This window comes from Dyadobacter subterraneus, assembly GCF_015221875.1.
In the GTDB taxonomy this organism is placed as follows: domain Bacteria; phylum Bacteroidota; class Bacteroidia; order Cytophagales; family Spirosomataceae; genus Dyadobacter; species Dyadobacter subterraneus.
Genome location: NZ_JACYGY010000001.1, coordinates 346,029 through 403,699, shown reverse-complemented (window position 1 = coordinate 403,699; position 57,671 = coordinate 346,029). Strand labels below are relative to the sequence as shown.

Sequence of the window (57,671 nt, the reverse complement as noted above, 5' to 3'; positions counted from 1 at the left end):
CACTGCGACGGAAACGGCAGGCATCAATACCGATCAGATAAGACCAGTAATTATCCGGATCCGGCACGCTGCTCAATACAAGAATACCACCCGTCTGAGCCATGGCTTCCAGCTGCAAAACACCTGGCATTACCGGATTTCCCGGAAAGTGTCCAAGGAAATATTCCTCATTGATTGTTACATTTTTAACCCCAACCACGCTGTTTTCATCCAGCGCAATGATCTTGTCGATCATTTGGAAAGGATAGCGATGCGCAAGCAATTCACCGATCTGCTTGATATCCAGAACAGGGGCTTTATTTGGGTCGTAGGAAGGAATATCTCCTTTTCCTGACTTGATGAGTTTTTTTATCTTTTTTGCAAGCGCTACGTTCGCTGCATGTCCCGGACGTGCCGCCAGGATTTGCGCTTTTATAGGCCTTCCGATCAGAGCAAGATCACCGATAAGATCCAGCAGCTTGTGACGAGCCATTTCATTCGGATAATGCAATTCTACATTATTCAGAATTCCTTTTGACTTGTCAACACTCACTTTCGGTTTGTTAAGCAATTGTGACAAATGATCCAGTTCGCCTTCTTTCACATCCCGGTCCACAATGACAATCGCATTGGTAAGGTCTCCTCCTTTGATCAGATTTTGCTTGTATAAGGCTTCTAGTTCATGTAAAAACACAAACGTGCGGCATTTTGCGATATCGTCTTTAAACAAAGTAATATCGTTCAATGAAGCGTGCTGGCTACTGATTACTTTTGAATTGTAATCAACCATTACTGTCAATCTATAATCAGAGAGTGGCAAAGCGGCCATCTCAATGTCATTTTCTTTGTTTTTATAATGAACGTATTCAGGAACTTCAAAATAGTTACGATAAGCATTTTGCTCCTCAATACCGGCGTCAAGTAATGCATCTATAAACTTGATAGAACTTCCGTCCATAATTGGAGGTTCAGGACCATCCAATTGTATCAAAACATTGTCAATCTGCAAGCCTACCAAAGCGGCAAGTGTATGTTCAACTGTATGGATACGGGCACCGTTTTGTTCAATGGTAGTCCCGCGGGACAAATCTACCACGTTATCCACATCGGCGTCAACAATCGGCTGATTTGGTAAATCAACACGTTGAAATTTATAACCGTGATTAGCTGCGGCAGGAACAAATGTCATCGTTGCTACGACACCCGTGTGTAAACCTACTCCCGTAACGGATACGGATTTCTTAATGGTTTGTTGTTTTTCGTTCATTATATTCTCCTAATCTACTAAAAGGCTGCGGGGCTTGCGGTTGCCGAAATTTGAGCATTCTTGGCCCAAACTTAATTATTTAATTCCTTTCTATATTTTTAATGTTCAGAAACTTCTCGTTTACGTTCAAGTTCTTTCAATCTTTCTTCCAGTTCAGGCAATCTTCTTGTCAAAGCCATTGATCTCAAATGCTCTGTCAAATCTCTTGCAGGCGATCCTGAAAGAGACAATCCCTCCTTTTTGATTGATTTTCCAATTCCCGACTGAGCCCCTATTTTGGTATTGTTGGCAATTGTAATATGTCCCACAAGACCAACTTGTCCGCCGATGACACATTGCTCACCAACGCGTGACGAACCTGCTATTCCGGCCTGAGCCACAATGACAGTGTTTTTTCCAATTTCAACATTATGTGCGATCTGAACCAGATTATCGATTTTAACGCCTTTCCTAATGATTGTTGACCCCATAGTCGCGCAATCAATGGTTGAATTGGAGCCAATACTCACGTCGTCTTCAATAATTACATTGCCCAGTTGCGGGATTCTTTTATAGGAACCATCCGCCTGTGGAGCAAAGCCGAAACCGTCGCTTCCGATAACCGTATTTGCGAAAATACAGCAATTTTTACCAATTACGGTATTATCATAAATTCTCACGCCGGGGTGGATAATGGTGTTGTCGCCAACCTCAACATTATCTCCCAAATAAGCATTTGGATATATTTTAACATTGTTTCCAATCTTGCAGTCACGACCGATATAAGAGAAAGCACCTCGATATCCGAACGGACCCATTTCGCTGTTTTCTCCAATAAAACTAGGTTGTTCAACGCCGTTTTTCCCTGTCGCAATACGTTTCTGGTACTCTTCAAGAAGCACTGTAAAAGCAGTATAAGCATTCTCTACATATATCAATGTAGCATCAATATCCTGTTTTGGAACAAAATCTTTGTTAACAATTACAGCCGAAGATTGTGTGGTATAGATATAAGGTTCGTATTTACTATTGGCAAGAAAAGAGATACAACCTGGCTGGCCCTCCTCAATTTTTGCAGCCGAATCAATTGTAACTGTGTCATCACCAACGGTAGTTCCATCAAGCATCTTTGCAATCTCGCTGACAGTAAATTTCATATTTTCGGCTAATTTCTGGTAACGTCTTTGTAAGTAATAAAGCTATTTGTAAAAAAGGCTCTTTTTATTGTGTAAGAATTGATATCCTCACTAACCACGCAAAGATACATTTTTACCCCAACATACATAATACTTGCGGACAATCTTAGTGAGTGCTTCGATCGTTGGAATGTCGGAAGCATCGGCAATATCCAGCAAAGTGCCATTTTTCATTTTGACCTTTATGGGGTCCTGTTCCTTTTCATAGGCTGAATTCGTGGTTTCTCCCGTTATCAGAAAGTATGACAACTCACTTTCCATAACCCCTCCTGCCAAAAGATTTTCCCGCAACGGTTTTAAAATTTCTTCACCGGGCGCTTCTTCAAAAAAGCTTATTTTGAACAAATGCCTATCCAGCAAACTTTTACAAAGAAAGGATAAAACAGGATCAGGATGTTTAGTCCAGCCTTTAACAGAAGCCCATACATCATTATCATCCAAATTGTTGAAAGATTCTAATAAATCCGGGTTCTCTTCAAAATCAGCAAGCGTAAAGTTGTTATTGAGAAAGCGGGAAAAATCTGCCGTTGCAAATAAATTTTCACCCCGTGCTGACAATTCACGCGCGCGCCTTAAAATTTCAGTCAGCATGGCCTGCGCACTAAGTAAAGTTTTGTGCAGATAAACCTGCCAGTACATAAGCCGGCGTGCATGAAGAAAATTTTCTATACTTAATATTCCTTTTTCCTCAACCACAAGCTGATCCTGGCTAATGTCCAGCATTTTGATGAGGCGATCAGCACCAATAGATCCTTCAACTACGCCAGAATAAAAACTGTCGCGATTAAGATAATCCATCCGGTCCATATCCAGCTGACTGGAAATCATCTGATGGAAAAACTTTCTCGGATACACACCCTCAAACATTTGAATGGCAATATCCAGTCGCCCGTCCATCTGCCTGTTAAGCTCCTTCATCATCACCAGCGTGATGGATTCGTGATGTACACCTGGCAGCAAAACACTTTCAAGTACATGCGAAAAAGGTCCATGTCCCAGGTCATGCAAAAGGATTGCCGCCTGAGCCGCTTCAATTTCCGGCTCCCATATTAAATGACCTCTTTCCTGTAAAGCGCGTAAAGCCTGGCTCATTAAATGCATCGCGCCTAATGCATGATGAAAACGCGTATGAAGTGCACCCGGATACACAAGATCAGCTAAACCTAACTGTTTAATTCGTCGTAATCGCTGAAAATAAGGGTGTTCGACCAAATCAAAGAGTAAATCTGAGGAAATGGTGATAAAGCCGTAAACCGGGTCGTTGATTATTTTTCTTTTGTTCAAAACTTCTTTTTTTGCAAAAATAGTAAACTACGAACGCAGAAAAGAATGAAATCTTATGATAATCATTTGGAGAATTAATCGATTTGACTAATTTTGCAGTCCGAAGTAAACTCGGTAGGCCTATAGCTCACAAAACGTTTGCCCGGTCGCTTAGCGCAACTGACCGCGCGGAGTCCGCTCATAATCAGTAGGTAAAATTGACAAAAATTATAGAAAAGGGCCTATAGCTCATTCGGTTAGAGCAACTGACTCATAATCAGTAGGTGCCTGGTTCGATTCCAGGTGGGCCCACTTGAAAATCAAGGACTTAACTCAAAAAGTTAAGTCCTTTTTCTTTTGGTTGCAATAAAACTTGCAATAGTTTTTGAAGTGTGAAAATGCTTGCAATGAATAGAGTCTGTCACTTTATGAGCACTCACATTTATTGCAAGTGCCCTTAAAGTTTTGAATGTTTATCAATCGATAAAGACAAATCCATTCATTTCAGTATAGCTTTCAAGAAATAGATCTCGTCCGAAGGCTTCATAGTCAAAATATTTTTCCAGAATTTCAGGTGCTCCCGAAAGTATTCCGGTATCCTCTACATATTGATAGGTAAACTCAGTTTTCGGATCTTTAAAAGCTCCGCCATAAAATCCCTGGTAAGCTTCATTAAAACCTTCCAGTGTTTCTTCCAGATCATTTCCATTGGCTGGCCAGGATCCAATATCTGAGCAGTAAATCTCAAATACTTCCGCTCTGTCATCATCCATTTCAGAAACTACTTCAAAGTATTTGAATGCGTCCTGATGCAAACTGCACTCCGATACCATAAAAGATGGAATATATTCCCAGTCCTGGAACATATGCTCGGGGTCAAATTCATTTTGATAGTATTCCAAAAAAGTGATCGGATATTACACATTCCGCCCCCCATACATGGATCTCGGATGTATTTTTTGAATGTCAATGAGTGAAAGACATTTAAGTAGCCAAACTTACCTTTCTTCCAAAGAAATACATTAATTGATTTACCATATAATAAATTCACCACAAGATTTTCAGAAACATTTCCGATAGATAAAAATATTCAAGTACTTGTAAAGTAAACTCAAATTTCCCTCGAATTGCATGCAAATTTTCCATGACCCTTCTAAACAGATTAATTTCCTGAGCCAAATTTTGTCAAACGGGAAAAAATCGCTATCATTTTTTATTTCTGCCGGTTGTCCGTTGGGTGTGGCCATGCCGGCTGGTAGTTGGCCTCTAATTCCAGCAATAAAAGAACTATCACAAAAAGTCAACAATCATTTCAATGAACCGGCAAATCTTCCATTGCGATACCAAGATCTGCTGCAAGAACTTAACTCAGATGGTTTAGATCAAGAAAATATAGAACAAGTATTGAGTTTCATCCGGGCTCTTAGCCATGTTGCAGGCAACGGTCTTGTAAGAGGATTTTCACAGGTTAATTTGGCAAATATTGAAAAAGTAATTTGCAAAAGAATTGTAGAGCTAATTAATGTGTCGTTACCGAATGGTGATACGCCTTATCATCAACTATCTGCTTGGATCGCGTCGATAGATCGAGAACAACCGATTGATCTTTTTACTACAAATTATGATCTACTTCTAGAACAGGCATTAGAAGAGTCACTAATTCCATACTTTGATGGCTTTGTTGGATCTAGAAATTCATTTTTCGACTTAAAAGCTGTTGAAGATAATCAGATACCTAAGCACTGGACAAGGGTTTGGAAAATTCACGGTTCCCTTAACTGGTATAAGTCAGGTTCCAGAATTCACAGAAGTACTGGAATTAAGCCTGATGCAATCAATTCACCTCTTATCTACCCCTCGTATTTAAAATATGATCAGAGTCGAAAAATGCCATATTTAGCTCTTCTCGATCATCTAACAAGATCTGTTAAGAACGAGTCAAATGTACTAATCACAACAGGATACTCATTTAACGATGATCATATTAATGATGCGATGCTTAATGCATTGATCGCTAACCCATCGTCCATGATCATAGCGCTACTATTTGGAGAATTGAGCGCATATCCTAATGCAATTTCAATGGCAAAATCGAGACCTAATATTGGCTTATGGGCTCTTGATGAAGCAATTATTGGCACAAAAAGAGGTAAATGGAAAGTAATTAAATATAATTCAGAAGATAACATTGCAAATGTCATTCAATCCGAAGAAATTCCAGATCCAAATGACGCCGCGAAGACAGTAAAAATATGGAAGCTTCAACTCGGAGACTTCCAGCACCTTGGAAATTTTTTGCATCATTTAGTTGTCCAAGATAATCAGCCAACAAAATGAAAGGAAAAGCCACACTCTTGGGGACCATAGAAGACGTAAAAGGTTCAACCTTAAAAGTTCTGCTTTCGAATGAATCTTTGTCTGGATTAGCATATGTGGACGGTCATGGATATAGAATTGGTCAAATAGGTACCTTCATCAAGGTTCCTCTCGGATTTTCATTTTTATATGGAATCATCGTACAAGTTGGCGCAAGTGCTGTTCCTGAAAACTTGATAGATAAACTGCCTTACGGAACAAGATGGATGACTATCCAACTCGTAGGCGAGGGCTCAACAACTAAAACTTTTCAGAAAGGCATAAGCCAGTTCCCAACAATAGGTGATGAGGTTCATTTGGTTTCTGAGATGGACCTTGAAAACATCTATGGAAAAATTTCTAATGTCAATTATATCAACATTGGAAACATCGCCAATTCAGACTCTATACCAGCCCTACTAGATATTGATAAACTTGTCACTCGGCATTGCGCAGTGGTCGGATCGACTGGATCCGGAAAATCTAATTCTGTATCAGCATTACTTCAAGCTATTAACACAGGAAATTATCCTAAGGCAAAAATTATTTTAATAGATCCACATTCGGAATATCATACCGCCTTAAAAGATCTGAGCAAAGTCTATTCAATAGGGGGAGACAATCCATTAAAAATCCCCTTTTGGTGTCTATCCTATAACGAATTAGCATTGATACTTTTTGACAAAAGACAAGCAATTGACACACCTCAGGATTTAAGAATTCAACAAGAAATTCTGAAGCAAAAGGTTGAAAATGCTGGCAAATTGTTGAATGGTATAATCCCGGAAAATCAAATTACTGTTGATTCACCTATCCCATTTGATTTAAAAAAAATATGGTATGATTTGTATATAGAAACAAATTGCACTGTTGAAACGAAGAATGACTTCACTACAATCTCCTATAAGCTAGACGAGAATAACAATCCATTAATTGGCAATAAGGATACACTAGAATTGCCGCAGTTTAAACCTCCTGGAAATGGTGGTCAGTCACCATTTATTTACGAACAAAGTAAAATCATGCTCTCGTATTTGGGGAAATTGAGGGGCAAACTTTTAGATAATAGAATGGACTTCTTGTTCGATTGTGCAGAATATGATGGTATAACCATTGATTTAAACTCACTTCTAGACGCATGGTTGAATCACGACAAGCCAATTACAATTTTAGATTTAGGAGGAGTTCCATACAACATTATTGATTTAGCAGTTGGACAAATTACCAGACTCAGCTATGAAACGATGTTTTGGGGACGCAAAATTGACGGTATAGGTAGGCAACGACCATTGTTACTCGTATACGAGGAAGCACACACATATCTGCCTCGCGGAGGTTCGGGCCAACATGTTCAGGGATATGCTACATCCGCTGTTCAAAGAATTTGCAAGGAAGGACGTAAATATGGAATTGGCGCGGTAATTATTAGCCAACGCCCGTCTGATCTCGACACTTCAATTTTATCTCAGTGCGGAACGTTTATTGCGTTACGTCTAACAACTTCCGATGACCAGTCAATCATAAGGTCTTATTTACCAGACAATTCGGGTAATTTATCTGATTACTTACCATCACTTAGAACAGGAGAAGCCATAATAGTGGGTGAAGCCATAAAAATTCCGAGCAGGGTTGCGATTCGTGAAGTTACTCCACGTCCAGATAGTGGCGACCCACTTCCTTCGGAAACTTGGAATAAGACAGAGCCTGCTCAACCGGATTTTCCGCAAGCCATTACAAATTGGAGAAAACAAAAAATCTAAATATAAAAAAATGGAAATGATTCAAGTTACATCCAGTACTATAAATGCCATAGGGTATGACGATCAAGCCGGTACACTGCGCGTAGAATTTATTAAAAGTGGAACTTACGATTACTATTCAGTATCTCAGGATATCTATTACGCTTTTTTATCAGCGCCTTCAAAAGGACAATTTCATAACCTTTACATAAAAAAAGGAGGATTTAGCTACTCACGCGTTTAAAATTAAAGCCATTGAAAAAACCACAGCAGTCATTCGCCTTATGGGCCTTTATAATAACACTCTTATGGTTAATCAGTTGGATTTGTATTGACAAATTTATCGACTCCGAGAATCGGGGAACATTTGGAGACAAATTTGGAGCCGTAAATGCATTGTTTTCTGGTTTAGCGCTCGCAGGAATTATTTATTCCCTATCTATGCAAAAACAAGAATTGGCCTTGCAACGGCAAGAATTAACTGCTACTCGAAACGAATTTAGGCAACAAAATTTCGAAAATGTATTTTTTAATCTACTTAAAAATCAGCAGGATATTACAAATTCAAATATCGCTGTCATTGAAGAATTGGAACATATCGCGAAAACACGAAAATTCTCGGCAAAGGGAAGAGAATTCTTTCATTTTAGTAGACGCGAATTAAGGCGAATTCAATCTGCATTAGATCGGGAAAAATTTGAACGGTATGATTATGAATATTATGCCACTCTTCCGGCGATCGGATACTCATCAGCTGAAGAGGCGGAAGAGGCAGATGGTCATCTGTGGCCTGATGCTTCCAGAGAATTTACGGTTTCTTATTATAGGATAAGTAAAGATCAATGGAATACTTATCGTCGACTTGAGCCTGTACAAAAAGGGATTTTGTGCTACCAAATTTTTCATCAAAAGTATCATTACATTGTAGCTCATTATTTCAGAAATATTCTACATATTCTAAATTTTCTTGAAGTAAACGAAATTCAGGAAAGATCAAGTACCGTTGACATTGTAGATGCAAAAAGAGCTGTCGAAAAATACGCTCAGTATAGTCAATACATACATTCTCAAATGTCTGGCCCAGAGCTTATGCTACTGTATTATTATTGCCTCGACAATGCCGATATGATGAGGCTAGTAAAAAAGTACAATTTACTTAATAGTTTGATGAAGAGACAACTGATTAATGTTGGTCATGTGATAGAAGGTATTTTTACTGCTAGTTCTGAAAATGAACGCACCTAGTACACTAGGGGTCATATCCAATGCCATAATTGGGGACTTCTTCCCAAATGTTCAGGACTCCCCCATACCTATGTATGCTTACACAGATAAGTCACTATGGTGACCTTTTAAGTAAGTCGATACCAATTATCTTGACATCATTAATACTAGGATGATCCTTGGAAATCTCATCCCAGTGCGCTTCCAACATACTAACGAGCTCTTGGAAATTCAGGGCTTTGCCACCAAATGTCCATGCATCGCTAGACTGATTTATAAGTAAAAAAATTCCATAGCTTGAGCGTATGTCACGAAGATAATCACCACAAAGTTGATTTTCCAACCGCTCAATCAATGCATCACTTTTCCACTTATTTGCTAATTTAAGTTCCACTGAGATCGGCCCATCGAAAGAATTGCCAAAAAATCGCAAATCTGGTTTTCTACCGTCTGCAAGCTCATCTTCCTGAGCAACAGAGTATCGACTATTTGCCCTATCCCTACACCAACCGCCAATGACATTTCTAACTCTTGTTTCTTTTTGCTCATTAATGAGGGAATATGCATAGCTGGTGTCACCATCTTCCAGATCGGCCTTCAAATCCAAAAGACGAAGTACTACCAGATCATATAATTCTTTATGATTAGATGGAGTTCGTTCCAATGTAGCGCAAAACTCCCGAAAATTAGTTTCGGAATATGGGGCAAATGCCGAATCTATCGTTGCTCTATCCTTTGCATCACTGACCATCCATTTACGATATGGGACATATGGATGAGACTGAGCTAATTCCATCATTACTAAAAAGGAATCTTTTCCAGATATATCTTTGAGAATAGTTTCCAAACGATTACGAGCATCCTGAGCTTCATCCCGCAGTCCCGGAGAATATACTCCGGTACCAGCTCGTTTGAAATCCTCTTCACGCCTAATGTAAGAGTTTGATAGCAAAATCAGTTCTTTGAGTGACCTAGGATTCTTGAAGTTTTTGCGAACCTCGCCACCTCTTCCACGAGTTCCCATCAATGAGGAAATCATTTGCATTACAAATTCTTGGGCCTCGGTAACTGATTCAAATGCCTCCAAATACACCGTCAATGTTTTTATTGCCTTATCAGGATCAACGCCAATCCAGGTTGCATACCAAATCGAAAGATTTTCTGATTTTTGTAAATTTTTACATTTGTCCGAAGCCAAATTAGCAATTTCAATATCGGAAATATCTTCCAGTGATTCCACAATCCGAATTGCATGTCCTACATCATGTACGTTGATTTGCTCTTCTCGAAGCCTTAACATTAACCCCCTTCCCAAGGTACTCCAAATGGCCTTATGTTGATAGAATATCCGAAGGATCATTGTTGAAGACTCCACTTTCATTGATGCTTCCCGTTCAATCTCTTCAAAGATAAGTCCTGTGACTTTCTTTGGGTTTCTTTTTATAAGGCCGGCAAACCAAATCGGAAAGTCATTAAGATTGGCAAACGCATATTTACAGGCCAAATTAAATTCTTCGCTATTTAGACTATCATGCCAGTCTTTGACCTCGGAGGCTTCGATTTGTAGTCCTGATAACGCAAAGAATAAAAAAACCTCCAATTCAGCTTTTCCAGTTTCTGTGGACCATTTTGGCTCATACTGTCGCCAAAACGACGTTATTCCATCACGGTAGGCAATAGCACCTTCCTCACCAATAATTGGTATTAGTAACTGCCAATCTGTTTTGATAACATCATTTAACTCATTGATACCCTTAGACGACGTTTTTTCAAATAAATAATACTGGAACTGAGAAATTTTCCCTTCTCCAAATCCATGATTCCTTAGCTGGTCAGGATTTAATTTGATTTTGTTTACTACATCATTCAAAATCTTTGCTTTTTTCCTTTCTCTGGTTGCCAGCTTATTTTCGTATGATTTGCTTTTTGTAGCAAAGGCACGCTCTTCTTTTGACAGCTTTGGCGGACGTAAAAAATTAGACAATACTTCTTTCATTTCACTGTCCTGTGCAATCGCTCTTTTAATACAACATAATAAATTTTGAGGTTTTTCATTTTCCTTGTATACTCTTAAACAGAGCGTTAGAGCAACTAGCTGATTATCTCGACTTGCACTAGTATTGATTTTTTCTAATATGTAAGGAATATCATCCTCATTGAAATCTAGTTCATTATCAACAAAAAGCATCTGAAAACAAGACCATAATCGAATGTTTTCGTCTATAAGCTTTTTTCGTTTTTTTTCGATACAATGCCAATACAAATAGTGTTTAAAATCAAGCCATTTGGCTATGGCACTAATAACATTGTTATCGCGCCTGATCACGTTGTAATGACGTAGTTGATGAATTTGCAATATTAAGTCTGCAAAACCTGAGTAAAAGGCCAAAGGATTTCTACTCGACAGCAACCGTTCAACGATAGCTATACCAATATCGAACAACCACGAATGACGTTTGGATATTTTGCAATACCCACTTTCTATATATGGCTCGCGAAATAATATTTCCACAATGTCCTTTCCAAATTCTGCTGCGTTTGACAGATCTAGTGTGTTAGTAAACTCGATTAATTGAAGTGAGAGTCCGCTCATTCGGTAATCATCAACATCTGAAACCGAGATAATTATAGTCAACAACCATTTTATGCTTTCTTTGTCGTCCCTAAGCCCGGTTATTAATTCTTTTGCTAACGAGCGATCAACTTGATTCAGGTTGGACTGGTAAAACTTCCGGACATTTCCCATATCGCTATCATCGCCAAGATTTCTTATTACGTTGATAGCTGCAATTCGAGCATGGCTATCTAAACTTGTATTTATAGCCAAAGTCAGTGCTTCTGGAAGACATATATCAAGGCCACCTGAGGTAACTGAGTCTAATAGCAGTGATATAATCGTCGAATCATCCGAATACCGTTTTAATAGTTGATTAATCTTATTACCGATATCATGCTTTGCCATCTTTTTAACTGATTCCCAATTATTAAAATGCCAATTAGACCCCCTATCATGAGCAGCCTGACAAACCTTATCTAATAATTGTTCACGAATGTAACTTGGAAACATTTTGGGATCTCCTCCCTCCAATATCGCATGTGGATCGATTTCAATGACTCTTTGCCTAATTTTTTCATCCATCTGTGCAAGCCAAGGCAAAATATGTCTCATTGACGGAACAATTACATTTACGCCGTAATGAGATTTAAAAAAGAGATTTTCTACCGGAGATCTTGGCGATCCGTCATTTAGTCTATTGAAAAACCATCTCGCTGCTAAGTATTCGCGAACAGAACGATGATGGAAGCGAACCGATCCGTAAATGGCATCATCAAAAATCGGCCTACTTAATAAGGTTGTACAGTCTCTATTATCCCAATCAGGGAGGACATTTCTTAAATTGATCCCCTCCGAGTCATTAGTTCCGTCGGCAATTCTCACTGTAAATATTTTCATCAGAATCATCGCCACAGCAACTTTTTCCACCCCATCTCTCAGTTTTTCGGTCGAAATGGAATTAGCCTGAGCGCGAATCTCATCTATCTCTGCCAGTCGCCAATCAATACTATCTTGAATTAATTGATATTTGGAACCGATTGATCCATGTCTTTTCCAATAACTGATTAATTCTAGAAGATCTTGTGGTCTGCTTGTAAACATCCTAGCCTCTTGTCTAGAAGTTTCAGCCAGAAATCTTTCTTTATCAGGAACATTATTGGCATCCAAAAACTTTTCGACTTGCTCTCCATCTAAATCTGTCAAAGAGTATACCTTGAAGCATTCCTTGGAAAAATCATAGTTTTCGCTGCTATTTAAGGGAAGATATTGATTGCAAAGATCAAGATCAGTCTTATGAGACCAAGATGAAGCTCTTGACGTTATGAAGATAAATGCTCTTTCTAGACCGCTTTCTATCATTCGACCAAAACGCCGAATCGCTTTACTGAAATCCCTAGGATCTGACAACTTTGCCTCATCAACTGAGTCAAGAAAAATCCAAGCTGATTTTTCGCCTTGTAACCAATTATTAAATTCATCAACAGTACCAATCTCGAATCCATCAACATTGTCAACAATATCTTCGATTCTTAAAAAAAATGCATGAAAGTTTTGATTCCGAAGTTTTTTTGTTGCTTGATATATTTCTGATGATTTCCCCGACCCAGCTTCTGAAAGTATAATTACTCTGGATTGATTTACAAGGTCTTCCCAGTTAATACCTCTTTCAAAAAGAGGAAGAGTGCTTTCAAATTCTTTTTCTAGTTCGTCGGTTTTATTAGATTTAGTTAGCTGATAGAATGTACGATCTAAATCAATGTATTGTTTAAGAGCCATAGAGCAAAATATACGAAAGTTAGAGGCTGCAAATCTTTATGGGCGGTATAAAATACTTCCATTGGATGATCTCTAATGTAATATATTTTTTTGCTTTATCAGTGGTTTGCAATGGTTCTTAATGATTAGATAGAGTAATTAGCGGCTTCTTCTTCAATTGAGGGATAGAATTCGATATCTCCAAAACCTTTACTAATTTGTGCCACGGAGCTCTGAAAGCTATCATCCTTTTCCTTTCCAAAAATGTATGAGTCGAAGTCCTTTCTCATACTCTCAATGATGTTTCGGTAATCTGACAACTCCGGATACTTCGCCTGGCGGGTTGTAATCCCTTTCGGATCCAATTTTCGTGATCGTAATCGTCGAGTAATTCAAGACCTTTGGCGAATTGGTCGAGCAATATAAGATCTGCATCGCCGATCCTTGTTTCAAGTGTCCGGCTCAGTATCCGGATTCCATCCTTTAAGGTTTGTACTTCTTGCTCCTTTTGATTCAGCCGTTTCTCGTTAATCGCATAGTCCTGGATCAGATAATCTTTTAGACGATGTGTTGCCCATTGCCGGAATTGAGTTCCTTCCTGCGATTTAACTCGGTAACCAACTGAGATTATTACGTCAAGATTATAATAAATTACCTGGTATACTTTACCATCTGCGGCATTTGTCGCAAATATTGCGACAAATGCCGCATTCTCTAATGCACCTTCAAAAAATACATTGTTTACATGCTTACCGATCGTTTTGACGTCTCGGCTAAAAAGGTCAGCCAGTTGATTCCGGCTGAGCCTAACAGTTTCTTCTCCGAATTTTACTTCGATCTGTGTCTGCCCGTCCTGGCTTTTGTATATTTCTATTTGATTTGCATATTCCTGATAGAATTCCATTTTACAAAAAGCTTATAATGTTATCAAGCCTCTTATTACGGATATGATGTTATGGAGTTAAAATAAACCGATGCTTTTACTTCTTGTCATTTTCTTGACTATTTCCAATAAGATACAATACTTCGGCCAATTTAACGGAATGTATAAAAACCGGAAGTACGTCAATCCATACTCCCCATTCATAGGCTGGATGTTTACTTAATGCGAAATCATTGATTTCAATTAAAGTCTCCTTCCACTCTTTCAGAGATTTGTAACTAAAAAAAGACTGTAGTACCTCTTGTGGGTTTAACATTTCCTCTTTACTTAACATGGAGGAAAATATTTCGTAATTTGTTTTAAGCGAGCACTCAACCCTTGGTTTAGGCTCAATATCTGTGACTTCTAAATTCTCTCCATTAATTAGATATGCGACATTGATTATAGACTCTAGCCTTTCGAGATTGTATAAAACATCACTTGGACTTCCTTTCTGATAAAAATGATCAGCCGATGTGGCATTTAATACTTCATAAAAATAGGTTTTGAAGTTCATAAGTGAATAAGCATCAAAGAAATTGCGGATCACTTGAATTGGATCCTCTATCTTTTCCCGGTACCAAATTGAATGATTCCTTATATGCCTCTGCTTTTTCTTGAACCTACTTTTTTTGAATTTAATGCTAAACTTGGGACTGTTGGAAACAGTGCAATTTGCATCCGATACTGAATTGTTGAGATTCTCCGCTATTGCTGCATCTTCCGAGCCTTCGTTCAGAATATTTTTTGCGTCGGTATGCTGCAATAAAAAGACCGCCTCGATAAAAGGCATCAGGTTTTCAAAAAAATAAAGCTGTTCTCCTGCGGATGCATTTACATCCGGGTTTTTAGCTGAAATGGAATTGCTTAACATTTGCCAAAGAAAAAATCTGCAATCAACAATACTATTCGTCTTGCAAAATTGACGAATGAATTCTGATGGATCATTAATCTCCTGTGGTGACATCCAGAGCGGGCGAACGTCTGCATCATCTTCTGAAATGAATCTCATAATTTTGTCATTTACGATAAATCATCCCGAAAATTGAGCTAAACCAGATTTCTAAAAAATTCTAAAATTGGGAATTTTAGCTAGAAACGACTATTTTAGAACTTTAATATCTACCTATCAGCTCTTACATTTACGGTATGAACTCATCTTCTGACACAACCAAAAACATACATCAAGGCAGAAACGTAAAGCGTTTCCGGGAAATGCTTGGAATTAAGCAAGAGGGGCTTGCGTATGAATTGGGCGAAGATTGGACTCAAAAAAGGGTGTCACTACTGGAACAAAAGGAAACCATAGAACAGGATATTTTAGATCAAGTGGCGAAAATATTACAGGTTCCAGCCGACGCTATCAAGAACTTTGATGAACAGCAAGCCATAAATATCATATCTAACACATTCCATGATACAAATGGTATTGTAAACTACAATCCATCATTTAATATAAATCCAATAGATAAATGGGTTGAAGCACTTGAGGAAAATAAAAAACTTTACGAGCGCCTTCTAAAAGCGGAACAAGAAAAAAATGAATTGCTGCTAAGATTGCTGGATAGTCAAAAAAAGAATATCTAATAAAAGTCTATAATTTCGTCCCAAAATTTGAAAATAATAATTCTTATTGTTTGCTGTTCGCGATTTGCGAACAGCAAACAATTTTGTATCTTTATGCCATGAGAGCACATAACGGAATGCGTCCTTTGGATATAGTAATTTTACTTAAGATCATCAGTCTGGGTGATACTGCCTGGCAGTATAGAGATCTGTCGGCTAAACTCTACATAAGTATTTCAGAAGTTTCGGAATCACTTAGCCGTAGTCATACAGCCGGTCTCATTGATGAAAGCAAAAAAAAATTACGTTTGACTAGCCTTATGGAATTTATAGAATTCGGCTTTTCGTACGTATTCCCAGTGATACCGGGGCAAATTGTTACAGGTATACCCACTGCACATTCACACCCATTTTACAAAAATCAATTTTCAGGGTCTGTTGATTACGTTTGGAAATATGAAGAGGGACCGATCAGGGGGCTATCTATCGAACCTTTACATAAGGGGGTTCCACAAGCTGCATTGGAAGATGAGAAGCTTTATCTGCTATTATCAAGTATAGATATTCTGAGAGTTGGACGGTCAAGGGAGAAAAAAATGGCCTTGGAGCAACTGAAAATTATAATTCTTAAATAATGAGTCAAAGACAAAATTTACTCCGAATAAAAGCAGTCTATGATGCATTAGAAGAGCTGCAAGATGCGGTGATTTTCGTTGGTGGAGCTACTGTCGCGCTATATGTACAGCGAATAGCAGAAGAAATCCGCCCTACGGACGATGTTGACGTTCTGATTGAATTAGCAGACTACAGGGATTATACAAGTTTGGAGGAAAAGTTAAGATCGAAAAGATTTGTCAACGACATTGAATCAGGAGTAATATGCCGGTATAAAATCCAAGGGATCACTGTTGACATTATGCCAACCGAGGAAAAAATACTTGGATTTAGCAATATTTGGTATCCCCAAGGTTTCAAGACAGCGATGAAGTATGACATTGGGGATGGATACAACATTAATATTTTCCGTCCGGAATATTTCATTGCCACCAAGCTTGAAGCATTTAAAAATAGAGGAGGTAATGATGGCCGAACCAGTACGGATTTTGAAGACTTAGTTTACATTTTCAATCACCGAACAACCTTATGGCAGGAGATGAGTTCTGCTGACAAAAATGTTAAATCCTATTTGCAGCAGGAATTTAAGCTAATGCTGGAGAATCAGTATATTGAAGAATGGATTAGCTCTCATTTGGAACACACTGAGCAGAGGCGAGCTCGGTATATTATTGGTAGTTTAACAGAATTCTGCTTTGGAGCCAATCTTGCTTAATTAGAAAATGTCAATCTTGCCAAAAGTAAACTTTTACGGCCAAACACAAACTTTTACAGACTAATGATGCCAAATTCACCCTTTTAAGTTATTAAAAGGGATTATTCAGCAGCATCAGTCCTTTTTGATCCAAACTACTCCTTTCTGAGCTTTTTAAGGATATTCTGAGCATTTTCAGTCTCTTGTTGTTTTTGTTTCAAAAGCTTCTCTGCATCCTTCAAAACAAGCTCTCGCGCTTCTAATTTCTGCGTCTCTGATTCAGCGGACTGCGGATCTCGAAAATAGGTGCTATCAGCCCAGGCTCCTATCCCAGGGTAAACCTGCCGAATCATCCGGTACTTTAAATCACTTGCCTGTAAACGAGAATTTTCCCTGAAACTACTGACTGCCATTCCGATGCAAAGTGTTGAAACAATCAAGAGAATTGCAGCAGAGATGATAAATCCTTTTGACTTCAAATCGAAATGGTGGTAATTCTCAACTTTCGTTTCCCTTGGAATAAACTGTATGTTTTTCTGAATCGCTGTAAGCGTTCCCAACAAAACATTAGCCGTTGGCAATTTCAGTACGTGACTTTTAATTTCTGCAATCATGTCATTGTTTGTAGCATCGGGCACCTGATCTGACCTCTGGATCAAACCTTCGATGGCTGATGTTTTCTTAATTAGTACAGAAAGTATTTCTTCGATTCCCTCTAATTGTTCTTCTATCTTTTTCATAAACTATGTCCTTTACGTTTTTGATGTTTCTTTTTTCTAAGCTCGTATGGTGTTTGCTCCTCAGAAATTTGCTCCGGTTTTAAAAGATCATTAAGCAAACTATCATTGGATATTGGCGGCCGGGAATCTATAAACAGAGAAGGCGAAGTCCTTCCGGGGGAATATTCTCTCAAAGTAGGCTGTGAGTGCTGGTTTATTAGTTGATTTTGATTCTGCCGGATCTTTTCATCGAGTTTGGCAAAACTAAGCCCCCGGTCAATTTCTGACCCTTTCATTTTAATACCGCCTTTACTAAAACTGATTCCCTGGATCTGCTGGCTGCCTGATTTATATTTAAATACGATCCCTATGTCTCGCTCTTTAAGTAATGCAGCCAGCTCATTCCAGTTTTTTGCTTTCTGGCTCGCCTTCGTAATGGCATCATACAACTCGTATTTAACCTTATCAGCACCAGTTAACCGGTGCCGATTGACCAGTGATTTATCCTTTCCAAGATAATAGCCGTGTTTGAGCGTCATCTCTTTGCAAACCTTTTGATTCCGGACTTTCTGCAGCCGGTCTGAGATCGTTTTACCTTTGTTATCTACACGGTTATAAATGATATGCAGGTGCGGATGATTTCGGTCGCGATGTTCGACAATCAAATACTGGGTTTCACTGATTTTCATTTTTTGCATGTATTCTTGCGCCCGTTGTATCATGATTTCACGTGAAAGTTTTTCTATGTCATTCTTACTCCAGCTCAAAGCAACGTGGCCGACTGCACGACTAAGCTCCGGGTTTATTTTCCGCTGCGTATTAAAATCATCGATCACAGATTGAATGCTACTTTCCCTGACTCCATCAGCATGCAGAAGTCTGGCCTCAGGCTTCTGCATGACATAGCGCACCACACCCGCAAAACTCCTTCCAATCGTGAGTTTACCGATCATCGCTTCTCAGGTGTTTAAGTACTTCATCAATTTCAAAAAGTAGCTCCCGGCACTTTTTTTGAACGGTGATCAGGCCATCCTTATGCGCCAGCCGCGTAAGCTGATTCAGGTTATTGGCAAGCCCGGCCAGCATTCTAAGAAACTCCCCATCCTCTGGTTTTAGGCGTGCAATTACCTTTGCTTTTTTTGCCGCCTGACGAAACCATTCGCTTGGTCGCATGCCTGCTTCTTTTGATTTTTCTTCGACCAGAAACCGCTCGTTTTCTGTCAGCCTGACCATCAAATGACTTTCGCGTTTGACCTTCTTGAGCGGTCTTCCTCCTTTGGATTTAGAAACTCTTTTCTCCTTTATCTCTGTCATATCTTTCACACTTTTGAGTAATCTGTTTCAAACCTTTTTTGACCAACGGGAGAAAAAGGCAAGTTGAGTCCTGCCAGAGCAGGGCGGGTTTTCGTGAAGCGAAAACACAAACTTGCTCCCTGAAGACAATTACAGGCCCAAGCCCCGGGCTTTTTTGAAAGTCCGGCTTTGTTTTGACTCCTGTTGTGTTGATTGTAGGTCTAATAAATATTCATTGAGATCCTTAAATTTCTGATAAGTATTGGAAGCATTAATGATATTAAGATTGGCTGCTTCATATTTTCCCAAAGCCTTTCTGCCAGCGTTATCATGATCCAAATAGAGAAAGACATTTTTGTAATCTTTTAAAATATCCATACTGCGATCCACAAAACTAACAGAGTTCAATACCAGAAAATCGCTACGGATCGGCTCTTCTTTCCTCAGCGTCAGAAGGGATAAAAAATCCATAAAACCTTCCAGTACACAAATCGATCGGTTACCATTTTCGATATGCGTAATATCCTTGGGAGAAGATGAGCCCTTAAAATATTGGCTTCGCAATTCATATCCGCCAGACCTGTTTTTGAAACCTGCTGCGAAGTATCTTCTATCCTCGATCTGATAGTATACTTCCCGGCAGTACAGTTTGGAAATTCCAAAATCAATTCCCCTATTTTGAAGATACTCAGTAATCGCTTTATTACTGCCAAGTGGTCTTACTTCACTGATTACAATAGCCTGTGAAGTGGGTTTTTCTAGTTGAACGTCCGGGTATATATGTCGCGTGAAAGAATGAGTCAAAGAAGGTTGCTGTTCAAACATAAAGATATCGCTGACCTTTGCAATCAGACCTGTGGCATCCAGATGTGGATTCAACTTTTGAGCCAGATCAAAGAGTTTTCCGCCCTGCTGTATTCCGTAATCATACCAACGGTTAATGTTTGTATTTACTTTAAAGGAAGGTGTATGCTCAGGCTCGCGAACTGGAGAAATGTACCAATAATTCTCCCCCTTTTTATGGCTGGCGACAACGCCGACCCTTTCCAGAAAATCCTCAATCGGCATCTGGTTTAGTTGATTGATATTCATGGTTTTATCTTTTTTGAAAAACAAAGACTTTTTAGGATGCCTGGTGGCAACCATATTTTTGATGAGATGATGAGAAATACGTTTAATTATCTGATAGATAATACAGTTATAGGCTCATCACAAACTCATCAGATATAATCCCAATGATGAGTTTTTTCATCGTACTCATCAAACCTCATCATAGAATCAAATACTTTGATGAGTAAATTGTTAGCTGACTATTAATCACTTAGATTCCATTTTAGGTGTTCTCATCAAACTTTTGACTCACCCAATTCATGGAAATGCTGTAATATCTCCCAGTAGAATGTACACTAACCAAATCATTAGCACTGTTGTACAAATACGTTTGGTAGTTTAAACTATTGGGTGCCGGCCGCAGCCCCCAATCATTCTGAAGGACATTGGAAATCTGTTGTCTTGTCAACCGCGGCATATTCCGCTTCAAGAGTTCCAGCATATCTTTGTTGGTAAATTCCAGCTTGTTAGTGCCAGTATTCTCAAAGATTTCACGGAGAATGAAAAGCATTTCTGTTTCCAGTCGGTTACGGTTATTTCGGATCACCCGCATAAGTGCTTCGGTCCGTATTTGTCTTTCTGAAAACCACATTCTGGTCAACGGCACCGGAACTGATAAATTCCGGGATAGCAGATAATATAGAAAAGAAGGAATTTCCTTGGCCATCATATCCAAAAGGTGGATATTTTCCGAAGGCAATACCGGAACCTTACGAATCCAGTAGCGTGTTTCAGCAGGATCAATCACAATGAAATTTTCCTCGTTGTTTGAGCATAATACAAACTTTCCAAAGAACTCGGTTTCCTTCCGGTCTTTTCCTTTCGCTTCCACCTTTGAGTTTCTTGCCGTACTCAGGTTTTTTATCTTTTCAGAATCTTCTCTTCTATCCAGCAGCACCTCATCTACCGCAATGATAAGCGTATTCATCCAGTCAGAATTAAACTGTGAGCGAAAGTCGCTGTTACCATTAAAAGTCATATTTTTTCCGAAAATCAATTTGAGAAAATTCAGAAAGGTGGTCTTTCCAGTTTTTCGCTCTTTGGATACCAGACACAAAACGGGCAGTTTCTGCGTTGGCCGTTGGTAGAGCAGACTCAAATAATCCAGACCGATCTCAAACTGTTCACCGAATATGTGTTTAATAAATCCAAGAGTAGCCACAGGCTCACCTGGCTGTGGTCGGGCATCGAGCCGGTGATAAAGATTGTAAAAGTTGCCGACGATTTCTTTATAGTCCAGATGATCCGGAACACAGCAGAAACCGTCAAACTTTTTGATCTTTTTGATTTGGCTTGGTTCAAGATCCTGTCGGAGCATTTCAGACGACCATGGTATCCACATTTCCGTGAATTCTTTGTTGACAGTAGGCTGCAAACACTTTTTGTAATAGCCCGTCTGCACCCGTATATAACTGCCTGGCATGTTTAACGGATAGTTATTAGCTGACATAAATAGACAAAAATTGATGGTTTACCGTAATTTCCCCTTACCAGTCCTGACCATAGCTGGAAACTCCTGTTTTAACTCTGCCAAGGTTTTCTTTTTCCCTGAGCGGATCCAGTCTTCCAATTCAGACTTGTAGAAATAAAGCCGCTTCCCTTTCTTGCTGACAGGAATTTCCTTGTGACATACCTTACCATACAGGGTCTGCACCGAAAGATTAAGAAATTCAGCGGCTTGTGTGATAGTCATCAGCTCAACGGCGGGTGGCACTGCCTGCCGTGATTCCAAAATAAGATCCTGAAGGACGTCAAGCTTCTGATGAAGCTCGGAAACTGCGCGTGGCAGCTGATCAAATGAGTACTGTTCCATAACATAGCGTTTTTTTGTTTGATACCGCAATGTTAGGTGGTTGCTTTGGTGGGTTTCAAGCAGGTAGGAGTTTTACCCTCCTTTTACCTGCTTATATTTTTTGATTTTTTTCCGGTACCACTTCTTGGTTTTAAAGAAACGCTGGGTTAAGCTCCATTAAACCAATTACGACATCGCGCACCAGAGCATACTACCCGCTCCCAATGTTGGTTTGGCTTATTTGGTGATTTTGTAAAGTATAAAGCAGATCACAGATGGCTAAAAAACAAATAACTGTCCGCAAAAACGGCGGTATTAGTGAGATTTCCCAACGGTCTGCAGTTTCAAGGTAATTAGGATTTTATGTCTTTTCAGATTGTCTGAGTTTTAGGGACACTTACAGACTATCGCGAACATTATAGAATTTGATATTTGTAGTTGATCAAAACGTAGCTAAAAATTTACACAGAAGTAGCAAAATGGCTCTTTTATGCAATTATTAAAATATTCAATTTTGTATTAAATATTTCAATCGAAATTAGATTCACTAATTCTAAAAACAACAGGAGAGAGAGAAATTATTAAAAATCTAACTTTTGCCATTCAAAATAAAATATATTTTGAAGCGTGAAATAGTTTTAATCAAAAACACAGTTATTATTAAAACTTAACCTTATTAGCTGCAATGAGCGATTCCAATTCTAGTAGACCACAAAACCATGTGGGGCGAAAAGCTTCGATCCGTGCTTTTGAAGATCTAAAAGGCACGAATAAGGATAACACATTAGCTTTTGAATCCGAGATGGAAGTTCCTTTTAAAACGGCGCGACATAAAAGAGAGAATAAAAATGAAGATCCACCATTGAAAGCACGTCTTACACTTCGTAGTCATAAAGAAAGAAAAGTAAGAACAGGTCTTAGCAGATCAGAAGAATAAATATGAGGCTGTGCACTAAAACAGTTATAAACTATTCTTTCGAGTTTCTTTTGTTATTTAATAGTGATTCAGAATGAGATTATAAATTTTTGTAATCTCATTTTTGTGTTTGCGCCATTTTTACCTTCTCAAATTATTAGTTTCTGACCTTATGCATTCATAAGTAACTATCTGATAAAAAATTTCCCTTACTTAATGATCCGTATCATATTACTGGTTAAGCAAAGGAATGACAAATAAAAGGTCCGTCCCCTGCCCTGATGAGTCAATTTCAAGCGAGCCACCCATTTCCTTTATCCTGTTTTGCAGAGACTGCAACCCGAGTCCTTTTCTTTTTGATAAAACGCTGAAGCCTCTGCCGTTGTCGGCAATTTGCAGAGCAATGGAGCCATCTTCTTCGTATATAAATAATTTCACCTTGCTGGCACGTGCATGTTTTAGAATATTTGCTACCGCCTCCTGGATGATCCGCAAGATGTGAATGCGAATTTGCGAAGATATGTGCTCTAAAGAGTCGTCATCTATTTCAATTTGCTTTTCATATTTTCCTACTGGTAGCGCCTGTTCAACAATTTGTATAATGCGCTGAGAAAAACCGATTTTCCCATCTTCCAAACCCTTAAAATACCACTCGTGGCTTTTTGACCTGGTATTCAGATATGCATCTTTGGCCATTTCTGCCAGGGTTTCAAGAGTTTTCTTCTTTTCAGGATCGTTTTCTTCAAAGGTCTTGGTTTCGATGAAATTGCAAATATTTACAAGCCTTCCTGCAATGTCGTCGTGAAGTTCCATCCCCATCCTCTTCTGAACCAGATTGTTGGCCGCTTCCAGTTCGGCGATCTGGATCTGGGTCGTTTTATTGAGCTCATCGATCTGCCTTTCCGCTTTTGCAGCACCGATCCTTTGTCTTCGTACAAAGACCGTTATAGTGATGATTAATGCGGCAGAAATAATAAAAATAATCAGGTTGCGCTTTTGTTTTTCTTTTCCTGCTGTCACCAATGCTTCACTGCGCTGTTCGGAAACCACGCTGGCATACATATTGTTTTGGATGTCGGCTATCTTAATCGAAATAATCGAATCGTTTAATTCATAGGCGTGAAGTGTATTCTGGTAAGCGGCCAGGTAATTTCTGTTCATGGCCTGGACCTTTCCGGAATACAACAAAAACTTGGTCCCGTCTCCGGACTCATTCTTTTTATAGGACGCTACTGTATTTTTGAATTTGTTGAAGTAATAATTTGCACTGTCCTTTTGATTCTGGTCGATGTAAAAATCAATCAGCCGGCCGAGAATTGTCCTTTCAAACGGTCTTCTAAATAACGGGGTTATATGGCTGTTTTGGGCCGTGATTTCCTGATAGGCATTCTTTAATATTTCTCTTCCCCTGTTTGGTTCCGATAAAGCCCTTGCACCGGCATACTCGATCAGATATAGGGACATTTGACACTGCTCTGTTTTACCCTTATCAAGTCCTTTCTTTTTGTCTAACTGATTCCATATTTTCCGTGATAAGCCAACGAGCCCAAGAACTTTGACAGTATCCTTCCTGGCAAGATAAAGCTGGGCAGCATGTTTTAGAATGGTAAAAGCGTTTAAGCAGGTATTTATTGGCACCGACTGCTGGGAGATTTTCCCCGGCAACGATCTTAAAATGGGCATAACACTATCGATGATTGCTATACGTCTTTTAAGATTGGTCTGCTCGTTATCACCGTAAATGCCAAGAAGCAGCCTTGGCTGATTTAAAGAACTCACGTAAGGCTTTATTTGCATGAGTTCTTCTTCCATTTTTTGTAGGTAGTAAATCGCGTAGCCCTCCTGATGGACAAGGCTAGCGTGATTTGCCAAAAAAGCAAAATATTTGACCCGGAATGGCCGGTAGGCAGTATCACTCCATGCAATTTGACGGTAAAGCGAAAGCCTGTCTTTCAGAGCCGGATCCTTAAATGATTCCTCGGTTAAAAGCTGTGCTTTGACCAGATAAAGCGTATCATTAAGTTTACCGGCTTTATGCTGCGCCGCTATGGTTTCCCACTGCTTCATGCTGGCCCGTTCAACTTGTGCGATACAAGAGAAATAACTAAACACCAGGGCCAGGCATGGAATCCATGTTTTCATTATCCTTTCGGCAGCTGTCCTGCAACTGCTATTTTCGAAATGATCGGTTGAATAATACTTCATAGTGCTATCATATAATGGACAGAACCGGTTGCAAACCCGGCACGCATCCATGTTACTGCTTAAACCAAATTGTTTTCAAACACATACTTTACCAGCTCGGTTGCAGAGTGAAGATTTAGCTTTCGCATGATATTTCTTTTGTGGGTCATGATAGTAATCGGGCTCACAAAGAGCATTTCAGCCACATTTTTTGTCTTGTGCCCAGCTGCGATCAACCGGATTATTTCAAGCTCTTTACTGGTCAGGGTCGTACTTTCAAGCGATAAGATACTATCAGCTAGCTTTCCGCTAAGATCGCTGCTCACAAACTTTCTGCCGTTATAGGTATATTCCAGCGCAAGTTTGATTTCACGGGCATCGACCGCTTTACTGACATAACCATTGGCTCCCGCAGCCAGGCATGACCTTATGCTGGTGGTATCCATCACGCTGCTAACGACCAAAATAATGATGTCCGCATAACTCTTTCTGCAAAAGGGAATGAAGTTCATTACACTTTGTCCCGGCATGATCAGATCCGTAATGACCACCCTGTATTCACCTGTCTGCAAACTCTCTTTTGCCCGGTCAATAGATGAAAAAATATCAATTACAGAACCCTGCGGCACTATTTTTAGCAGAAGCTGCTTAAATCCCTCTGCCACCAAAACATGATCATCTAGCAGCATAATCTTGGTAACCGGAATTTCGACGCTGGTATACATAGGAATCTAACTTTAAGACAAAGGTAGGTGTTGAAACAAGAAAACAATATACTACAATCGTAGTATATTTCTACTCATTTTAGGTAGAAAAATACCCTCTTTTGAGTGATTGCCAGTTGATGATAAACGCCGGACATTTGTAGTGTCAGTTTATAAAAGTTCATCGAAATAATAAAAGCTGGCCATTAGGTAATTGCCCGCTTTTATTTTATCAACCAATAAGTGCATGAAAACGATTGCAGTCATCGATAAACATCCCATTGTCCGCGCTGGTCTTGAAATATTTATTAAAAACAATTTTAGTAAAATATCGATCGAAGAGTTCGAGAGTTTTTATCATTTTAATAAAGTCTGTGATAAAACCCCGGATTTATTCATCGTCGGTAATATGATTGAGCTTCCCAGCAAGCAATGTGAATTTATTATTAAATTAAAAGAGAAAAATTCGGCAGCCAAAGTAATCATTTATGATGAAAATCCAGACGTTTTTAAAGTCCTGTTATTCTTCAAATCCGGTGTCAACGGGTATTTAAGTAAAGGTTCTGATATAAGTGATCTCTTAGAATGCATCCTGGATGTGCAAAATGGAAAAAATTACGTCAGTAATGACGTACTGGAATTATTACTACCCAAGTGGGTTTCAACTGCCCAAGATCCATCCGATAGAAACCAAATAAAATTGACACCACGTGAATTTGAAATTGCCAATTTTCTGATTAGTGGTTTTACAGTAGAAAAAATATCGAAAGAAATACAGCGGCAGGCTACAACAATCTACGCCATTAAAAAGAAACTGTTCAATAAACTAAACATTTCCAATCTGGTTGACCTAAAAGATGCGCTGGAAAATCCCCAGGTCGTCAGGCTGTTTAAATCCCAAGAATTAAGCTGACAATTATATATGCGGCTTCTACCAACTGTATCAGGCCCGTTATCACAAAAAAAAATTTATCCGATAACTTTAATCTTATTACACATAGAATGAGAACTTTATTCAAACCATATTTATTTGTTGCGTTATTTGCATTAGCTACAAGCGCAACTATTTCTAGTGCACAAACTTGTGCTACTATTCAGCGTTTTCAAACCACAACGTTTGCAAGGCTTGTTTCAGGACCGGGTGCCAATGTACCGATGGCGACATACACTCAAAATGGTTGGGTGGGCAGTGGATCCGGTAACATTGACAGAGGGACCGATAATGTTTATTTTAGCGATAATAACAATACACAAACATTTACGCAAGCTGTAACAAGCGTTAACCTGAAAGGTACAGGAGCAACATTTAGTATGAGCTTCGCTGCTTTTAATGGAAACTCGCTTAATTTTCCTTATGATGGTAACCAATCTGATTTACGAATCAGCTATGGAGGTACTTTATATGCTGTGATATCCACTTCCAATGGAACCGCCACAACAGGCGCCGGCAGTATAAGTTTTTTCAATGGGGCTGTTAACGCTTCTAATAGTTCAGCTGCATCATATACTTATAATATTACCCCAAATGGAAGCTCAAAGGTCGACTACACGCTTGAAATTAAACTACCAGGCAATATTCCAAATTCGGGAAATTTTGACGTATCATTTGTGCCAAGTTCTAACGCCACAGATCCGCAAAGTTTTTCTGATGACTTTAATGTATATACGGCTTCGTTACTGTCCTGTCCGATAGTCTATTCAGGCACTATTTTAAATGATGTAAATGGTTTGTCTGATAACCTTGTAAATGGAACAGCTATTAATACTACGGTTGTAAGTGGCTTACAAGTTGCTTTGTATGATGGGGCAGGTAATATTGTTTCAGGTACAACAACAAATGTAAATGCTGATGGAACATATAATATTTCTTACATAGAGACCGGCACATATACAGTTCATTTATTGAATTTACCGCCAGCTTATGTCAGTACCGGAGAGTCATCCAACGGAACAGGTACTACTCCGGATGGCACTGCCAATGGCATCGTAAGTTCATATACCATATTGAATGCAAATACAAATACAGATAAGCCCAATGGCAACATGGGGATCGAGCAGTCACCGCAAACTGCCATCAGTTCCCTGGCGGCTCAGCCAAATCCGGGCGGTACCAATACAGTCACTATTCCTTCAACTGCCTTTACTACGAGCACAAATGGAGATCCTAATACAGGTGATCCTGCGCCCGGAATTGTGAGTTTTATCAAGATTACGTCATTCCCCGCAAACGTAACAAGCATCGTGATCAATGGAATTTCATATGCAAACCTGTCAGCAATCAATTCTGCCTACCCTGGTGGCATTCCTACGAATGCGTCTGGTACACCCACAGTGACCGTCCGGGTTGATCCGGTAGACGGAGCAGTAACTGTGGTACTGCCAATAGCAGCGGTAGACAATGCAGGCGTACAAGATCCTACCCCGGGGAGCATCACAATACCATTCTCCGATGCCCTCATATCAGTAGGAGGAAATATATGGAATGATGCCAATGCAGGGGCAAGCAAGGATGGTTCGGAGCTTTTCACGAATGCCGGAGGATTATTTGCCAATTTAACAAATGCGTCAGGAGCAGTAATTGCTTCAGTGCCGGTAAATGCTGTAACGGGTGTGTACAATTTCCCTAACGTGCCCCCAAATACAGTATATTCGATCATACTGACCAAGGCCAGTCAGGCTAATAACACGATCCTAAGCGCATCTGACCTTCCCGCCGGATGGGTAAACACCGGGGTTAACCTGAATGGAACACCCAATACGGCCAACAAGACCGGAATTATTACTCTGACTACTTCCAATATCAATGTCAGCACTGCCAACTTTGGTATCGAACAGCAGCCAAATAGTGACCCTAAAACAACGGTGATCAGTCAGCCAATCCTAAACCAATTCCTTACCCTGAACGGTGGTACAAACCCGCCAGTCTTGTCGGGAAGTGACCCGGAAGACTTACCGGCGGGTGGTGTGCTGACCAGTAAATCTGTTAAGATTACGAGCGTACCTGCCAATGCTGAACTATATTATAATAATGTATTGGTTACGTCCGGCATAACGATCCCAAACTTTGACCCATCCAAGTTGCAGGTTAAATTTATACCAGCCTCGCTGGGCAGTACTTCAACACAATTTCAATATGCCTACGTTGACGCAGCCGGAGTTGTTGATCCAACCCCGGCAACCTATGTGCTTAGCTGGAGTAAGCCTTTACCAGTAACGCTGGTGAGCTTTGATGTAAAAGGATTTGAAGCACAGGTACAGCTGAACTGGATGACATCAGCTGAAATGAACAGCTCCTACTTTGGTATTGAGCGCAGCACGGACGCACGCACCTGGAATGAAATCGGACAGCTGCCTGCTGCAACAAATGCAAGTGCCCTGTCAAAATATAATTTCACAGATACAGACCCGGCAGCTGGTACAAACTATTACCGCTTAAAGATGACCGATCTGGATGAAAGTTTTGCTTATAGTAAAATCCGTTCTGTTTCGCTGGAAGCAGTAAGTATTAGAATGTATCCAAATCCGGTAGCCGCGCAGCTCAACATTGACAATATAGGTTTTGAAAAGATCCAAAAGATAGCTGTTTATAATCAATCAGGAGTGGCAGTATATACCAACGAGGGTATGATCAAACCTTCCATTGACATGGCAAATTTGACAATTGGCACTTATATCGTAACGATCACATTGAAAGACGGGACCAGGTTTTCAAAAACCATCTTGAAGAATTAATCAGCCGTTGCAGATGGATCTCAATGCAAGCACGATCCATCTGCAATATCTTATCCAATTATCCCTGAATCAGATTATACACACATTAACAAATTTTCTCACTTCCATTAACAAAAACGATCATCAACAGACTACAACACACCCTTTATACTAACATACCCAATATGAATCCGCACGGCAACTTTCCTTTATTTAAAGTTTTCAATAGCAGTTACAATGTGTAATTCAAAACCTTGCCACCGGGTGAAGAATTTGTCGCATGTTTCATTAAACCTGCGCCAAAAACGGATACGTTTATATAATACCGTCAGAGCAGCACTTTGGCATTTTCCGATTTCGAAAAATTCTCAGATACCACAGCATGGGACAACTTTGGTTAGTTACAAAATCATATGGTCATCGGGCCAGTGCTTTGCAGATCAAAAAGGCCTGCATGCTTTCATTATAGCAAAATCATGGTGGGATAATGACCTATCGTTTAATCTCACGGTGGTTGCATTGGCAGCTCTGGCCGTCTATTTAGTGCTTCATAGGCAGCTAGTATATTTTAAACAGAAATACAATTTTCTCCAGCGGCAGCTAAAAGCTTTAACTATTGAAACAAATGAAACCATTGAGCGTCTGCGGCAATCTGAAATAGTATTGTTAGAAAATAACAAGATAAAAAATCAGCTGATCACAATGGTTTTACATGATATACGCTCGCCAGTCCGTTCCATTTCTACCATTAGCAGTTATCTGGCAGATAAGCGCTGCTTTATACCTGTTAATAATTTTAATGAAACACTTCATCAATTGAAACTAGGATCAAGGAGCCTGGAAACTTTTACAGAAAAGTTCTTTCTATGGGCAGACAGTCAAAGAGACGATTTTAAGATAAAGCCGTGCTACTTCGCGCTTGATGCTTTTCTACTGGAAGTAACAAATCTTTACCAGGATATTGCAAAAATGAATGAAAACAAAATTATGGTTCTTCCAACCTGTTTGGTCTGCTTCTGCGATTACCAATTACTTGCCTGTGTGATTCGTAACCTGGTCGACAATGCAAACAAATATACTTTTCATGGAATAATCACACTAAGCGCCTTTCTTGAAAGCAATGAGTTGATCCTAAACGTGTCTGATACTGGAAACGGACTGACACCTGCTGAAATTAACGATTTTATCACCGGAAATGTAAACGGAACAACAAGTGGAACGGGTAGTTTCTTAATCCTTGCTCTGCTAAAAAAAATAGAGGGAAGACTCCAGATACAATCAGCGCCTGGGAAAGGAAGTACATTTAGCATTCGACTGAAAATTTACTATCCTGCTCAAACAGGCTGATTATGAGGTGGATTCAGGTCAATATGTACCCATGTTCTCTGACAAGACTGTCCTGATATCGAACACCTGCCATAGAGGCTAGCTGCTCTTTGACATATTTTATCCGGTTAGACGCCCTATACTATTAAAACTATTTGTCACCCTAAGATATATACGTATAAATAGCCTGCTCTAAAACTGATTTCTCAGCAAACACAATTTTAATAGAGTTTTTGGTTTCTATAAAACATGGTTTCTTTTCGCTTGAAAAATTTTGGATTGATTCTAAGGTGATTGGTAGTTCCAATGTAATATTTAATTCTTCCAATGCGCTGACAATACTCCTGTAAAGTTGCGTTTCGTTCTTACAAATGTTTGAAAAAACCAATACCTTGGGATGATCCGGTTGAACAAATCCTACTACAAACATAACACTCCAGTTGTATATGTTTTTAAACGAGCAATTTTACTACCATTTGCCCAAGTAATCCAATGTTGGCTTAACTTATTGGTTTACAAACTAATTAAGTTATATTTTTCCTTTGTTGCAAGGTATCTCCTTAACGAAATCCATCAGATTTTACCTGGATTGCGTTTGACATTGATGCACCTTCAATATCATCTGAATAAAAATGTTCAATTGTTCTTTGCCTTTCTCCTCAGATAATTAGTGAATGAGCATTTTTACTTTATTGTTAAATATAGCTTCCGGATTGTTTATAACCTAAACATGCAAAAAGGGTTTATCACTTTAAAGCTCTCGCCAAAAAATATATCATATTCATCCGGGTCATTAATGCCAAATTCCTTACCGCCCCACGGAGCCAGATAAAGCTCGTAACCAATATTTGCATCTTTATCCCTGAACTCATTGTAAAGTTCTTCAATATCATCGACCCAAAAGAATATCTTATTTGTTTTCTTGACTGCTTTCCGATGTGACTTAAAAAGTTCCGGATCGGCTTGACTAAGCATGATGTAATTTTCATCCCTTTCTATGATAGCACATTCTGCCGGATTTCCGTAAAATTCTGCGTTTGAAAATCCAAGTTTGTTTGTGTACCAGTTTACAGAATAGATAACATCCTTAACCAGGAGTATCGTAGCTGCTGATGTTAATTTAGGCATATGAAATAGATTCGACTGTTACTTAATTGATGGTCCTGATTACGCAAAATCGTCAGCTATGCCGAACCGGCTAGAAAGGTGGTTAAGCTCCATCAGGTTTTTAACTTTCAGTTTATTAAAAACCCTTGCCCTATAAGTGCTTGCAGTGGAAGGGCTTATATCCATAACGTTAGCCACCTCAATCGCACCATGGCCTTTTAACAGAAGTAGTGCAACCTCAAACTCGCGAGCAGAAAGTTTGTGGAAAGGGTTATCCGAAAAGCCATCGAGGAATGAATTAATAAACAAATCGTTCTGGCGAAAAGAGTAATATCTTCTACCTGCACCAACTGTACGAATCGCATTTTTAAAGTCATCGTCGCTCTCATTTTTGCATAGGTATCCATACGCACCAACTTTTAGACAGCGCTGTGCATAGATACTTTCGTTATACACGGATACTACTAATATTTTAAGATCTCTTACCAGTTCCAGAGCCTTGCATAACATCCCCATACAATCAGTTTCAGGCATATTCAGGTCCGTAATTAACATGTTGAATTGACAAGAAGATAATTTATCGAGCACCTGCTTTCCGTTTTCTGCAAAATCAACCACGCAAGTGTTACCAAAGATATCTTTTACCAGTAAATTCAGCGCGATCCTTGACAGGCAGTGATCATCAGCAATTAGTATAGTATTTATCATTTCATCCGTTGCTTTATGATTTAGACTATACAAAGAAATAAAGTCACTAAACCTTTAATGAAAAATAAAAACTCTTTAATTTTCGGTATGCATTGAAGTACAAGTGGATGCCCCCTTTCCAGAAAATGATCTCAGGTACGTAAAGGTTCTGTACTTCAACCAATGATCACGCTTCAAGCAGCTACCATTTACCAAAAATAACGGATACTAAGTACTCCTTAATCTAGCTAATTATTTTCCTGAAAATTTCGTGGTAACCTTAAAGGAAAAGCTTCAAACGATGCACGGTTAGTAGCTAAAAAACTACATAAAAGTCGCTTGTTTGCTCTTTTTTTTTAATTAATAAATTCTTCTGTTTGCAGTAGAATTTATTATATGCTGTAACAATTTAATTGTAAGGCCACAGATTTTTTTTAACATGTAAGTGACTGTCTCACAAGCGGTAAATTAGTATGCTCAAAAATCATCCATACAAACTATATAAAGTTATGCAAACATTTGGACTCGTTGATGAGCACCCCATCATCCGTTTGGGATTGCAAATATTTCTAAGACAGCACTTTCAAGAAATTGTTATTTACTCCTCGGGCAGTTTGGATTATTTCTCAAAGCTGCCAGCGCAAGAGACGATTGATCTGATCATATTCGGCCTAAATGCCGATAGTAAACTCAATTGGCTGAAACAGGTTGAACACTGTAAGTATCAGTACCCCAAAGCAGTCTTAATTGTTCATGGTGAAGTTTTGGTAATTGAAACAGTGCTTCAATTACTAAAATTAGGTGTAAAGGGAATAGTCTTCAAGCAAAATGACCCGAATGAACTACTGGATTGTATCAAAAAAATTAACAACGGACATATTTATCTGAGTCCTGAACTGGAAAAAATGGTTCACGATAAAATAATTGCCAGTAAAAATTCTAATAAATTATTGCGTCAAAATCAACCTGGTCTGCATGTGCTGACCCTAAGGCAGTACCTGCTTGCCACCTATCTTATCAAGGGTATGAAAACCTCGGAAATTGCCAGGCAACTTAAGCTGACGGCTTCAACGATCAGCTCGACAAAATCGGTCATTCTCAAAAAGATGAAAGTCACTAATGTTATTGAGTTAGGTGTGGTGCTGAAAAATGAAAATCATAGCTCGAAAAACCACATATCAAAAGCCAACACATGATAAACGTCTGCCATCCGGAAAATTATAAAGCAGGTTAAAGTCATTAATCATGGCCTTACTAAATAGTTCTCACAACGTTGCGTAGTTAATCACCCACCAGGCTCTGCCAGGTGGGTTTGATTTGTTTACCGGCCAAAGCCCATAGCCACATCATCAATTACCAATTAACCTACTGTAATTGAGTATAGTGTGTGGCTACAAATCCACGTTAGTGTAGCTACATTGCTCTTTTTCCGAAATTTAAAAACACCCTTTTTTGCGATAGAATTTTTTCTATGATCTAATAACGTTTTCAGCACAGTATTAACGTCTGAAAAAAGCAACTATCAACAAAGCTATTACAATAAAAAGTGACCGAATTAATGAAAATATGTGGATTAATCGATGAGTATCCAATCATGCGTCTGGGATTACGCATCTTTCTCGAAGAACATTTCAAGAGGATTATTTTCCATTCAGCTAAAAAAATAAATGATTTGCCAAAAGTAAATCCTGGACAATCCATGGATATACTGCTCATCGGTCTTAACATGGACCAGAAACTAAACTGGTTAAAACAGATTGAACAATTCACAACCGCTTATCCCCTGGCTGCTTTAATCATCCATGCTGAAAATCTGGAAGCCCGGATGGTTCATTATCTGTCAAGGCATGGTGTAAAAGGTATTGTTTTAAAACATAATGACCCCTCTGAGCTTATTGAATGTATCAGTGCCGTTCAGAAAGGAAGACGTTACCTGAGTCCCCAAATCAAACAAATGATATTAATACTGGCCCAGGAAAATAGTACGCTTCAACAACACAACAATGTAGGCTGGCCAGACAGATTTCATCTGACTTCACATCAATATCTGCTTGCCACCTTTTTCGCAAAGGGAATGAAAACCTCTGATATAGCAAAGTTATTAAAGCTTTCTGCATCGACAATCAGTACAACAAAAGCGGTCATCCTAAAAAAGACGAAAGCGGCTAACATCCTTGAACTGAACAATCTTCTACAACATGCAAAATTTAAATCAAAAAAATAAATAACCCCAATAAAGTCTGTAAACAGGCTGTAAATCTGGGGTTTCACCCCAAACCGCACCATTATAAACGATTTCTTGCTACTACTCAACAAACACTATCAAGTAATACAACACCGTAGTATCATCTTTTATTTAACCACTAATCTGTTAGTATGAAACAAAAATTACCAGGTTCGGGCCAGGTATGCCCGGCACAAAACCTTGAGATCCTCGGGGAACATGCAGCTGAAAGGCAGCTGAAACTAATCCGCTCGCGGATTGCTATTAAATATCTCGTATTTTTCCTTGTTTCAGCTTGTATGCTGCTGATGTCGAACCATTTAAGGGCCCAGCAGATCGCCGCCGGGACCGGCGCACCTACCCTGGATTTTGAGGTTGCCAACGGCGCACGTCAATTTACGGTTACAGTTTTAGGGGGAACTGTTTCCTCAGGAAACTTAAACGTTACTCTTCCATCAGGATATGTCTACCTCGCCGGATCTACTGCTGCATCAGGTGGTTTAGCCATTACTGAAACAAGTATTTCTTCAAATACCGCTGCACTGGCCATTTCAGGTGTTCCTGCGACCGGTACCAATACGACTTTCACTTACAAGGCCATTGCTACTTGTGCGGCCATCGGAGTTGCCGGAAACCAGGCCTCCTACGTATTCACGCCTACAGGCGGAAGTGTTCAGCCTGAAAAGCTCAGTAATTCGTTTAATTTAAAAAATGCAAAGATCAATATTACCAACCTGGCTAACGCGCCTGCTACCGCAGGAACGGTCGGTGATACCTATACGCGCACTTACCGTATTAACAATAATGGATTTGGAAATATTGATACTGTATATGTGACGGACGTCAGTGGAAACGGGGTTACGCACCTGGGACAATCTGTCTCGACGACAAGCAGTGGAGAAACAGTTGCTGTCTCCCTTATTTCATCTACCATCTCAGGATCCAATACCACGTATTTATACCGGTTCATCATAAGCAGCACAGCGCAGGATAACCACTTGGGGCAAAATGAATATTTTACTTTTACCCAGAATCTGCAAATTGCAAGTTGCACCAATCTAAATACAAGTTTGAATGCATGGTATGGCACCGGTCCAAACCCACAACCCTGTACTCCTCAAAATGATACGCAGACCACAGCACTGGCTGTCGATAATTCAAAAACGCCTCTGCTTTCGGTTTCCTTTGTTTCAACCGATGATTTCTCCTGTGCGCCCGCATCAGGCTGGATCACGGCTCTTGTCATTAACACCGGCACAGGTGCTGCAACAGGCAATAGTTTACGCTTTGGACTATTTGACTACGCACAAGCATTAGCCGCAGGGAATCGTGACTACAACGGAACTTTCGCGTCGGCCTGGATTGATGAATCAGAAGGTGTGCAGATCAGCACAGATCAAGGAGCCAACTGGTCCACTGCTACATACACTACTTCAACCACAATAATAAATGCTGCAAATACTTCCGCCAATGGTAAGGCCCTCGATGTGATCGTTGCGCCATCGATTATTGCACCTGGACAAACTGTGTTGATCCGTTTCAAAAAACGGATCGATTGTAGAGATTACTGCATAGGTTCAGACATGCAATTTAAGGGAGAAGCCCTTTTATCCGGAACCTATAAAAACGGATGCGGGGAAGGCAACTATGCACTCAACTTCAAAAGTTTGCTTGACTTTGTTCATGCAATAGGGGAACATAAACCACAAATGGAAGTAGATGCAATCGGGGGCACTCCTTACTGGGTTCGGTACCAGACAAATGAGTGGTCAGTAAGTCCTACTTCTGCGGCAAAACTGGCCGGCTCAGGTGCCTACACGGAAATGCTGATCACCTTGCCTTCTTGCCTGGTACCTGACATGAGTACGCTTTCACTAACTAATATTGATGGCACAAATCCTGTTACACCAACTCTGGCATTTATAGATGCGGACGGCATTCATATCCGGTTTGACCTATCTAATGGCCTGGGATTCTCTCTCAATAACAAGGTAATACGCCTAAAAACAACCGTCGATTGCAGCATAGCCTGTCCAGCACCTACGATTAGTTCAAGAATAATTTTTAAACAGTCTGCTACCTGCAGCTGTACTCAGGTATTGAACTGCAAGTCCTGGAAACCGGTTTTACACTGCCCTACGTGCATACTACCTCTTGGTATAAATAATAATGAGAGTACGGGTAGACGTACTACATTGGGACTTCCTGATGATAACAATGATGGTGTGCCAGATGCTCCGGGAGCAAACTTTCCTGCCAATGTAAGGACTTCCCATTTCACCCTCGGAGACCAGATGGAAATCACAGCAACAGGAGACATATTTGGTACGGGCTCATTTGATTACGCATATCTTCAAACCAAGGCACCTGCACAGCCCGTGCTATCGCTGGTCGGGACAACAGCCAAGGCTACAATCTTCGATGCCAGTACGGCAACAACCTATAATCTTAGTGGCTTACCTGTAAGTGGAACTTATCCCAATTTCCTAACCGATATTAGTAAAACGGCTTTGGTTTCCGCTGGCATTCCAGCATCTTTCAGTTACGAATCCGGTGACAAAATTACTGTTGTATTAACATTTACCTACCCGGAAGCTGGTAATATCTCAATAACGAGCATTGGTGGGAATTCGGCGACGGCTAATTCGGGTACAGTAACTTTTGAGAACGTGCTTTATGGAGGGGCAACCGCCAATCCGGCAGTTGCAGATTGGCTAGCCTGTGACTTTCCATATGTTGCCACTATGGAGTTCGATCCAATTGACTGGTATATGACAAATACCTCACGTAATCTTAGTTACAACGGTTGTGTGGAAGATAATCTTGACAATTATACCGGAGGATTATATTTTGTGACTGAATACGAATACACCGGGGTGTCCAGGAGCCAAAATTTCGTTTTCCCTTATGAAATTAACCGCTTTGTGCAGCCTAAGGAATTTGTATTTACTCTGCCTGCCGGCCTGGAAGTAGTACGTACCCACATTACGATTTATGGACAGAAAGCTGGTGTACCTTTTGCCATCGATAAAGTCACCCCGGATCTTATTTCTGGTCAGGACTACCACTACGATATACAAGCGCTAATTAGCACAATCAAAGGCAGTTCACCTGCCTATTTCGACGAAGGCTTCACCATTGTTGCATTCCCTGTACTGCGGGCCACCTGTCAGGCATCAGCCTCAGGGTCACTGGCAAGCAAATTTACCTATACCTACGGCACAGGCGCAAAAGTTTATACCGCACAAAATAACTGGCCATTTACGGTAAATTTGACTGGTAATTTGACTGCGACTCCTTCCCAGGCTATTAAAACTGTTACTGGAAATACAGTTAGCTGGGAAGTACAGGTTACAAACACGGGCAACGCTAATCCTATGCCTAACGTTTGGCTCTCAAAAAATACAGCTGGCGGTGGAACGGTTACCATTTCATCAGTCCAACTGCTTGCAGCAAGCGGGGCCACTTCCGGAACAGCTGTTTCACCAACCGGAGGTATTTACCAGCTTGGATCTGTCCCAGCTTCAAGCAGCCAATATTATCTGATCACAGCTACCTTCGATAACTGTACCCAGGACAATTTGCAGATTGCCTACGGCTGGAACTGCTCAGCTTATCCTGCCTCTGTTGCAACAGCGTTATGTTCGCAAAACATTGACCTAACAGTTATCCCAACGACGGCCGACCTCCAGGTTTCGCTGATCTCTCAACCAGCTGCCGGCACGCACGATCTGTGTGAAGAGCTTGAATATACCGCCGAAGTGAAAAACCCGGCTCAGGGCACAGCTTACAACCTGACTTTCACCGTTGCAAAACCTGCCGGTGTCGCCTACATTGCAAACTCCTTTGCAATCTCTCCGACACTGCTGCCAACTTCGGCAAGCTTTACAACCGTCAACAATGATGCTACCTACGTTTCGGAAACTGCCACAACGATCACCTTTACGATCCCTGTTTCTGCGGTGGCAAACCTGCCTTACAACCAGGGATACACCATCAAATACCGTGTAAACACGGTTGCCTGTGACTTTGTGAGCGGTACCAAAATGAAGTTACTTGCCAGTGGAAAAAATGGATGTGGCAGCGCCATCAACGGAACCCAGCAGCAGACCCAGACCATCCGCATCAAAGGCGAAAACGCGAATCCAAATTCGTATACCATCACTTCCTCGGTATCTGCCCCGGTCAACGCATGTAGCCCGGCTGATCTGACCTATACGTTCTCGGCTAAAAACGAAGGACCAGTCGCTACCTATGCAGGCGAGACAATACGGATTGTCATTCCGAAGCCCTACACGCTTGGAGCTGTAACCGGAATTTCCAACTTTACGTCCGGAACTGCGCCAACAATTACCAGTTCGGCTACTACAACAACCTATGTATGGACCATGCCAGTTGGTGTGGCTGTTAATCAGAACATTTCGTTCTCTGCACCGCTTACTGCACCAGCTTCGAATATCAGCGACCTAAGCTGTGGCACATTGCCGATCCTGGAACAGGTCAATTACACCTTTGAAAGTACCTGCCTTACAAGTGGGGTCACCTGCTCAGGGTCGCTGCAGGCGGAAGGTGAAAATACAGGGACTGGTATCGTTATTGATAAACCGTCACTGCATATCACCGGCTTTACCGCTGCTACGCCAACGGCAAGCAATATCCTGGAAGGTACAGTGACTGTTACCAATACAAATGCGGTCACCACTGGATTGCCACAGGCTGCCAACATAACGGTATACCACGATTCAAATAACAACGGGGTCGTTGATGCGGCTGACGTTCAGATCGGGACAAAGGCCATTACCGTGACCACAGCTTCACCGCAGGTTTTCAATTACAACTTCTCAACCACTTATTCTGGCAACCTGTGTCCAGCGCTCGTTGTGCTTGATCTGGCCTGTGCATGTGAAAATCCGGTGATTTATGCATATAGCTGCAATACTCCACTGCCTGTAACGCTGCAAAGTTTCGAGTTGCAACAAGCTGAAAAAGGGGTGCTACTAACCTGGGCAACGACAACAGAAGCTAATAGCGATCATTTTGAAATCCAGCACAGCATGGATGCTAAAAACTGGTCGGATATCGGAAAAGTGGCAGCAGCAGGTGAGAGTCTGCTTACCAACAAGTACAGCTTTACAGATGTCGATGCCGTTAACGGACTGAATTACTACCGTCTAAAAATGGTCGATAAGGACAATACCTTCGCGTTCAGCCGGATCAATTCCATTAAAATGGACTCAGGTCTGGGCATTATCTATCCAAATCCGGCAACTGAAAGCATTACACTGGGAATTGATAACCTGAAAACCGTCAGCAGTCTTGAAATATTTGATATCAAAGGAACCAGGGTACTGAAAACAACCAAACTGGTTTCCAACAAAATCAATATTGAAAAGCTGACAGCAGGTACATATCTGGTCAAAATCACCCAGACGTCAGGGGCAGTCATCGTACAGAAAATTGTTAAACAGTAATTCGCCAAGTCATGAATTTTAGATAAATTACAGAACGTTGATATTTAGTCACCCACCTGGCACTGCCGGGTGGGTGATTTATTTTTTGGGAAGGGAAAAGCCCAAAAATATCCATACCAGAATACCGGCCTGTAATTTAGAAGACAGAAGAGCTAATACTTTCACCGCAAAGCGATTTATAGCTTAAATTTACATTTGTAGAGCTACATTGCTCTTTCCCAAAGGGTTCAAAATATTCTAATTTGCATGAAGACACTCCTGGTAACAGCATTTTAATGTGGGAATTGTTTTTCGAAAACAGGTATCTTCATAAAAGAGTCTTTGTACATAAAGGTTTATCCGTAGCTTAAAATCCACTCCAAAGTAGCTAAACAACTCTTTTTTCTAACTTTTAAACTTTCCTCTTTTGTAGTGACATATTTATATTATAAAGCATATCCCAGGTGGCAAATTTAAAATTCCTAAACCCATAATCATTTATTAATTGTACAGTGCGAGTTCAATCAAAGTCAAAAAAAGACAATTAAAATAAAACGCAGCAGCAATTGTGCACAGCAGATTTTAGGCCGAACATCTCGTAGAAGGTGCGAAGCAGTAATGCAGCCAGAAGCCGTGAATTCTTATTACAGAGTAATCAATCTCCCATTCGGTCTTACCGGGTGGGATGATTTCTGTACAAGCATGAATAATCCTATTTTTATTTCCCCTTATACTACAATAATAGTAGATTTCTCATCATTTCAATTAGAAAAATACCCTCTTTTGAGTGATTGCCACTTGATGATAAACGCCTGACATTTGTGGCGTCAGTTTATAAAAACCCATCGAATCATAAGCTTGCCAACACCTAATTGCCCGCTTTTATTTTGTCACCTAAGAAGTTCACGAAAACGATTGCAGACACTGATAAACTTTCATTGTACGGGCTGCTTTGGAAATATTTATTAAAAATAAACAGCTTAGGGAAAAGAAACCTGTTATATCAAGTGACTAATTTTTGGAGTCTAAGTCTCAACCAGGATGTAAAACAAAATGTTGTTGAAATGAGAAGGGCTCTACAAATTTCAAACATATAGATCTTTCAATAATCATACATAATTACCTTTTTTTTACAAACCAATCTATTTATAATATGAAAAAAATCTACGCATTATTAGTTATTTCATTTGTATTTTCCGGCGCTAACGCACAAACTGCCTGCCCAAACATCAGTATTGACGACTTTTCCGGAATTGGCTGCGCTTTGGACTTTACAAATGCAGATCCATTGAATACTGTTAAACAGGTCGAATGTACAGGCCTTACAGGTACGATTTCTGGTGCGGCTGATATTTGGATGCAGAAACAATCACCAGCTGGCGGTGGAACAACCGCATCTGCCGGATATTATGGAACTGGTCAATTTGATTATTCTTCCGGAGCATCTAATATATCCAGTTTCTCCATTACCTATGATGGTGCCGACGGAAATACTGACCCAGATGATGTAAATATTACTGGCCCGGTCTTGGGAGATTTTACTAACAAAACAATTCAATTTTTGGCCACAATTGACGATATAGGAGCCGGGAAGTTTATTACATTTAGCGTAAGTGTTTGGGATGGAGCCGGATTTAAATCTGAGGCTACTATTACATTGAACGGGCCAAGGACTCAAATCACGGATTTGAATTATAACTTGGGGGTACTGATTGGAAAAGCCGATCTTACAGACATTCGGGCAATTCAGTTTAAGCAGGTATCAAATCAAAACGGCATGGATAATTCCATTACCCAGCTTAGTGCGGTCTGCGTTGGAAATACGCCTCTTCCTGTCACTTTAACCAAGTTTTCAGGTAGTTATGGTGAAGGCAATGTTGACCTTGGTTGGAGCACTTCGTCTGAGTCAAATGCGAGTCATTTCGAAATAGAGACCAGCAGGAATGGTAAAAATTTTATAAAACTGGGAGATGTTTTAGCAAAAGGAAATAGTAGCTCAACAACCAGTTATAGTTTCAGATATATAAATTCATCGTTTGATAACGCTTATTTCCGCCTTAAAATGATTGACAATGACGGAACTTTTAGTTATAGCCGTATTATTTCGGTGCAGTCTAAATCGGACGACTCCGGTTCGTTCAATGTTTTTCCGACAATCTTTGGCAATGAATTAACCATATCGCTTCCTGGGACAAATTCATCAACCGCAGTTGTCAGGATTATAGGGATGAATGGCAATATACACTTAGATAATGTATACAATATAAACAACAATAATTCGGTAGAAATAACTGATCTAAATACGGTACCTAGTGGTCTATATATAGTCCATATTACCTCAGGTTCCTTAATTGAATTTAAAAAGGTTATTAAACAATAACCTGTAAATAGTTAATTATTATTCAATGCTCTATAATAAGGAGATTGTCTCAAAAAGGGCAGTCTCTTTTTTTACATTTAGAGATTTGTTTTCAAATCCATTCAGTGCAGACAAGCTTTTTATAACGCGGCTGCAGATTATTATATCTGCGCCATGTATCAGAAGATGAGCTACGTCGGCAATAGTAAAAGATAAACTGTACCCGGCTTTGAGCAAACCGCCAGTCATTACAAGGCCATCAATTGTCAGGGAAGTCCATCAAACGGTGGTGGCTGTTGCACAACTATTGTGATTGAAAACCCTCCTGATTTTTGGCATTCGATCAGAAGGATTACTTTTCTTATAAACTTATTAATTCAATTACTTCACATATTGCAATGTCGTCAGTACCAATCGTCATGTAGCCAACTGTTCCCAATTTCAAGTGTTCGCGATGATAGTTAGTTAGTTTTTCATTGAGTATCCACATTTCGGCGGTACCCGAAGGTTCAATAAGTAACCACTTATCAAGAATTGTAAAACCGCCGTTATCTTCAAATTCTGGTCGTATGATGTAATGAGAGTTCTTAAGATCACCATTATTTGGATAGCGAAAATCGAACCATCTACCTTCGAATACTTCCCGAGGCGAACCATTGTCTTGGGAAAGAAACTGGTACTTTACTCGAAAATCTGGCGAGCGTTTAAAAATATCAGAATAGGGTGTGTAGCTTTCCATTTGAAGGTAAATTAAGAGGTTAAATATCACAGATTGAACATGTAGGAGTCACCGAAATTTCGTAACTTCAGGAATGCAAGGAAAGAAAAATTACTCAGAAAAGTTGTTCGTCAGCTTCCAACTTTCAGACCGCGTTCCCAAGAATAATTTTTACCGGATGCTCATGGAAACCATCGAACTACAGTTCCTTTACAAGGATACCCGTAAATTGTATGGCAGCACTGGTAACCCGTACATCGACCCAGTTGTCTTCTTTAAGCTAATGCTTACAGGTTATTTAGAAAATATTACCTCGGACAGGAAACTTGTTGAGCATTGCTCCATGCGAATGGATATTCTCTATTTTTTGGGATATGATATTGATGAGCAACTGCCATGGCACTCGACCATCAGCCGCACCAGACAATTATATCCTGCTGAAGTCTTTGAAATGCTTTTTAATAAAGTATTTACAATGTGTGTCAAAAAAGGCATGGTATCAGGTCACACCCAAGCCGTAGATTCCGCACCCGTGAAAGCAAACGCATCAATGGAAAGTATTGAGCTGAAAAAGCCTTTTCAATCTATTGAACGCCACTTTGAAATTGTAGATACTGAAAACCAGCCACCAGCCCTCACTCCTCCCACAGGATTAATCACAGCTCCACAGTATCAACTGAGTAGGGTAAAAAAACACCAGGATAAATTACGTGACAATACCGTGGCTTCGGTTGGTGCATCACATGAGAAAGCGCAGTTAGTTAGTAACAAAACGCATTACAATCCGCATGATCCGGACGCGCGTATTTCAGTGAAGCCTGGTAAGGCAAGAAAACTTAATTATCACTGCAGCATGTCAGTAGACACAGCAGAAGTTGTAATCAGTCATATACAGGCAGATTTTGAAGATGGTCGTGACAGTCAGTATTTGCCCGGCCTAGCAAGCTCAATACAAGACAGGCTAGCTAAAAACGAGCTCATAATGACTGATCTACTTGCAGATGCGGTCTATTCCAATGGCTATAATTATCAGTTCCTTGAAAAACAGAATATTACAGCCTGGATACCGGTATTCGGTATGTATAAGCCAGAAGTTGAAGGTTTTCTTTATGACAATGAAATTGATCAGTTTTCGTGTCCAATGGGCAAGCTACTTCCCTTTAAGGCATTGGAATATAATGCCGATGGTAAACCCATGAAAGCTTACTGGGCATCGAGAAAGGATTGTATGAGCTGCATACTTAAGGTCAAGTGCGCGCCAAATACAGGCTGTAAAAGGATCGTAAGGACAGCATTTGATCCAGAGCATCAAAGGGCTTATATCAGGCAACACAGCAGGCGGGGAAAACGAATGAAACGGGTGCGTCAGAGCACAGTAGAGCCAGTCTTTGGTAGTCTGGTTCAATATTATGGACTCAATAAGATAAATGTACTAGGTAACGAGGGCGCACACAAAAACATGCTGATGGCTGCCATAGCGTTTAATATCAAAAAATATCTCAAAACAACAGAAAGAAAAGTCGTTATAAATGCTACCATGGAAGCTAATTGTTCCTCTAAAATCAACTATACGCTCGTCTTGCGACTTTTTTAGCAAGTTCTTCTCTCTTTTTGCCAGTCAATGCAAATACTTGATTGTTGATCCAAAATTCCCTAGTTGATCGGACCACTTCTGCAACAGCCACGTCGGTTTACCAGTACCAGAAAACGGAGGTATTTTGCAACTGAGATATTTCAAAATTGTTAGCCTCTTTTTTCTTTTCCTGCAATCCCAAAAAGTTGTATCAATAATCAAATTCGGCTCTTCTTATAAACATGGGTTTTTGGAACCACTGTGATCATTTTTTTCCTGAAAGATCAATTGTGGAAACTTAGAATGTAGTTTCTGGTAAATTGAAAGCTTCTAGGTTCAAACCTCAGGGCATTGGGAACCAAAGCAATTGAACAATAGAATACCTAACATTTCAAATTATTTAGGTATTTTTACTTATTCCTATTTTAAAATTGTATTTTTCATATCTTTTCTAATCAAAGTAATGAGATTAGATAGGAGCATTTTTATTGCATAAATAAATTGTTTAACATGAACTTATCCGAGGTGACGGTATATCGTATGGTTCACATTGAAAATATACGCCATATTCTGCAACATGGTATAACTCATAAACATTCTGCAAGTGCTAATCCCAATTTTATAACCATTGGCGACGTAAGCTTAATAGACACCAGAAGTAAAAAAATTATCGACGTTGATAACGGCGATCTTTTTGCTTTGAACTCACAAAAGATAAACCTTGGAGATTATATCCCTTTCTATTTTGGAGTTAGAATGCCAATGTTATATGTTATGCAACACGGTGGAAATTTTGTAGAAAAAGCAACACCAGCAGAAAATATTATCTACATAGCCTGCTCGCTGGATAAAATAATTCAATCAGATGTCAATTATTTCTTTTCTGATGGGCACGGAACTGATAGTTATACAACTTTCTATGATAAAAGTAAAATACATGATCTTCCAAAAATTATTGATTGGGAAGCTGTTAATTCATCTTATTGGGGCGGGAATGAGAATTTAAATGTAAAACGAAAAAAGCAAGCGGAATTTCTCGTTTCTGATGATTTGCCATCAGAGTTTATAGTACGATTTGGTTGTTACAACCAAACAGCAAAGAAGAAACTACAAACTTACGGCATTCAGGAAGAGATAATAAAGGTAATTCCTAATAAATACTATTAAATTTAGACATGATAAAATATATAACCGGAAATATCCTAGATAGCACGGCCTATGCCCTTATAAATACCGTCAACACAGTAGGTGTTATGGGAAAAGGCATAGCCTTGCAGTTTAAAAAGGCTTATCCTAATAATTTCAAAGCCTATGAAATTGCTAGTAAAAATAATGCAGTATCGGTAGGAAAAATGTTTGTCACAAAAGACTTTAATGCAGATTCTGGAGAAAAACTAATAATCAATTTCCCCACTAAAACTGACTGGAGAAAGCCATCAGAATACAAATATATTGAGGATGGCTTGATTGATCTGGTCAATGTAATTGAAAAGAATAATATAAAAAGCATTGCAATTCCACCACTTGGCGCCGGAAATGGAGGATTGAAGTGGGAAAAGGTGAAAACACTAATTGAAAGCAGGCTTGAAAACCTGGACGTTGATATATTTGTTTTCGAACCAACAGATCAGATCAAAGAACATCTAAAAAAGGAAAGGGTAAGACTGACAGACGCACGGGCATTACTTCTTTTTGTTCTATATGATTTGGTTAAAAATGGCGAATATGTTTCAGAGTTTTCAAGTGAAAAAGTATGCTACTTCTTACAGAAATTTGGAGCGAAAAAGTATTTCAAATTAGAGTATGAACCAAATTTTTATGGGCCCTATTCCGGTAAAGTAAGGTTTGTTTTGAACGCTTTAAATGGAAGCTATATAATGGGATATAGCGATATGAATAAGAAGCCATTTGAGCCACTTACCTTGATCGGAGATGGTTATGAGACTGTTAAGAAACACATCAATAGCAATAACGAACTTTTAGAAATAGCAAATAGGACAGTTGAATTTTTAAATGGGTTCTATTCAGACTTTGCGCTTGAACTTCTTTCTTCGATTGACTATATAACTATAAAGCAACAAACTTTCGACACTCTGGCGGTTTCTCAAAGACTTGAAGAATGGAGTGATAGGAAGCGAAGTATGTTTTCAAATTCACGATATATTGACATTTCTGTTAAACACCTTCAGAAAGTACTATAAGTCAAATCTGATTCGGCCGCTCGTAAATATTGTTAGCCACATGGTAAAACAATCTATGGATTCTTACCTTTCTTACTCCACGTCATAGGAACCAGTTCTGAGCTGTCTTTCAAAATCTTTAAAATGGGTGACTTACAAACCTTGACATCGGACGAAACAATACTATTGAGATAACCAACTGTGAATGGCTTAACAAGTGAATTTGATACGTACTGGAAATTATCAACTATCCAACCTTCAAGCTCAGCTTTGCTGAAAGAAACAATGAGGTTTGCTTCAATGAGCTGTTTGAAGGCATCTGCGAGTTGATTTCCATTGCTATTAAACAGGAGCTTGTTTTTAGGTAATACGTTATCCTTTAGGAGCGAATTCAATTTTTTCTGTTGGTCAGTTGGAAAATATTTCTTTAAAATTATAAAAAGCTGGTCGGCAGTCCCTTCAACAAAAACAGGATATCTTTTAATTTTGGTGGGAGGATGTTCACTGACCCCCTCTGGATTTCCTTCCGCTTTATTACTTGGCGAATCTAATAGCAGAATTTCACTAACAAAGACGGCTAGACTTTCCTCTCTTTCCCGAACGGAATCGCAAAGATCTTCAACAAACTCCCAGGTCACGATTATGTCGACCTTATTAGGCTCCAGGATATTAGCATAGAAGATTTTACCAAAATCTATAACCAGAAGGAAGTTATTGTCAAACGTTTTTAAAACTTTTGGGTAGCTATTGTGATAGTTTTCCCAAAATAAATTAAACCTCTCTAAAACTTTATCGACCTGTTTTAAAAATTCCACGCGCCTTTGATTATCTGATGCAATCAAGTCCACCACTGCGAGATCTTTCAGTATCCTGAGATGGCTGGAAAACTGGAAAGAAAAATATGGATTTTGATGGCGAATGTCATATCCCCTTCCATACACGGATCCCTTTTTAGAAAATATCCTTTTATCTCTTATCTCATTGACCCGAAAGTTGAAATTTTGTATAAAACTCAAATATTCTTTGAAGTGCTCCATACATTAACATTTGAAATCAGATCTGTTAATATATAAAATCACACAAGTAACTCAAAGTAAACTATCATTAAAATAGCGCACTCAGGTATTTCTTTGTTTTTTCATCGTCAAAGCTACCTAGATAGTTTTCCGTTGTTGCTATCGATGTATGTCCCAGCGATTGGCTTATAAAAGCAAGAGGAGCCTCAGACTGAAGTAGAATTGTAGCAAAGGAGTGCCTGGCACTGTAAGTATTTACATTGCCTTCAATCTCCACTTTTTTAGCAATTCCGTTCATATATTGATTGGTCATTTTAATCACTTGCGCAATAATTATCCTTTCTCTTAGCGGCGTAATCTCATCTTTCAAAAATGGAAATACATAACTCCCGGCATTACGATCATCGCCTGCCCATCGCTCGATAATAGCCACTGTCTCCGGAAAAAGTGTCACTTTGATACGGATCTGGTTGCTTTTCCTGCTCCTTGCTGTCTTTTGACGAACAAACGTTAATTTATCCGATTCGATGTCTTGCCATTTCAGCCGACAGATATCATTGATGTTCATCCCATTGCATAAATATGAAAAAACCCATAGGTCCCGGCTTCTCTGCTCCATTCCAGGCATACATTGATAAGCCATGATTTTTAAGACTTCGTCTTTGCTCAACGCCTTCTTGGTGTTAGTTCCGGCAGGTATTGTATATCTGTTTTTTGTAAAAGGATACAGATCACGCTTCACAATTCCATTTTCAATGGCATCGTTATAAACTGACCGAATATGCCTTCCGTAAATTCCTACGGTTGTCAAAGAAGCGGGTGACGACTTACCTTTCTTACCTTTGGGAGCCTTACCATTTTTAAGCATCCATTTTTCATACATCGTCAGTAATTCTGACGTCAGATGTTCAAACTTGACGACCAAATTTTCCGCAGCCACAGAACTCCCCTTCGGTGCAATAAAGTTCAGGTATTCGTGTCGTTGCTTGCTGGTAAACGATTCCAAAAAACGAAGAAGGGAGGCTGCAGCTGAAAGATAACTTGTGGCATTGCCAATTCGCCCCTGCCCTGTCATCTGTTCCGCTTTCAGTTTGAGCGCCGCAATCACATTGTTTTTATCCTTATGATCTGCCACCGGTTTAGTTTCTTGGCCAAACATACTCACCTCGTAAGCAAAGAGTTCGAAGCTAAAATCGTCCCCGAGTAAATTAACGATAGACTTGGCACGGGCAAGAAACCCTTCGACTTCCTTACCTGTATAATCTTCTTCGTAAAAGCTGCCGTAGAGCATGTTCCATAATTTTCTCCTGGAATCATTTTTTACCTGCCCGGGAATGCCTGCCTTATGTTTTTTCAGGAACGCCCAGTCTTCCTCCTGAACTTTAATTCCGGTAGTGAAAAGTCTCTGTTTCCCATCATAGGAAACGAGCCATTTTACAATCCCTTCCCCTTCTTTTGAAGTGCGTTTATCAAGAAATAAATTTATTGTTACAATTCCCATGATTGATCGTCATTTGGTAGCGGTTGCAATAAACTTGCAATACAAATTTAAAAAACTACCGAAAGAATCAAAAAATAAATGTGTAAAAATTTCAATTAACTAACTGATAAAGAGATTATTGAAAAATTGTTGAAAAATAAGAAAACAATAAAAAATGCCATTTTTACGTGACTCATAATCAGTAGGTGCCTGGTTCGATTCCAGGTGGGCCCACAGGACTACCAAAAACCCCTCATACGCTCTGTATAAGGGGTTTTTCTACTCTAAAATTACTTTAAAACGGGAAATTGTAGTCACTTTTCACCCTTCCATTTCCAAATCACTTGAAAAGCGGATTTCATGAAAACCTTCATTTGATTACGCTACAATAAGAATTGCTCCGTGGTCTGTGTCTCCACAGACCTTTATACCACACAATGCAAAAATCTTATTATCATTTCTTTATTTCCTGAAAACAAATACCTTTTCAATCTAAGATTCTGCTGCTCAGTCTGTGTCTTCACAGACCTTGTATTTGAAAATACAAAAAACCTATTTGGTTCTGTAATGACTAAAAAGGAGTAATATTTAATCAAAAATTTACGCTATTCAAAGATTTTCCGGTCTGTGAGGACACAGACCACGGACACAGTATTTGAAAATACAAAAAACCTATCTGTTTTTGTAATGACTAAAAAGGATTAACATGTTAATCAAAAATTTTACACCATTCAAAGTTTTTCCGGTCTGTGAGGACACAGACCACGGACACAATATTCACAAATTCGATAGCTACCAATAATCGCTTATCATAAAAACTTAACCTATTTTTAACAACTCAAATTTATTGATCCAAAACCTGTTTTTATCCACCTCAACCCATACGATATGCACGAAAAACTCAGACAACATATCGAAAAAGTGGTTCCACTCACCGATGATGAGTTTGCGTTTGTTTCTGGGCATTTTACCAACAAAAAATTCAAAAAACACCAATTCCTTATTCAGGAAGGTGATGCCGTAAAATATCATTATTTTGTTATTTCCGGGCTTTTAAAACTTGTGTATACAGACAATGCCGGAAAACAGCACATTGTTTCTTTTGCTATGGAGGACTGGTGGGAAAGTGATTTCTATGCCTATTATACACAGACCGAAGCAACAATGTCGTTAGAATGTATTGAAGACACAGAGGTCTTATGCCTTTTACTTGAAGACTACAAAAAACTTTGCGATGGTCTCCAAAAGATGGAACGTTTTTTCCTGCAAAAAGCGAATTTTGGTTTTTTGGCAGCACAGCGACGTATCATATCTTCCCTTACTTCTAATTCAAAAGAGCGTTATGAACAGCTCTCCAAACAATATCCTACACTTATTCAACGCGTACCTAAAAGTCTGTTGGCTGCCTATCTGGGTGTTTCCCGCGAAACTTTAAGCAGATTATCTCCATAGTGACATACATCACTCCATAATCGTGAGATTTGTCAATATCCGATTCCATCTATATTAGAGACCTTTGTAGTGTTAAATCAATACACGGCCTGCATTGGCGAAATTTTATCAATATGGAAAAAAGAATCACAAATCCCTGGCAATGGCAGGATGAACGCAGTTATGTACAGGCAGTTGAAGTAAAAAATGTCGAAAGTACGTTATATGTTTCCGGGCAGACCGCTATTAACGCGGATGGTGTATCCAGCAATGAGGATATGAAATCACAATTAATTCTGGCTCTTCAAAATCTGGAAAAGGTTATCAACGAAGCAGGGTTTGAATGCAATGGCATTGTCCGGCTAAATATTTACACAACTTCCACAGCAGAACTTTGGCCGCACTTTCCAATATTTCAGAATTGGATAGCCAGACATAACATTAAACAGGCACTCACTTTGTTAGAAGTGACAAGCCTTTTTGAAACGTTAAAAGTTGAACTGGAGGCTACGGTTGTGAAATGATCAATGTCTTAGTTCATGGAAAACTATGAAAGCATGATCTTAATCATGACTTTCATAGTTTTCTTAATACTCCTTCATTTTCTCCAAAATACTCCCCAAAGGATTCAACCAGATTGTTTCAATCCCTACTGTTTTAGCAGATTCGATGTTGTCAAAATTATCGTCAATGAAAACCGTCTCCTCAGCTTTGAGATCAGCTTGTTTCAAGGCTTCCAAATAAAAGTCAGGATCAGGTTTCATGAAACCCATTTCATATGAGAAAAATGGTGTTTCAAAAAGACTCAGAAAATCGTGACCAGATGCTGCGGCTCTGCGTTTCACTTCTTTAATATGTATGGAATTTGTATTACTCAGCAAAAAAACCCGATACGATTTCCCTAATTCCTGAATACGGTCAAGGCGTTCTTTGGGCATATATTTCAACATTCCGCACCAGGCTGAATCAATTTCGTCATCGGTCAGTTTTTCTCCAAAAGATTCCCGAAGCAAGTTTCTGAAACCGGCATTGTCTGTCTCGCCTATTTCCAGTTTGAAATAAAATTGTTTTTCGTCAAATATCCCGGTAGCTTTTTCTTCGGTAATTCCGGCCAAATCAGCAAATGCACGATACGTCGCAGGAACATCAATATCTATGATGACATTTCCCATGTCAAAAATTAAATTCTTAATCATTTAAATTAGATTCAATAGTTAAAATTAAATGGTAACGATACCATAACTATCGGCGCCATCCGAACTTCCTTCAAATAAATAAGGTTCGCCAAGTTTTGCTTCTGCATAGGTTTTAAAAATTCGCTCAATAGTCGGGCCAGCACTTTTCTTCCCCAGAATTGCCACAGTTCCGCCTGCTCCGCCGCCCGTAATTTTCGCTCCGTAGATACCATTTTCTGCTCCTTCTTTCCGGCAAACATTAACTAAAAAATCAGTGGCTTCTGCACCGAGTCCGCATTCGTTATAAGCATAATGCGATTGATACATCAAATCGCCCATCAAACCAAAAGCACGTTCCGACGGACTTACGGATGCGCCGCGGGATAATTCTGAAAACAATTGAACGCGCTGATTTTCCTCTACCGCGTACCTTGTGTTTGCTCTCACATTATAATTTACTTCATCTTTCAAAGGTGTAAACGGATCTACATGAATCTGGTATTTTTCCAGATATTGATTCCGCCTGATCGTTTCCGGTAAACGTTTTTCATATTTCTGGTAAAAAACAGATCTTGGAATATTAGCCAGATATCCATTCCAGACATGATCCGTATAGCGCGAAATATCACTGCTCGTATCAAGCTTTATTTCCACCCCTTCAAAATCACAGACCATTTTGTAACCCATAAATGCCGCCGCTCTGGCCGCTTCATATTCAATGCCGGAAACCTGATGGCTTACACCGGAATCAATTCCCCAAACCTGCAATTCGTCCGGTAATGTTATAAGCGGTTCAGGAATACAGGGCTGACAAACCAACGGCATCACGTGTCCTTTTTTTCCGGTTACCACAGCAATCTGATCCATGATTCCACAGGCAGAATCCGCTATGACATTTTCCACCCATTGACATGCCAGAGCAAGTTCAACGCCCGATAAATCAATACCATAAGCAGCGGCCGAAGATTTCATCACAGCCACTTCTATGGCAGCGGAAGAACTCACACCACGGTTGAGCGGAACGCTGGATTCCATGTAAAGCTGTATACCCTTTGAAATGCCAAATTTCTTTTTCAAATAATGAAGATTTCCCAGCACATATGCAGTCCACCGAACGGACGATGAGCGGTTAACCATTGCTTTGACATGATTTTCATCCGAAAGATCTTCAAGATTAACAATGATCTCACCTTGCCAGCCAGCATCAGTAACCGTTTTATTCCTCAAAACCACAAGTCCGTCTTCCCGAAGCTGAGCGGCTGCATAGGTGGCCTCTTTTATAGTTGATTCAAAAACCAGTCCGCCGGTGTAATCATCATTTCCACCCATTAAATCCAGTCGGCCGGGAGCTCTTGAAATATGGACCGGAAAATCCGGAGAAAAGAATTTTCCCGCATGTTTTATGCTTTTTACTGTGGCTTCAAAATCTATATTTTCCATTACGAACGAATGCTCCTGATACTTTTTACAAGATATTCCAGCGCTTCTTCCGTCTGGCGGGGATTAATCGGAAGAGTAACCAGCTCTTCGGACAATTTCTCAGCGTTAGGAAATTGACCTTTTTTCATTCCCCGGTTTTTAAAGGCGGTAGAATAATGAAGCGGTATGTAATGAAACCCGACCTTGATGCCGAATTTATGAAGCATGTCATAAATGAAATCTTCCTTATTCATGCCAAACTCTTTCGGGTCGATCCTGACCGGGTACAAGTGAAAAACATGTTTATTATAAGGCCGGACGGTTGGCAAAGTTAATCCTGGCACATCCTGCAATGCTTCTGTTAGGTAAGCGGCATTATCAATCCTGTGCTGATTCAAAAGGTCAACTTTTTTTATTTGCTCACAGCCCACAGCAGCCTGAATGTCTGTCATCCGGAAATTATACCCGCAATCATCGAAATCCTGCCACCAGAATTTTTTCCCGATCGGGAATTTCTCTTCGTCAAGCTTGCAATATTTGGTGCTGTTTCCATGTACACGTGTGCAGTGAGAACGGTAGAGGGATATTTTCTCAAAAATTTCTGGATCGTTCGTGGTCACAATTCCACCTTCTCCCAATGTGGAAATATTTTTTTGTTCATGAAAACTGAAACAGCCGGTTGCGCCAATGGTGCCTACTTTTTTGCCTTTATATTCCGCGCCAATAGCATGGGCGGCATCTTCAACAACAGAAAAATGATGTTTTTGTGATAAACCCATAATCTCATCCATATCGCAGGCCTGTCCATAAAGATGTACAGGAATGACCGCTTTTGTATTCGGCGTCAGTTTATCTTCCAGCTGATTCGGATCCAGATTGTAGGTAACCGGATCAATATCTACAAAATCAACCTCAGCGCCCAAAGTAACCGGCGCAGCGGCCGTTGCAATCCAGGTAATGGGTGAAGTCAGCACACGATCACCAGGCTTAATCCCTATTCCGATCATGGAAAGAAACAAAGCCGTCGAACCATTACTTACAACTCTGGCATATTTGGCTCCGGTATATTCTGCAAACATTTTTTCAAACCGGATGCATTCGTCGCCGCTTGTTGGTGCATTATTTCTGAGCACGCGCAATACGGCTTCCTCTTCTTCCTTGCCATATTGTGTGCCAAATTTTATTTCAAGATCAAACTTAATACCACTCATAATTATATTTCAGTTTTAAAATTCAGGGTTGAGGCCAATCCTTCCGACAAAGATTTCATTGGTGTTTTTAGTATCGTTTTCGCCAATGTGTTATCCAGTGAAGCATTATCCGGACGTGGTGCCCGTCCTTGCATCGCATTGGAATTGACCGGCAAAATAAATGCCTCAGAAAAATCCAGTTCCCTGGCGATTTCCTTGGCCATTTCATATCTGTTAATTCTGGTATTTCCGGCCAGGTGAATAATTCCTGAAAAATCATTTCCAGCCAGCTCTATCAATGCACTTCCAAGTGAAATCACATCCACAGGCGTGCGAATTTCGTTTTCAGGGAATTTCATTTCCTGGCCATTTTGCAATTTTTCAAGCATATCCGCCAGAAATGAATTTCCTTTTCCTTTTACGGATAAACCCATTACAAGCGAAAGTCTGGCAACTACATTTTTGTTTGAAGCGAGCAGTACAATTTGCTCTGCCTTTATCTTTGTTTCCGCATAAAAATTGACTGCTCTTGGATAATCGTTTTCGGAGTAATTTCCTTTACTTCCATCAAACACAGTATCGGTTGAGCAAAAAACCAGTTTGGCTCCAATACTTGCACAGAATCCAGCCAGAGTGCTGGTGATACCAACATTTATTTGCTCAGCTATTTCTTTATTTACTTCACAAAAATCAATGTTTGCCATGGCTGCCGTGTGAATAACAGCATCAGGTTTTATTTCTCCCAGGATCGCTTCCAGCTTTTCAGAATCCTGTAAATCCAGTTGGTAATATCTGATATTATTCTTTTCGCTGATTTGCTCTGTTCGCGCAATCCCATATATGTCCCAACCATCAGGAGCCTGGGCAATAATACTTCCCGCCACAAAACCATTGGAACCTGTAACGATTACTTTCATCAAACTAAAAATTAAATTGAACTGGTTATTTGCTGATCTGATACGACAGCGATGGTTTCGTTTTTCACTTCCTTTTTGAAAGATTCTTTTGTTAGGAAAAATGCGTAAACCGCAATCATAATCAGGCAAAAGAAAGGAACGATATAGGAAATTTGTACACCGTGAGTGTCGGCAATCATACCCTGAATGGGCGGAAAAACAGAACCGCCGATGATAGCAAAATTTAACAAGGCAGATCCCTTTCTGGTAAATGCGCCAATATCTTCGATAGCCAGACTGAATAATGTCGGGAACATGATGGATAGAAAAAGTCCTGATCCTGCCAATATCAATTCATTAAATCCGGTATTGAAAAATATGCAGACAAAGAAAAATAGCGCCATACCGACAGCATAAATCCCGACCAATTTATGTGCTTTGATGTATTTCAAAATAAAAACTGCCGCAATACCCATCACAGCTGTGAAAAAGTAATATAGTGTAAGATAACTTGCAGATTGGGCATCGTTAAAATGCAAAACCGTTTTGAGATAAGGAATAAAAAAACCGGCCGTGCAAGCCTCAGCTCCCATATAAAAAAACATGGCAAAAACACCGTAGAAAAGATGTTTGTAAGACATTCCTTCTTTTAAAATTCCTTTCAGTGTAAAACGCTCGCCTTCTTCCGGTTTCATGGAAGGCAAATGCGAAAAGTACATTAATATAGCCGTTACCAATAAAGTGATCGCCAGCAATAAATATGGAAAATGATAGCGAATCTGACCAATCTTATCATAAATCAGCGCCGTAGCCAGTAATGGTGTGATGGCATAACCAATGCGGGAAAACACCTGGACAAAATTGATCCGCTGATGTGCACCTTCGGGATCGCCGAGAAGCGAAGCAAACGGATTGGCAGCGACATTTATAATCGTAATACCGGTTGAAATAATGAAAATCGAAATGAGTACGAGCGGATAAGAATCAAATATTTTTGCAGGTACAAAAAACACACAACCCAAAGAACAGGTGATAATTGCAACCAGCAGGCTGATTTTATAACCATACTGATGAATCATCCAGGCAATCGGAATCGGAAAAATGATGTAAGTAAGATAAAATGTAAACTGAATCATACTGGCTTCGATGTAACTCAGTTTGAAATGTGTCACCAGCGAAGGCAATAAAATATCGTTCATGCAAAACAATGAACCCACCATCAAAAACATCAACGAAAGTAAAAGCAGCGGCTTGACCTGGTGTTTCATTTATTTGTTATGAAAGTTTAATAGAGCTACTCTGATTATTTAACGATAGGCTAATTTGAGTGGCCGGGAGACTGTTAATTGTTATACTTTAAAATCATCCATGATGACCATCTTTTCAAATTAAAAACAATTTAATCTGCTGTCATTGGGAAGAAGATTTGAGCCATGCGGTTATGTTTAGACAGAATTTTGTCCACGACTCATTGGAGTGATTACCCTTAAAATTTTATAATTAATCCGTTTTAAAAATCGCCTGATAAAAGGATATTGATAATCTGTAAAGTGAAATTGGAAGAAATCAAAAGCAATATTTTCTTAAAAGAATTACGGCTGAGGAATTAATATTTGAAAGGCACTTGTTTGCGAAGAAAGTACAAGGAGAGCTGTACGGCAAGTATGAACAGCTTTATCTGTCTCGCATTGCCCTGACAGATAAAGCATAATTGTAATTACAAGATTTTAAATTATAAATTAACTCAGCTATACCCTGATCATCGGAATCTGTAAATTCGTCGGCCGGTTTGCTTCAGTGTCAAAGCCACGACCATCAATGTTTCGCGCACCCCAAAAAAGCATATCAGAATAAAAATACATCAAATCGTACTCTTTAAAAATCTGTCCTTCTGCAAGTC

At 39.6% G+C, this 57,671-nt stretch carries 48 protein-coding genes and 1 tRNA gene (2 of these 49 cut by a window edge); 21 read left to right on the top strand and 28 right to left on the bottom strand.

All coding sequences use genetic code 11. The features are described 5' to 3' along the window. The 3 genes from IEE83_RS01785 to IEE83_RS01775 all read right to left on the bottom strand — a co-directional run. On the bottom strand, positions 1-1,246 hold the 5' portion of the coding sequence (locus IEE83_RS01785) for a bifunctional UDP-3-O-[3-hydroxymyristoyl] N-acetylglucosamine deacetylase/3-hydroxyacyl-ACP dehydratase (RefSeq protein ID WP_194118925.1). It extends 146 nt beyond the left edge of the window; 1,246 of the gene's 1,392 nt are visible here — the first part of the coding sequence; its start codon is at positions 1,244-1,246; its stop codon lies beyond the left edge, outside the window. Positions 1,247-1,344: 98 nt separating this feature from the next. Next, positions 1,345-2,382: a UDP-3-O-(3-hydroxymyristoyl)glucosamine N-acyltransferase gene (gene lpxD / locus IEE83_RS01780; protein WP_194118924.1), complete on the bottom strand. Its 1,038-nt coding sequence runs from the start codon at positions 2,380-2,382 to the stop codon at positions 1,345-1,347. 90 nt (positions 2,383-2,472) lie between these two features. After that, entirely contained in the window at positions 2,473-3,705 is a 1,233-nt protein-coding gene (locus IEE83_RS01775) for an HD domain-containing protein (RefSeq protein ID WP_194118923.1), read from the bottom strand. A 217-nt stretch (positions 3,706-3,922) separates the two neighbouring features. Here IEE83_RS01775 and IEE83_RS01770 point away from each other — a divergent pair. Then, positions 3,923-3,996, top strand: a tRNA-Ile gene (locus IEE83_RS01770). A 164-nt stretch (positions 3,997-4,160) separates the two neighbouring features. Here IEE83_RS01770 and IEE83_RS01765 read toward each other — a convergent pair. Beyond that, on the bottom strand, positions 4,161-4,586 hold the full coding sequence (locus IEE83_RS01765) for an antirestriction protein ArdA (RefSeq protein ID WP_228101634.1): 426 nt from the start codon (positions 4,584-4,586) through the stop codon (positions 4,161-4,163). A 229-nt stretch (positions 4,587-4,815) separates the two neighbouring features. On the opposite strand from IEE83_RS01765, the gene IEE83_RS01760 reads away from it, so the two are divergent. The 4 genes from IEE83_RS01760 to IEE83_RS01745 are packed head-to-tail and all read left to right on the top strand — an operon-like array spanning position 4,816 to position 9,023. Further along, complete coding sequence (locus IEE83_RS01760; protein ID WP_228101633.1) at positions 4,816-6,021, top strand: SIR2 family protein; 1,206 nt, start codon at positions 4,816-4,818, stop codon at positions 6,019-6,021. Next, positions 6,018-7,799: an ATP-binding protein gene (locus IEE83_RS01755; RefSeq protein WP_194118922.1), complete on the top strand. Its 1,782-nt coding sequence runs from the start codon at positions 6,018-6,020 to the stop codon at positions 7,797-7,799. Before IEE83_RS01760 ends, IEE83_RS01755 begins: the two co-directional genes overlap by 4 nt. A 10-nt stretch (positions 7,800-7,809) precedes the next feature. Beyond that, positions 7,810-8,022: a KTSC domain-containing protein gene (locus tag IEE83_RS01750; RefSeq protein WP_194118921.1), complete on the top strand. Its 213-nt coding sequence runs from the start codon at positions 7,810-7,812 to the stop codon at positions 8,020-8,022. 11 nt (positions 8,023-8,033) lie between these two features. After that, positions 8,034-9,023, top strand: a complete 990-nt coding sequence (locus tag IEE83_RS01745; protein ID WP_194118920.1) for a putative phage abortive infection protein — start codon at positions 8,034-8,036, stop codon at positions 9,021-9,023. A 94-nt stretch (positions 9,024-9,117) separates the two neighbouring features. Here the strand turns inward: IEE83_RS01745 and hyoA are convergent, their stop codons facing one another. From hyoA to IEE83_RS01730, 4 genes are all read right to left on the bottom strand, one after another. After that, positions 9,118-13,335, bottom strand: a complete 4,218-nt coding sequence (hyoA, locus tag IEE83_RS01740) for an NACHT domain-containing antiphage protein HyoA (protein ID WP_194118919.1) — start codon at positions 13,333-13,335, stop codon at positions 9,118-9,120. A gap of 125 nt (positions 13,336-13,460) precedes the next feature. After that, complete coding sequence (locus IEE83_RS32795; protein ID WP_228101632.1) at positions 13,461-13,604, bottom strand: hypothetical protein; 144 nt, start codon at positions 13,602-13,604, stop codon at positions 13,461-13,463. Continuing rightward, a complete protein-coding gene (locus IEE83_RS01735; RefSeq protein WP_228101631.1) occupies positions 13,601-14,218 on the bottom strand; it encodes a virulence RhuM family protein in 618 nt (205 codons plus the stop codon). The genes IEE83_RS32795 and IEE83_RS01735 overlap by 4 nt, the downstream gene beginning before the upstream one ends. Positions 14,219-14,294: 76 nt before the next feature. After that, complete coding sequence (locus tag IEE83_RS01730; RefSeq protein ID WP_194118918.1) at positions 14,295-15,248, bottom strand: hypothetical protein; 954 nt, start codon at positions 15,246-15,248, stop codon at positions 14,295-14,297. 137 nt (positions 15,249-15,385) lie between these two features. On the opposite strand from IEE83_RS01730, the gene IEE83_RS01725 reads away from it, so the two are divergent. From IEE83_RS01725 to IEE83_RS01715, 3 genes are all read left to right on the top strand, one after another. Further along, complete coding sequence (locus tag IEE83_RS01725; protein WP_194118917.1) at positions 15,386-15,823, top strand: helix-turn-helix domain-containing protein; 438 nt, start codon at positions 15,386-15,388, stop codon at positions 15,821-15,823. Between the two features lie 98 nt (positions 15,824-15,921). Beyond that, positions 15,922-16,437: a hypothetical protein gene (locus tag IEE83_RS01720; RefSeq protein ID WP_228101630.1), complete on the top strand. Its 516-nt coding sequence runs from the start codon at positions 15,922-15,924 to the stop codon at positions 16,435-16,437. Then, complete coding sequence (locus IEE83_RS01715) at positions 16,437-17,132, top strand: nucleotidyl transferase AbiEii/AbiGii toxin family protein (RefSeq protein ID WP_194118916.1); 696 nt, start codon at positions 16,437-16,439, stop codon at positions 17,130-17,132. The genes IEE83_RS01720 and IEE83_RS01715 overlap by 1 nt, the downstream gene beginning before the upstream one ends. A gap of 134 nt (positions 17,133-17,266) precedes the next feature. Here the strand turns inward: IEE83_RS01715 and IEE83_RS01710 are convergent, their stop codons facing one another. The 6 genes from IEE83_RS01710 to IEE83_RS01685 all read right to left on the bottom strand — a co-directional run bounded on the left by IEE83_RS01710 (position 17,267) and on the right by IEE83_RS01685 (position 22,046). After that, a complete protein-coding gene (locus IEE83_RS01710; RefSeq protein WP_194118915.1) occupies positions 17,267-17,851 on the bottom strand; it encodes a hypothetical protein in 585 nt (194 codons plus the stop codon). Continuing rightward, positions 17,848-18,783: a relaxase/mobilization nuclease domain-containing protein gene (locus IEE83_RS01705; RefSeq protein WP_194118914.1), complete on the bottom strand. Its 936-nt coding sequence runs from the start codon at positions 18,781-18,783 to the stop codon at positions 17,848-17,850. The genes IEE83_RS01710 and IEE83_RS01705 overlap by 4 nt, the downstream gene beginning before the upstream one ends. Next, on the bottom strand, positions 18,773-19,144 hold the full coding sequence (locus IEE83_RS01700) for a plasmid mobilization protein (protein ID WP_194118913.1): 372 nt from the start codon (positions 19,142-19,144) through the stop codon (positions 18,773-18,775). The genes IEE83_RS01705 and IEE83_RS01700 overlap by 11 nt, the downstream gene beginning before the upstream one ends. A 129-nt stretch (positions 19,145-19,273) precedes the next feature. Next, entirely contained in the window at positions 19,274-20,215 is a 942-nt protein-coding gene (locus IEE83_RS01695; protein WP_194118912.1) for a toprim domain-containing protein, read from the bottom strand. Between the two features lie 241 nt (positions 20,216-20,456). Further along, complete coding sequence (locus tag IEE83_RS01690) at positions 20,457-21,683, bottom strand: primase-helicase family protein (protein WP_228101629.1); 1,227 nt, start codon at positions 21,681-21,683, stop codon at positions 20,457-20,459. A 21-nt stretch (positions 21,684-21,704) separates the two neighbouring features. Then, on the bottom strand, positions 21,705-22,046 hold the full coding sequence (locus IEE83_RS01685; protein WP_194118911.1) for a helix-turn-helix domain-containing protein: 342 nt from the start codon (positions 22,044-22,046) through the stop codon (positions 21,705-21,707). Positions 22,047-22,746: 700 nt separating this feature from the next. Between IEE83_RS01685 and IEE83_RS01680 the strand changes: the two genes are divergently transcribed. Next, a complete protein-coding gene (locus tag IEE83_RS01680) occupies positions 22,747-22,962 on the top strand; it encodes a hypothetical protein (protein ID WP_194118910.1) in 216 nt (71 codons plus the stop codon). Positions 22,963-23,172: 210 nt separating this feature from the next. Here the strand turns inward: IEE83_RS01680 and IEE83_RS01675 are convergent, their stop codons facing one another. Both IEE83_RS01675 and IEE83_RS01670 read right to left on the bottom strand, forming a co-directional pair. Beyond that, positions 23,173-25,083, bottom strand: a complete 1,911-nt coding sequence (locus tag IEE83_RS01675; RefSeq protein ID WP_228101628.1) for a sensor histidine kinase — start codon at positions 25,081-25,083, stop codon at positions 23,173-23,175. Positions 25,084-25,205: 122 nt separating this feature from the next. Next, positions 25,206-25,850, bottom strand: a complete 645-nt coding sequence (locus IEE83_RS01670; protein WP_194118908.1) for a LuxR C-terminal-related transcriptional regulator — start codon at positions 25,848-25,850, stop codon at positions 25,206-25,208. A gap of 226 nt (positions 25,851-26,076) precedes the next feature. Here IEE83_RS01670 and IEE83_RS01665 point away from each other — a divergent pair, with 226 nt between their 5' ends. From IEE83_RS01665 to IEE83_RS01655, 3 genes are all read left to right on the top strand, one after another. Further along, positions 26,077-26,742 (top strand): response regulator transcription factor, encoded by a 666-nt coding sequence (locus IEE83_RS01665; RefSeq protein ID WP_194118907.1) that lies wholly within the window; start codon positions 26,077-26,079, stop codon positions 26,740-26,742. Between the two features lie 89 nt (positions 26,743-26,831). Further along, a complete protein-coding gene (locus tag IEE83_RS01660; RefSeq protein ID WP_194118906.1) occupies positions 26,832-29,561 on the top strand; it encodes a T9SS type A sorting domain-containing protein in 2,730 nt (909 codons plus the stop codon). Between the two features lie 216 nt (positions 29,562-29,777). Continuing rightward, positions 29,778-30,887 (top strand): sensor histidine kinase, encoded by a 1,110-nt coding sequence (locus IEE83_RS01655; RefSeq protein ID WP_194118905.1) that lies wholly within the window; start codon positions 29,778-29,780, stop codon positions 30,885-30,887. A 142-nt stretch (positions 30,888-31,029) separates the two neighbouring features. On the opposite strand, the gene IEE83_RS01650 is transcribed toward IEE83_RS01655, so the two are convergent. From IEE83_RS01650 to IEE83_RS01640, 3 genes are all read right to left on the bottom strand, one after another. Continuing rightward, positions 31,030-31,296: a hypothetical protein gene (locus IEE83_RS01650; RefSeq protein WP_194118904.1), complete on the bottom strand. Its 267-nt coding sequence runs from the start codon at positions 31,294-31,296 to the stop codon at positions 31,030-31,032. Between the two features lie 287 nt (positions 31,297-31,583). Beyond that, positions 31,584-31,994, bottom strand: a complete 411-nt coding sequence (locus IEE83_RS01645; protein WP_194118903.1) for a VOC family protein — start codon at positions 31,992-31,994, stop codon at positions 31,584-31,586. Positions 31,995-32,033: 39 nt separating this feature from the next. Next, a complete protein-coding gene (locus IEE83_RS01640) occupies positions 32,034-32,681 on the bottom strand; it encodes a response regulator (protein ID WP_194118902.1) in 648 nt (215 codons plus the stop codon). A gap of 452 nt (positions 32,682-33,133) precedes the next feature. On the opposite strand from IEE83_RS01640, the gene IEE83_RS01635 reads away from it, so the two are divergent. The 4 genes from IEE83_RS01635 to IEE83_RS01620 all read left to right on the top strand — a co-directional run bounded on the left by IEE83_RS01635 (position 33,134) and on the right by IEE83_RS01620 (position 42,714). Then, entirely contained in the window at positions 33,134-33,856 is a 723-nt protein-coding gene (locus IEE83_RS01635) for a response regulator transcription factor (protein ID WP_194118901.1), read from the top strand. A 362-nt stretch (positions 33,857-34,218) separates the two neighbouring features. Continuing rightward, a complete protein-coding gene (locus IEE83_RS01630; protein WP_194118900.1) occupies positions 34,219-34,884 on the top strand; it encodes a LuxR C-terminal-related transcriptional regulator in 666 nt (221 codons plus the stop codon). Positions 34,885-35,036: 152 nt separating this feature from the next. Continuing rightward, complete coding sequence (locus IEE83_RS01625) at positions 35,037-40,355, top strand: T9SS type A sorting domain-containing protein (protein ID WP_194118899.1); 5,319 nt, start codon at positions 35,037-35,039, stop codon at positions 40,353-40,355. Between the two features lie 1,132 nt (positions 40,356-41,487). Beyond that, on the top strand, positions 41,488-42,714 hold the full coding sequence (locus tag IEE83_RS01620) for a T9SS type A sorting domain-containing protein (RefSeq protein WP_194118898.1): 1,227 nt from the start codon (positions 41,488-41,490) through the stop codon (positions 42,712-42,714). 340 nt (positions 42,715-43,054) lie between these two features. Here the strand turns inward: IEE83_RS01620 and IEE83_RS01615 are convergent, their stop codons facing one another. Beyond that, positions 43,055-43,432, bottom strand: a complete 378-nt coding sequence (locus IEE83_RS01615) for a hypothetical protein (RefSeq protein ID WP_194118897.1) — start codon at positions 43,430-43,432, stop codon at positions 43,055-43,057. A gap of 73 nt (positions 43,433-43,505) precedes the next feature. Here IEE83_RS01615 and IEE83_RS01610 point away from each other — a divergent pair, with 73 nt between their 5' ends. The 3 genes from IEE83_RS01610 (at position 43,506) to darG (ending at position 47,185) form a co-directional block, all read left to right on the top strand. Further along, complete coding sequence (locus IEE83_RS01610; protein WP_194118896.1) at positions 43,506-45,005, top strand: IS1182 family transposase; 1,500 nt, start codon at positions 43,506-43,508, stop codon at positions 45,003-45,005. Between the two features lie 489 nt (positions 45,006-45,494). Further along, complete coding sequence (gene darT / locus IEE83_RS01605; RefSeq protein WP_194118895.1) at positions 45,495-46,151, top strand: type II toxin-antitoxin system toxin DNA ADP-ribosyl transferase DarT; 657 nt, start codon at positions 45,495-45,497, stop codon at positions 46,149-46,151. Between the two features lie 8 nt (positions 46,152-46,159). Next, positions 46,160-47,185: a type II toxin-antitoxin system antitoxin DNA ADP-ribosyl glycohydrolase DarG gene (gene darG / locus IEE83_RS01600; protein ID WP_194118894.1), complete on the top strand. Its 1,026-nt coding sequence runs from the start codon at positions 46,160-46,162 to the stop codon at positions 47,183-47,185. Positions 47,186-47,238: 53 nt separating this feature from the next. On the opposite strand, the gene IEE83_RS01595 is transcribed toward darG, so the two are convergent. Together IEE83_RS01595 and IEE83_RS01590 are read right to left on the bottom strand one after the other, a co-directional pair. After that, positions 47,239-48,201: a hypothetical protein gene (locus IEE83_RS01595; protein WP_194118893.1), complete on the bottom strand. Its 963-nt coding sequence runs from the start codon at positions 48,199-48,201 to the stop codon at positions 47,239-47,241. Between the two features lie 67 nt (positions 48,202-48,268). After that, complete coding sequence (locus tag IEE83_RS01590) at positions 48,269-49,681, bottom strand: site-specific integrase (RefSeq protein ID WP_194118892.1); 1,413 nt, start codon at positions 49,679-49,681, stop codon at positions 48,269-48,271. 867 nt (positions 49,682-50,548) lie between these two features. On the opposite strand from IEE83_RS01590, the gene IEE83_RS01585 reads away from it, so the two are divergent. Both IEE83_RS01585 and IEE83_RS01580 read left to right on the top strand, forming a co-directional pair. Further along, a complete protein-coding gene (locus tag IEE83_RS01585) occupies positions 50,549-51,112 on the top strand; it encodes a Crp/Fnr family transcriptional regulator (RefSeq protein ID WP_194118891.1) in 564 nt (187 codons plus the stop codon). Positions 51,113-51,225: 113 nt separating this feature from the next. Continuing rightward, positions 51,226-51,615: a RidA family protein gene (locus tag IEE83_RS01580; RefSeq protein ID WP_194118890.1), complete on the top strand. Its 390-nt coding sequence runs from the start codon at positions 51,226-51,228 to the stop codon at positions 51,613-51,615. Positions 51,616-51,678: 63 nt separating this feature from the next. Here IEE83_RS01580 and IEE83_RS01575 read toward each other — a convergent pair whose 3' ends face one another. From IEE83_RS01575 to IEE83_RS01550, 6 genes are all read right to left on the bottom strand, one after another. After that, a complete protein-coding gene (locus IEE83_RS01575) occupies positions 51,679-52,287 on the bottom strand; it encodes an HAD family hydrolase (protein ID WP_194118889.1) in 609 nt (202 codons plus the stop codon). Positions 52,288-52,311: 24 nt separating this feature from the next. Further along, positions 52,312-53,706: a galactokinase gene (locus tag IEE83_RS01570; protein ID WP_194118888.1), complete on the bottom strand. Its 1,395-nt coding sequence runs from the start codon at positions 53,704-53,706 to the stop codon at positions 52,312-52,314. Beyond that, positions 53,706-54,896 (bottom strand): DegT/DnrJ/EryC1/StrS family aminotransferase, encoded by a 1,191-nt coding sequence (locus IEE83_RS01565; protein WP_194118887.1) that lies wholly within the window; start codon positions 54,894-54,896, stop codon positions 53,706-53,708. The genes IEE83_RS01570 and IEE83_RS01565 overlap by 1 nt, the downstream gene beginning before the upstream one ends. A 2-nt stretch (positions 54,897-54,898) precedes the next feature. Beyond that, positions 54,899-55,792, bottom strand: a complete 894-nt coding sequence (locus IEE83_RS01560) for an SDR family oxidoreductase (protein WP_194118886.1) — start codon at positions 55,790-55,792, stop codon at positions 54,899-54,901. Between the two features lie 11 nt (positions 55,793-55,803). Beyond that, the gene (locus IEE83_RS01555; RefSeq protein WP_194118885.1) at positions 55,804-57,039 is read right to left on the bottom strand and encodes an MFS transporter; all 1,236 of its coding nucleotides are present in this window, start codon (positions 57,037-57,039) and stop codon (positions 55,804-55,806) included. Between the two features lie 480 nt (positions 57,040-57,519). Beyond that, positions 57,520-57,671, bottom strand: the 3' end of a protein-coding gene (locus tag IEE83_RS01550) for a hypothetical protein (protein ID WP_194118884.1). 415 nt of this gene lie beyond the right edge of the window; only the last 152 of its 567 coding nucleotides appear in the window; its start codon lies beyond the right edge, outside the window; it ends in the stop codon at positions 57,520-57,522.

Bases quoted from the DNA above. Each gene is read 5' to 3' on its own strand.
- lpxD (WP_194118924.1), bottom strand. From the start codon at position 2,382: ATGAAATTTACTGTCAGCGAGATTGCAAAGATGCTTGATGGAACTACC.
- IEE83_RS01760 (WP_228101633.1), top strand. From the start codon at position 4,816: ATGCAAATTTTCCATGACCCTTCTAAACAGATTAATTTCCTGAGCCAA.
- IEE83_RS01755 (WP_194118922.1), top strand. From the start codon at position 6,018: ATGAAAGGAAAAGCCACACTCTTGGGGACCATAGAAGACGTAAAAGGT.
- IEE83_RS01750 (WP_194118921.1), top strand. From the start codon at position 7,810: ATGGAAATGATTCAAGTTACATCCAGTACTATAAATGCCATAGGGTAT.
- hyoA (WP_194118919.1), bottom strand. From the start codon at position 13,335: ATGGCTCTTAAACAATACATTGATTTAGATCGTACATTCTATCAGCTA.
- IEE83_RS32795 (WP_228101632.1), bottom strand. From the start codon at position 13,604: ATGAGAAAGGACTTCGACTCATACATTTTTGGAAAGGAAAAGGATGAT.
- IEE83_RS01735 (WP_228101631.1), bottom strand. From the start codon at position 14,218: ATGGAATTCTATCAGGAATATGCAAATCAAATAGAAATATACAAAAGC.
- IEE83_RS01730 (WP_194118918.1), bottom strand. From the start codon at position 15,248: ATGAGATTCATTTCAGAAGATGATGCAGACGTTCGCCCGCTCTGGATG.
- IEE83_RS01725 (WP_194118917.1), top strand. From the start codon at position 15,386: ATGAACTCATCTTCTGACACAACCAAAAACATACATCAAGGCAGAAAC.
- IEE83_RS01720 (WP_228101630.1), top strand. From the start codon at position 15,922: ATGAGAGCACATAACGGAATGCGTCCTTTGGATATAGTAATTTTACTT.
- IEE83_RS01715 (WP_194118916.1), top strand. From the start codon at position 16,437: ATGAGTCAAAGACAAAATTTACTCCGAATAAAAGCAGTCTATGATGCA.
- IEE83_RS01710 (WP_194118915.1), bottom strand. From the start codon at position 17,851: ATGAAAAAGATAGAAGAACAATTAGAGGGAATCGAAGAAATACTTTCT.
- IEE83_RS01705 (WP_194118914.1), bottom strand. From the start codon at position 18,783: ATGATCGGTAAACTCACGATTGGAAGGAGTTTTGCGGGTGTGGTGCGC.
- IEE83_RS01700 (WP_194118913.1), bottom strand. From the start codon at position 19,144: ATGACAGAGATAAAGGAGAAAAGAGTTTCTAAATCCAAAGGAGGAAGA.
- IEE83_RS01695 (WP_194118912.1), bottom strand. From the start codon at position 20,215: ATGAATATCAATCAACTAAACCAGATGCCGATTGAGGATTTTCTGGAA.
- IEE83_RS01690 (WP_228101629.1), bottom strand. From the start codon at position 21,683: ATGTCAGCTAATAACTATCCGTTAAACATGCCAGGCAGTTATATACGG.
- IEE83_RS01685 (WP_194118911.1), bottom strand. From the start codon at position 22,046: ATGGAACAGTACTCATTTGATCAGCTGCCACGCGCAGTTTCCGAGCTT.
- IEE83_RS01675 (WP_228101628.1), bottom strand. From the start codon at position 25,083: ATGAAAACATGGATTCCATGCCTGGCCCTGGTGTTTAGTTATTTCTCT.
- IEE83_RS01670 (WP_194118908.1), bottom strand. From the start codon at position 25,850: ATGTATACCAGCGTCGAAATTCCGGTTACCAAGATTATGCTGCTAGAT.
- IEE83_RS01665 (WP_194118907.1), top strand. From the start codon at position 26,077: ATGAAAACGATTGCAGTCATCGATAAACATCCCATTGTCCGCGCTGGT.
- IEE83_RS01660 (WP_194118906.1), top strand. From the start codon at position 26,832: ATGAGAACTTTATTCAAACCATATTTATTTGTTGCGTTATTTGCATTA.
- IEE83_RS01655 (WP_194118905.1), top strand. From the start codon at position 29,778: ATGTGTAATTCAAAACCTTGCCACCGGGTGAAGAATTTGTCGCATGTT.
- IEE83_RS01650 (WP_194118904.1), bottom strand. From the start codon at position 31,296: ATGTTTGTAGTAGGATTTGTTCAACCGGATCATCCCAAGGTATTGGTT.
- IEE83_RS01645 (WP_194118903.1), bottom strand. From the start codon at position 31,994: ATGCCTAAATTAACATCAGCAGCTACGATACTCCTGGTTAAGGATGTT.
- IEE83_RS01640 (WP_194118902.1), bottom strand. From the start codon at position 32,681: ATGATAAATACTATACTAATTGCTGATGATCACTGCCTGTCAAGGATC.
- IEE83_RS01635 (WP_194118901.1), top strand. From the start codon at position 33,134: ATGCTCAAAAATCATCCATACAAACTATATAAAGTTATGCAAACATTT.
- IEE83_RS01630 (WP_194118900.1), top strand. From the start codon at position 34,219: ATGAAAATATGTGGATTAATCGATGAGTATCCAATCATGCGTCTGGGA.
- IEE83_RS01625 (WP_194118899.1), top strand. From the start codon at position 35,037: ATGAAACAAAAATTACCAGGTTCGGGCCAGGTATGCCCGGCACAAAAC.
- IEE83_RS01620 (WP_194118898.1), top strand. From the start codon at position 41,488: ATGAAAAAAATCTACGCATTATTAGTTATTTCATTTGTATTTTCCGGC.
- IEE83_RS01615 (WP_194118897.1), bottom strand. From the start codon at position 43,432: ATGGAAAGCTACACACCCTATTCTGATATTTTTAAACGCTCGCCAGAT.
- IEE83_RS01610 (WP_194118896.1), top strand. From the start codon at position 43,506: ATGCAAGGAAAGAAAAATTACTCAGAAAAGTTGTTCGTCAGCTTCCAA.
- darT (WP_194118895.1), top strand. From the start codon at position 45,495: ATGAACTTATCCGAGGTGACGGTATATCGTATGGTTCACATTGAAAAT.
- darG (WP_194118894.1), top strand. From the start codon at position 46,160: ATGATAAAATATATAACCGGAAATATCCTAGATAGCACGGCCTATGCC.
- IEE83_RS01595 (WP_194118893.1), bottom strand. From the start codon at position 48,201: ATGGAGCACTTCAAAGAATATTTGAGTTTTATACAAAATTTCAACTTT.
- IEE83_RS01590 (WP_194118892.1), bottom strand. From the start codon at position 49,681: ATGGGAATTGTAACAATAAATTTATTTCTTGATAAACGCACTTCAAAA.
- IEE83_RS01585 (WP_194118891.1), top strand. From the start codon at position 50,549: ATGCACGAAAAACTCAGACAACATATCGAAAAAGTGGTTCCACTCACC.
- IEE83_RS01580 (WP_194118890.1), top strand. From the start codon at position 51,226: ATGGAAAAAAGAATCACAAATCCCTGGCAATGGCAGGATGAACGCAGT.
- IEE83_RS01575 (WP_194118889.1), bottom strand. From the start codon at position 52,287: ATGATTAAGAATTTAATTTTTGACATGGGAAATGTCATCATAGATATT.
- IEE83_RS01570 (WP_194118888.1), bottom strand. From the start codon at position 53,706: ATGGAAAATATAGATTTTGAAGCCACAGTAAAAAGCATAAAACATGCG.
- IEE83_RS01565 (WP_194118887.1), bottom strand. From the start codon at position 54,896: ATGAGTGGTATTAAGTTTGATCTTGAAATAAAATTTGGCACACAATAT.
- IEE83_RS01560 (WP_194118886.1), bottom strand. From the start codon at position 55,792: ATGAAAGTAATCGTTACAGGTTCCAATGGTTTTGTGGCGGGAAGTATT.
- IEE83_RS01555 (WP_194118885.1), bottom strand. From the start codon at position 57,039: ATGAAACACCAGGTCAAGCCGCTGCTTTTACTTTCGTTGATGTTTTTG.